Annotated in this window: 51 protein-coding genes and 2 pseudogenes (1 of these 53 running past the window's edge); 15 read left to right on the top strand and 38 right to left on the bottom strand. The window is 60.3% G+C overall.

The genetic code is table 11. The features are described 5' to 3' along the window. Window positions 1–111 carry the 5' portion of a caspase family protein gene (locus A3A9_RS39970; protein WP_051371331.1) on the bottom strand. 2874 nt of this gene lie to the left of the window's left edge, so only the first 111 of its 2985 coding nucleotides appear in the window; its start codon is at window positions 109–111; its stop codon lies off the left edge, out of view. A gap of 629 nt (window positions 112–740) precedes the next feature. Here A3A9_RS39970 and A3A9_RS41965 point away from each other — a divergent pair. Genes A3A9_RS41965 through A3A9_RS0132050 form a run of 3 tightly spaced genes read left to right on the top strand, consistent with a single transcriptional unit; the run spans window position 741 to window position 3575 of the window. After that, window positions 741–1646 (top strand): SMP-30/gluconolactonase/LRE family protein, encoded by a 906-nt coding sequence (locus tag A3A9_RS41965; RefSeq protein ID WP_051371329.1) that lies wholly within the window; start codon window positions 741–743, stop codon window positions 1644–1646. Next, window positions 1643–2893, top strand: a complete 1251-nt coding sequence (locus A3A9_RS39960) for an alpha-hydroxy acid oxidase (protein WP_051371327.1) — start codon at window positions 1643–1645, stop codon at window positions 2891–2893. The genes A3A9_RS41965 and A3A9_RS39960 overlap by 4 nt, the downstream gene beginning before the upstream one ends. Then, a complete protein-coding gene (locus tag A3A9_RS0132050; RefSeq protein WP_027062266.1) occupies window positions 2886–3575 on the top strand; it encodes an RraA family protein in 690 nt (229 codons plus the stop codon). The genes A3A9_RS39960 and A3A9_RS0132050 overlap by 8 nt, the downstream gene beginning before the upstream one ends. A gap of 103 nt (window positions 3576–3678) precedes the next feature. Here the strand turns inward: A3A9_RS0132050 and A3A9_RS46575 are convergent, their stop codons facing one another. From A3A9_RS46575 to A3A9_RS0132020, 7 genes are all read right to left on the bottom strand, one after another. After that, window positions 3679–3912: a GcrA family cell cycle regulator gene (locus tag A3A9_RS46575; RefSeq protein WP_152536220.1), complete on the bottom strand. Its 234-nt coding sequence runs from the start codon at window positions 3910–3912 to the stop codon at window positions 3679–3681. A gap of 621 nt (window positions 3913–4533) precedes the next feature. Next, window positions 4534–5301, bottom strand: coding sequence for an ABC transporter ATP-binding protein (locus A3A9_RS39955; protein WP_051371326.1), 768 nt, complete (start codon window positions 5299–5301; stop codon window positions 4534–4536). Continuing rightward, complete coding sequence (locus A3A9_RS0132040; protein WP_033838933.1) at window positions 5298–6287, bottom strand: ABC transporter ATP-binding protein; 990 nt, start codon at window positions 6285–6287, stop codon at window positions 5298–5300. The genes A3A9_RS39955 and A3A9_RS0132040 overlap by 4 nt, the downstream gene beginning before the upstream one ends. Then, window positions 6287–7129 (bottom strand): ABC transporter permease, encoded by an 843-nt coding sequence (locus tag A3A9_RS39950; protein ID WP_033838931.1) that lies wholly within the window; start codon window positions 7127–7129, stop codon window positions 6287–6289. Before A3A9_RS39950 ends, A3A9_RS0132040 begins: the two co-directional genes overlap by 1 nt. Next, complete coding sequence (locus tag A3A9_RS0132030; protein ID WP_051371325.1) at window positions 7126–8091, bottom strand: ABC transporter permease; 966 nt, start codon at window positions 8089–8091, stop codon at window positions 7126–7128. Before A3A9_RS0132030 ends, A3A9_RS39950 begins: the two co-directional genes overlap by 4 nt. A gap of 175 nt (window positions 8092–8266) precedes the next feature. Further along, entirely contained in the window at window positions 8267–9808 is a 1542-nt protein-coding gene (locus A3A9_RS0132025) for an ABC transporter substrate-binding protein (protein WP_027062263.1), read from the bottom strand. A gap of 33 nt (window positions 9809–9841) precedes the next feature. Beyond that, the gene (locus A3A9_RS0132020; RefSeq protein WP_051371324.1) at window positions 9842–11812 is read right to left on the bottom strand and encodes a CocE/NonD family hydrolase; all 1971 of its coding nucleotides are present in this window, start codon (window positions 11810–11812) and stop codon (window positions 9842–9844) included. 130 nt (window positions 11813–11942) lie between these two features. On the opposite strand from A3A9_RS0132020, the gene betI reads away from it, so the two are divergent. Further along, window positions 11943–12533, top strand: coding sequence for a transcriptional regulator BetI (gene betI / locus A3A9_RS0132015; protein WP_027062261.1), 591 nt, complete (start codon window positions 11943–11945; stop codon window positions 12531–12533). A 302-nt stretch (window positions 12534–12835) separates the two neighbouring features. On the opposite strand, the gene A3A9_RS0132010 is transcribed toward betI, so the two are convergent. After that, entirely contained in the window at window positions 12836–14230 is a 1395-nt protein-coding gene (locus A3A9_RS0132010) for a YcaO-like family protein (RefSeq protein ID WP_027062260.1), read from the bottom strand. A gap of 168 nt (window positions 14231–14398) precedes the next feature. Between A3A9_RS0132010 and A3A9_RS0132005 the strand changes: the two genes are divergently transcribed. Next, window positions 14399–16309: a hypothetical protein gene (locus A3A9_RS0132005; RefSeq protein ID WP_027062259.1), complete on the top strand. Its 1911-nt coding sequence runs from the start codon at window positions 14399–14401 to the stop codon at window positions 16307–16309. 32 nt (window positions 16310–16341) lie between these two features. Here A3A9_RS0132005 and A3A9_RS0132000 read toward each other — a convergent pair whose 3' ends face one another. The 5 genes from A3A9_RS0132000 to A3A9_RS39935 all read right to left on the bottom strand — a co-directional run bounded on the left by A3A9_RS0132000 (window position 16342) and on the right by A3A9_RS39935 (window position 21130). Continuing rightward, a complete protein-coding gene (locus tag A3A9_RS0132000) occupies window positions 16342–16743 on the bottom strand; it encodes a hypothetical protein (RefSeq protein ID WP_082222315.1) in 402 nt (133 codons plus the stop codon). Between the two features lie 53 nt (window positions 16744–16796). Beyond that, window positions 16797–18467, bottom strand: a complete 1671-nt coding sequence (locus tag A3A9_RS0131995) for a peroxidase family protein (RefSeq protein WP_027062257.1) — start codon at window positions 18465–18467, stop codon at window positions 16797–16799. A gap of 134 nt (window positions 18468–18601) precedes the next feature. After that, window positions 18602–19477, bottom strand: a complete 876-nt coding sequence (locus A3A9_RS39945; protein WP_245279172.1) for a DMT family transporter — start codon at window positions 19475–19477, stop codon at window positions 18602–18604. Between the two features lie 145 nt (window positions 19478–19622). Next, complete coding sequence (locus A3A9_RS39940; protein WP_245279171.1) at window positions 19623–20360, bottom strand: TIGR00730 family Rossman fold protein; 738 nt, start codon at window positions 20358–20360, stop codon at window positions 19623–19625. Next, on the bottom strand, window positions 20360–21130 hold the full coding sequence (locus tag A3A9_RS39935) for a hypothetical protein (protein WP_082222309.1): 771 nt from the start codon (window positions 21128–21130) through the stop codon (window positions 20360–20362). The genes A3A9_RS39940 and A3A9_RS39935 overlap by 1 nt, the downstream gene beginning before the upstream one ends. A 466-nt stretch (window positions 21131–21596) precedes the next feature. On the opposite strand from A3A9_RS39935, the gene A3A9_RS0131975 reads away from it, so the two are divergent. Beyond that, entirely contained in the window at window positions 21597–21992 is a 396-nt protein-coding gene (locus A3A9_RS0131975; RefSeq protein WP_027062256.1) for a hypothetical protein, read from the top strand. An 829-nt stretch (window positions 21993–22821) separates the two neighbouring features. Here the strand turns inward: A3A9_RS0131975 and A3A9_RS0131970 are convergent. Further along, window positions 22822–24660, bottom strand: a complete 1839-nt coding sequence (locus A3A9_RS0131970; RefSeq protein WP_033838935.1) for a sensor domain-containing phosphodiesterase — start codon at window positions 24658–24660, stop codon at window positions 22822–22824. A gap of 1324 nt (window positions 24661–25984) precedes the next feature. On the opposite strand from A3A9_RS0131970, the gene A3A9_RS0131965 reads away from it, so the two are divergent. After that, window positions 25985–26389: a hypothetical protein gene (locus A3A9_RS0131965; protein ID WP_027062254.1), complete on the top strand. Its 405-nt coding sequence runs from the start codon at window positions 25985–25987 to the stop codon at window positions 26387–26389. Window positions 26390–26487: 98 nt separating this feature from the next. Here the strand turns inward: A3A9_RS0131965 and ctrA are convergent, their stop codons facing one another. The 4 genes from ctrA to A3A9_RS0131940 all read right to left on the bottom strand — a co-directional run bounded on the left by ctrA (window position 26488) and on the right by A3A9_RS0131940 (window position 30548). After that, window positions 26488–27183: a response regulator transcription factor CtrA gene (gene ctrA / locus A3A9_RS0131960; RefSeq protein WP_027062253.1), complete on the bottom strand. Its 696-nt coding sequence runs from the start codon at window positions 27181–27183 to the stop codon at window positions 26488–26490. A 504-nt stretch (window positions 27184–27687) separates the two neighbouring features. Further along, window positions 27688–28344 (bottom strand): hypothetical protein, encoded by a 657-nt coding sequence (locus A3A9_RS0131950; RefSeq protein ID WP_027062251.1) that lies wholly within the window; start codon window positions 28342–28344, stop codon window positions 27688–27690. A gap of 736 nt (window positions 28345–29080) precedes the next feature. Continuing rightward, window positions 29081–29467: a DUF982 domain-containing protein gene (locus tag A3A9_RS46570; protein ID WP_082222308.1), complete on the bottom strand. Its 387-nt coding sequence runs from the start codon at window positions 29465–29467 to the stop codon at window positions 29081–29083. A 406-nt stretch (window positions 29468–29873) separates the two neighbouring features. Further along, window positions 29874–30548, bottom strand: a complete 675-nt coding sequence (locus tag A3A9_RS0131940; protein WP_161634561.1) for a class I SAM-dependent methyltransferase — start codon at window positions 30546–30548, stop codon at window positions 29874–29876. Between the two features lie 198 nt (window positions 30549–30746). Between A3A9_RS0131940 and A3A9_RS0131935 the strand changes: the two genes are divergently transcribed. Next, entirely contained in the window at window positions 30747–31589 is an 843-nt protein-coding gene (locus tag A3A9_RS0131935; RefSeq protein WP_027062248.1) for a hypothetical protein, read from the top strand. A gap of 874 nt (window positions 31590–32463) precedes the next feature. Here the strand turns inward: A3A9_RS0131935 and A3A9_RS46565 are convergent. From A3A9_RS46565 to A3A9_RS0131920, 3 genes are all read right to left on the bottom strand, one after another. Continuing rightward, window positions 32464–32718 carry a GCG_CRPN prefix-to-repeats domain-containing protein gene (locus A3A9_RS46565; RefSeq protein WP_082222313.1) on the bottom strand — a complete coding sequence of 85 codons (255 nt, stop codon included), beginning with the start codon at window positions 32716–32718 and terminating at the stop codon, window positions 32464–32466. Window positions 32719–33160: 442 nt separating this feature from the next. Further along, entirely contained in the window at window positions 33161–33775 is a 615-nt protein-coding gene (locus tag A3A9_RS0131930; RefSeq protein ID WP_027062247.1) for a hypothetical protein, read from the bottom strand. A 672-nt stretch (window positions 33776–34447) separates the two neighbouring features. Then, on the bottom strand, window positions 34448–36238 hold the full coding sequence (locus A3A9_RS0131920) for a PAS domain S-box protein (protein WP_027062245.1): 1791 nt from the start codon (window positions 36236–36238) through the stop codon (window positions 34448–34450). A 263-nt stretch (window positions 36239–36501) separates the two neighbouring features. Here A3A9_RS0131920 and A3A9_RS45930 point away from each other — a divergent pair, with 263 nt between their 5' ends. Together A3A9_RS45930 and A3A9_RS45925 are read left to right on the top strand one after the other, a co-directional pair. Beyond that, window positions 36502–36894, top strand: a complete 393-nt coding sequence (locus tag A3A9_RS45930; RefSeq protein WP_245279170.1) for a Crp/Fnr family transcriptional regulator — start codon at window positions 36502–36504, stop codon at window positions 36892–36894. Then, window positions 36867–37202 (top strand): Crp/Fnr family transcriptional regulator, encoded by a 336-nt coding sequence (locus A3A9_RS45925; protein ID WP_245279169.1) that lies wholly within the window; start codon window positions 36867–36869, stop codon window positions 37200–37202. Before A3A9_RS45930 ends, A3A9_RS45925 begins: the two co-directional genes overlap by 28 nt. A 65-nt stretch (window positions 37203–37267) precedes the next feature. On the opposite strand, the gene A3A9_RS0131910 is transcribed toward A3A9_RS45925, so the two are convergent. From A3A9_RS0131910 to A3A9_RS0131845, 14 genes and pseudogenes are all read right to left on the bottom strand, one after another. Continuing rightward, window positions 37268–37510, bottom strand: coding sequence for a DUF982 domain-containing protein (locus A3A9_RS0131910; RefSeq protein WP_027062244.1), 243 nt, complete (start codon window positions 37508–37510; stop codon window positions 37268–37270). A 5-nt stretch (window positions 37511–37515) separates the two neighbouring features. Beyond that, the gene (locus A3A9_RS45405; RefSeq protein ID WP_202596425.1) at window positions 37516–37764 is read right to left on the bottom strand and encodes a hypothetical protein; all 249 of its coding nucleotides are present in this window, start codon (window positions 37762–37764) and stop codon (window positions 37516–37518) included. 239 nt (window positions 37765–38003) lie between these two features. Then, a pseudogene (locus tag A3A9_RS43150) lies at window positions 38004–38270 on the bottom strand (transposase zinc-binding domain-containing protein); the annotation flags it as partial. 3 nt (window positions 38271–38273) lie between these two features. Further along, window positions 38274–38552: pseudogene (locus A3A9_RS0131895) on the bottom strand (tyrosine-type recombinase/integrase); the annotation flags it as partial. A gap of 198 nt (window positions 38553–38750) precedes the next feature. Then, window positions 38751–39755: a N(2)-acetyl-L-2,4-diaminobutanoate deacetylase DoeB gene (gene doeB, locus A3A9_RS0131890; RefSeq protein ID WP_027062240.1), complete on the bottom strand. Its 1005-nt coding sequence runs from the start codon at window positions 39753–39755 to the stop codon at window positions 38751–38753. A 5-nt stretch (window positions 39756–39760) separates the two neighbouring features. Next, window positions 39761–40939: an ectoine hydrolase DoeA gene (gene doeA, locus A3A9_RS0131885; RefSeq protein WP_027062239.1), complete on the bottom strand. Its 1179-nt coding sequence runs from the start codon at window positions 40937–40939 to the stop codon at window positions 39761–39763. Between the two features lie 36 nt (window positions 40940–40975). Continuing rightward, window positions 40976–41968: an ectoine utilization protein EutC gene (eutC, locus tag A3A9_RS0131880; RefSeq protein ID WP_027062238.1), complete on the bottom strand. Its 993-nt coding sequence runs from the start codon at window positions 41966–41968 to the stop codon at window positions 40976–40978. After that, window positions 41965–42951, bottom strand: a complete 987-nt coding sequence (gene eutB / locus A3A9_RS0131875; RefSeq protein ID WP_027062237.1) for a hydroxyectoine utilization dehydratase EutB — start codon at window positions 42949–42951, stop codon at window positions 41965–41967. The genes eutC and eutB overlap by 4 nt, the downstream gene beginning before the upstream one ends. Before the next feature lie 5 nt (window positions 42952–42956). Continuing rightward, window positions 42957–43736: an ectoine utilization protein EutA gene (eutA, locus tag A3A9_RS0131870; RefSeq protein ID WP_027062236.1), complete on the bottom strand. Its 780-nt coding sequence runs from the start codon at window positions 43734–43736 to the stop codon at window positions 42957–42959. 3 nt (window positions 43737–43739) lie between these two features. Further along, a complete protein-coding gene (gene ehuD / locus A3A9_RS0131865) occupies window positions 43740–44399 on the bottom strand; it encodes an ectoine/hydroxyectoine ABC transporter permease subunit EhuD (RefSeq protein WP_027062235.1) in 660 nt (219 codons plus the stop codon). A gap of 33 nt (window positions 44400–44432) precedes the next feature. Beyond that, complete coding sequence (ehuC, locus tag A3A9_RS0131860; RefSeq protein ID WP_027062234.1) at window positions 44433–45092, bottom strand: ectoine/hydroxyectoine ABC transporter permease subunit EhuC; 660 nt, start codon at window positions 45090–45092, stop codon at window positions 44433–44435. A gap of 220 nt (window positions 45093–45312) precedes the next feature. After that, window positions 45313–46164, bottom strand: a complete 852-nt coding sequence (gene ehuB / locus A3A9_RS0131855; protein ID WP_027062233.1) for an ectoine/hydroxyectoine ABC transporter substrate-binding protein EhuB — start codon at window positions 46162–46164, stop codon at window positions 45313–45315. A 94-nt stretch (window positions 46165–46258) separates the two neighbouring features. Then, window positions 46259–46987, bottom strand: a complete 729-nt coding sequence (ehuA, locus tag A3A9_RS0131850) for an ectoine/hydroxyectoine ABC transporter ATP-binding protein EhuA (protein WP_275451221.1) — start codon at window positions 46985–46987, stop codon at window positions 46259–46261. A 191-nt stretch (window positions 46988–47178) separates the two neighbouring features. After that, the gene (locus A3A9_RS0131845) at window positions 47179–48564 is read right to left on the bottom strand and encodes a PLP-dependent aminotransferase family protein (protein ID WP_027062231.1); all 1386 of its coding nucleotides are present in this window, start codon (window positions 48562–48564) and stop codon (window positions 47179–47181) included. 83 nt (window positions 48565–48647) lie between these two features. Between A3A9_RS0131845 and A3A9_RS0131840 the strand changes: the two genes are divergently transcribed. The 5 genes from A3A9_RS0131840 to A3A9_RS0131820 all read left to right on the top strand — a co-directional run bounded on the left by A3A9_RS0131840 (window position 48648) and on the right by A3A9_RS0131820 (window position 55655). Further along, window positions 48648–49139 (top strand): Lrp/AsnC family transcriptional regulator, encoded by a 492-nt coding sequence (locus A3A9_RS0131840; protein WP_027062230.1) that lies wholly within the window; start codon window positions 48648–48650, stop codon window positions 49137–49139. 145 nt (window positions 49140–49284) lie between these two features. Continuing rightward, window positions 49285–50778: an NAD-dependent succinate-semialdehyde dehydrogenase gene (locus tag A3A9_RS0131835; RefSeq protein ID WP_027062229.1), complete on the top strand. Its 1494-nt coding sequence runs from the start codon at window positions 49285–49287 to the stop codon at window positions 50776–50778. Between the two features lie 38 nt (window positions 50779–50816). After that, window positions 50817–52196: an aspartate aminotransferase family protein gene (locus A3A9_RS0131830; protein ID WP_027062228.1), complete on the top strand. Its 1380-nt coding sequence runs from the start codon at window positions 50817–50819 to the stop codon at window positions 52194–52196. 9 nt (window positions 52197–52205) lie between these two features. Further along, on the top strand, window positions 52206–53294 hold the full coding sequence (locus A3A9_RS0131825) for an alcohol dehydrogenase family protein (protein WP_027062227.1): 1089 nt from the start codon (window positions 52206–52208) through the stop codon (window positions 53292–53294). A gap of 597 nt (window positions 53295–53891) precedes the next feature. Continuing rightward, the gene (locus tag A3A9_RS0131820) at window positions 53892–55655 is read left to right on the top strand and encodes an adenylate/guanylate cyclase domain-containing protein (protein ID WP_027062226.1); all 1764 of its coding nucleotides are present in this window, start codon (window positions 53892–53894) and stop codon (window positions 55653–55655) included. A 145-nt stretch (window positions 55656–55800) separates the two neighbouring features. Here A3A9_RS0131820 and A3A9_RS0131815 read toward each other — a convergent pair whose 3' ends face one another. Continuing rightward, window positions 55801–57075: an SAM-dependent methyltransferase gene (locus A3A9_RS0131815; RefSeq protein ID WP_027062225.1), complete on the bottom strand. Its 1275-nt coding sequence runs from the start codon at window positions 57073–57075 to the stop codon at window positions 55801–55803. Between the two features lie 148 nt (window positions 57076–57223). Beyond that, window positions 57224–57671: class I SAM-dependent methyltransferase (locus A3A9_RS45920; protein ID WP_027062224.1), on the bottom strand; the 448-nt coding region annotated here is incomplete at its 5' end.

The raw sequence follows: 57671 nt of genomic DNA, 5'->3' as shown, positions 1-57671 counted from the left end.
GCTCTCGCCGATGACCAACGCCACACCACGAAGATCGGCGGCAAGAGCGTGTGCGGCGCCAAAAAACAGCACCGTAGCAAGAGCGGCAAGAAGCGCACGTCCGAATTGCATTGATACCCCCGCTATAGAGTAACCAAGGCCGATGCGCCTGGCAATTCATGAGAGCTGGGAAGAGTGCAACTGGCGATGCACGAGCACCGTGTCCGAACGCCTTTCGGCTTAAGGTCGATAGCTAGAAATCCTGATTTCGCCATCAGATTCAAAACCTACATCGGGCGCTGCGCGAAGACGCACCTGTTTATGCACCATTCCAGTACGATTGCTGGGTTTTTGAACAACATCAGATGGGAGATATACGAATATCTGCGTCCGGAATTTTCTCGAGCGTTCGGGCCGCTCCCCGAGCCCGGGATGGCCCGACAGCGTAACATCTGGGCTAAAATCGCCCGTTGTGACACGAGGGACCGAAGCCTAAACCTCGATGTGACGCTGGCGATAAGCCGGCTCCAGTATGTTCGGCCTGACGCGAACGTCCGCTATGCGCCTCATGTCCGCCATTCCCGCACCACCGTCCGGCTTCTAGAAGCGGACATCGCTGGTGCCGGCGCTCTGTCGACTTCGCGCCCCAAAGCGCCCATGCGTCGATGCCTGCAATCGCCGCACAATGTATTCAACGAACGCGTAGACGGCTGGATTATACCCGACAAATCTTGATAGGCTGTCGGTCTGGAGATCGCGCGATGAACGAGGTCGAAAAGCTGGCGGTCGAGGTTGTCGCGACCGGCCTCGGCTGGCCCGAAGGCCCGACGGTGCTCCCTGATGGGCGCGTTGTCATCGTCGAAAGCTATCGCAGCCAGCTGACCGCCATCCACCCTGACGGAACTGCTCGGCGGTTCGCCTATGTCGCGGGAGCGCCGAATGCCTGCGTTCTCGGATCGGATGGCCTGCTCTATGTCTGCCAGAACGGCGGCACGACCGGGCCTTGGCGGGCCGCGGAGATGACAAAGCCGTCGATCCAGCGTGTTGCCGAAGGCGGCAAGCCGGAAATTCTGCTGACCGAGGTTTCGGGCATTCGGCTCAACGGTCCAAACGATCTCGTCTTTGCTGCTGATGGCCGGCTTATCTTCAGCGATCCAGGTACATACAACCCTGGGAATCCGGACCCCAGCTACATCTTTGCCGTCAATCCGGATGGCAGTGCGTACCTTGCTCTCGGCTTCGACGAGCCGACCTTCCCGAACGGAGTGGCGGTCGAAGCCGACGGCTCGATCGTCTGGGGTGAGTCCTACACCGGGCGCGTCAAACGGCAGCGTCCGGATGGTAGCGTCGAGGACCTTGGCCGCTTGCCTGGGGACAATCCGATCCCGGACGGGCTGAAGGTCGGCGCGGACGGCCGCCTTTATGTCACGGATATTGCCGCCAACGGCATTCATGTGCTGAAGCCCGACGGCACAGCGGAAGGTTTCTTCATCTGCGGCAAGGCAACGACCAACTGCGTCTTCTCGGGCGAGATGCTTTGGGTGACAAATGCCGGCGTGCTGGCGAGTGGCAGCGACCCCTCCTTCGAGGGAACGCTCTGCCGCATGCGTGTTCCGGGAGGCGGCGGACCAACGCATTACGGTACCATCGGCGGTAAGAAACCGTGAGTAGCTCCTCGACTGTCTCGAACACAGGCGCTCGGGTCAACGGCGGTGCCGCCGCCGCCGCGACGTTTTCTTCGCCGGCAGCGCTGAAGCGCCTGTACAGCGTGAGCGCGGTGCGCGACGCCGCGCGGCGGACTTTGCCGCGCCCGGTGTTCGATTTCGCTGACGGCGGCGCCGAGGATGAGCGAACGCTGCGCCGAAACGAGCAGGCTTTCAACGAGGTTGCTCTTCTGCCGCGACCACTCAACGGGGCAGCGATACGGGATCTCTCGCTCGAGCTGTTCGGAGCGAAACTTGCCATGCCGGTCGGCGTCGCGCCAACCGGCCTTGCGGGTCTGTTCTGGCCTGATGGCGAGTGCGCGGCGGCACGAGCCGCCGCCGCCGCCGGCACGTTCTACTGCGCCAGCCACGGATCGGTTTGCACGCTGGAGGACATAGCAGCCACCGGTGCCGGCCCGCGGTGGATGCAGGTGTTCGTCTATACCGATCGCGGCTTCACCCGAGAAATGGTGGATCGAGCAAGTGCCTCAGGGTACGGTGCGCTGGTGCTCACCATCGACAATCAGATGCTTGGCCACCGGGAACGCGACATCCGCAACGGTTTTGCCATCCCGCCGCGCTTCGGCGTGGCCGGGACACTCGCGGCCGCCACCAAGGCGGCGTGGTTGCTGCGTATGCGCACCCGGCTGCCGAAACTGACGTTCGGCAACTACGTGCGTCCCGGCGAGACGGCGACGGTCGGCGCGCTGGCGGGCCGCATGGCCGCACTGCTCGACCCCGGGCTCTCCTGGGCCGACGTCGACTGGCTGCGTACCGTTTGGCCCGGACCGTTGTTGCTGAAGGGCATCCTGCATCCCGGCGAAGCCGCCGAGGCCGTGGCGCGCGGCATCGACGGCGTCATCGTGTCCAATCACGGCGGACGCCAGCTCGACGGCGCCGCCGCGTCGCTGGACGCGCTGCCGGCAGTTGTCGCGGCTGTCGCCGGCCGCATACCTGTACTGATTGACGGCGGCATCAGGCGGGGCTCCGACGTTGTAAAGGCGCTGGCGCTCGGCGCCTCCTGCTGTCTGATCGGCCGCCCGCAACTATGGGGGCTGGCGGTCGCTGGTGAGGACGGGGTGCGACATGTGCTCGAACTCTATCGCAAGGAGATCGATCGGGTCATGGCGCTAATGGGGGCGCGGAGCCTGCGCGACCTCGGGCCGGACTGTCTTTCGTTCATTCAGGCAACGAGGCCGCCACATGATTGAAGACCCGCCACTGCTCACCATCAAGCGCCGTTTCGAACGGCCTTCAGCAGAAATCATCAGTGCCTTCTCGGGCGTGCCCGTTAGCCAGCTCGTAGACGCCATGGGCGGGCGCGGGGCCTTGCACCATGCAATCAAGCCGCTATCGCCAAGTAGTTCTGTCCTGGTCGGCGTCGCCTTGACCTGTTACTGCGGCCCCGCCGACAATCTCGCGGTGTTTGGGGCGCTGGATGCCGCCTTAAGTGGTGATGTCATCGTTGCGGCCACCGACAGCTTTGCCGGGGCGGCGGTCACCGGGGATCTCGTGCTTGGCATGGCGCGCAATAAGGGGGTCGCCGGCTTCATCACGGACGGCCTCGTGCGCGATGTTATCGGGATCGAGGCGGTCGGGTTGCCGGTTTACTGTGCCGGGGTCATCGCGAACTCGCCGGCGCGCAATGGTCCAGGCACAGTCGGATTTCCGGTGGTGCTAGGAGGCGTGACTATCTCGCCGGGAGACATACTGGTAGGCGACCGCGATGGCGTCGCCGTGGTGCCCCGCCTGGAGGCTGAGACGGTGCTGGCGCGGCTCGCCGTCGTCAGGGCGGCCGAGCAGGATCTTGATGCCAAGGTGGGCCAAGGTCTGGAAATGCCCGAGTTCGCCAACGTCGTCCTCAAGTCTGACAGGACGCGCTTCGTTGACTGAAATGGGGTTGCCGAATTGCAAAAGAGATTTGAGGACAACATCATAGCCGATGAGGTGACGCCGACTGCCAGCGCGCGGAGGGCTCAGCCCAACAAGATGTAATCTACGCGGCGCGCCGTTGGGGCAAATGGAGGCCCGAGCGGGCCCGACGAGGGTCGACGGCAGTCACGATGCTGTGGTGGTGATCGCAGTAGACGCGATCAGGCGAAGTTGGCCCGGCACAAAAACGGTAGCCGCCAGGTACTGACGGGTCTTCGCTCACCGGGAAGCGGCACTGATATACGCCGAGCTGAATGAGGGGGACGTCTCTCGACGTTAGTCTGATATTTTCAGGCATGATGGTTTCCAGGTTCCTTTAGTTCATAGCCATTGCTGGCTGACGACCGCAGTGCGACCGCGCCTGGGCGAGCTTCTCTCGTTTTGGAGGGCTTTGGATCACCAAATGGTGCTTGTCGCGCTGTCAATGAAGCCCGACGCCCCATTTCTGAAGCCCGTAGTTTGCGACTTAAGGCCACACCTGCGAGGCTAAGAAAACACAGGCAAAGTGCCATCGTAGGACGCTCGACCGGGGTTTGTCCTTGGCGGAGTTATAGTGGCTTTGTGCGCGCCGCCGTTCACGTTCAGGACCCTGATTGCCGCCGCTCTCGCCCAAAACCCAAACCGCTCCGAAAGACGGAGTTCGACCCAACGGTGACCTTTTCATTGTCGCGTTGCGAAGGCAGCAATGCGCCTAATCTCGGCCAAAGAGTTGAGTTTTGCAGTTGCCCGAAAGCAAACATTTTGGGCTCCTTGGGGTGTCTCGGTTACGCTAAGTCGATGCTGGTTCTCCGTACGAGTGGATCTAGGTACGGAACTCGGTGGCGCTGTCATCTTGGGGATTGACCGAATGCGCACGCGACCGTCCAAGATGCAAATTTGAATGACCCACCGCAATGGTCCGTCTAATCCAGCACGAGGGTTATCCCTTTGTGTTGACCGCCCTTATGCTCGGCCAGGCCGCGAGCAAATCGCGGGTATAGACCTCTTGGGGTGATCCGAATAACGATCCAACCTCACCGCCTTCGATCACATTGCCCGCGCGCATGACGACGGCATTTTCTGCAATCAGCCGCATGATCGCCAGATTGTGGCTGATCACCACCAGCGTGATGTTTTGCGACCGCCTGATGTCCTGCAACAGGTTGAGTAGGTCGCCCTGTACGGAGACATCAAGACCTGCGGTGGGTTCATCGGCGATCAGGATCGACGGCTTCATCAGCAGCGCCCGGGCGATCGCCACGCGCCGCGCCTGGCCGCCACTGATCTCGTGCGGATATTTGTCGATGACACCAGGCGGCAGGCTGAGGCGGCCCAGGATGACGGCGAGCCGCTCATGCGTTGCCGCATGCGGCTCGCGCAGCACCGTGCCGACCTCGTTCATCAGCGTGCGGATGCGGCTGCGCGGCGACAGCGAGGCGGCCGGATCCTGGAAGATCGGCTGGATGAAACTGGCGCGTTCCCTCAGCGCCGCGCGGCCGTGAACCAGCGGCTTGCCGAGGATGCGGATTTCGCCCTGGTCGAGTTTTTGCAGGCCGAGCACGGCGCGCATCAGCGTCGTCTTGCCGGAACCAGATTCGCCGACAATGCCAAAGCATGTGCCTTGCGGAATGGTGAGCGACACGCCGTCGAGCGCGGCGGTCTCGCCGAAGCGCAATTGTGCATTGCTGATCGCGATCGCGTCGGTCATGGCGTCGCCAGCCGCAGGCAGCGGGCGCTGTGTCCGGCGTCATCACCGACGGGATAATCGCCGGGATTGACGACCGCACACTCCGCGAAGGAGACATCGCAGCGCCCGTTGAAGATGCAGCCGGGTGGCCGCCGGCGCGGGTCGGGCAGATCGCCTGATATCACCGTGAAGCTGTTCTGCGAGGCATCGGCATGGCGCTCGCGATCGATCGGCACCTCGCAGTCGAACAGCATGCGCGTATAGGGATGGCCGGGCTGGCGCTGCACCGCTTTCACCGTGCCGCTTTCCAGCTTCTCGCCGGCATAGAGCACGGAAATCGCGTCGCAATATTCGGTGACGAGGCCAAGGCTGTGGGTGATCAACAGCACCGCGCAGCCGACGCGGTCGCGCAGGCCGATGATCTCGCGCATGATCTGCGCCTCGACGGTGACGTCGAGCGCCGTGGTCGGCTCGTCGGCGATCAGCAACGCCGGTTCCGAGAGCAGCGCCATGGCGATCACCACGCGCTGGCGCATGCCGCCGGAAAGCTCATGCGGATACTGGTTCATGCGCCGCGCCGGGTTGCTGAGCTTGACCTTGGCCAGCGCGTCTTCAGCCATCGCGACGCGAGTCTTGCGGTCGCTGCCGGGGGCACGCCGGCGCAGCACTTCGCCAAGCTGCGTGCCGATGGTGAACACCGGATTGAGCGACAGCATCGGGTCCTGAAAAATCATCGCCATGCCACGACCGCGCAAGGCAGCCGTTGCGTTGCGCTTGGTCAGGTCGAAATTCTTGCCGTCGATTGTCGCCGTGCCTAAGGTCACTCGGGCATTGTTGGCAAGCAGGCCCATCAGCGCGAAGGCGACAGTGGATTTGCCGCTGCCGGACTCGCCGACCAGCCCCAGCATTTCGCCTTTCTTTATGTCGAGCGACACACCACGCAGCGCATGCGCGGTGCCTTGCTGTAAGCTGTAGTCGACCGACAAATCGCGCAGCGAAATCGCCATCAACGTGCTCCCGTCGATTTGGGATCGATGACGCGCCGCAGCGCTTCGCCGAGCAGCGTCGCGCCGAGCGTGGCGATGGCCAGAACCAGGGCGGCTGCAACTGTCGGCCACCATGACTGGTTGATCGAGACGAAGCCGTCCTTGATCAGCGTGCCAAGCGAGGAATTTGGCGGCTGCACGCCAAAGCCGAGGAAGGACAGCGACGCCTCGAAGGCGATCACCACCGGCAGGTTCATGCTGGCCAGCACGATGATCGGCCCGGCGACATTGGGCAGGTAGTGCCTGACCACGATGGTGACGGGATGGACCGCCAGCATCCGCTCTGCCTCGATGAAGGAGAGATTGCGCAGCGTCTGCGCCCGCGCCCGCGCCATGCGGCCGAACTGCGGAATGAAGACGACGGTAACCAGCAGCACGAAGGTGGCCGAGCCCTTGCCGTAGAGCGCGATCAGCGCGAAGGCCAGGATCAGCGGTGGAAAGGCGTTGACGATGTCGAAGACAGCCGTCACCGCCCTGTCGACCCAGCCACCGGCAATGCCGGCGACAATGCCGATCAGCGAACCGATGATGGACGAGATCACGACGATCATCACCGCAAGCGTCAGCGCATAGCGCGTCCCGACCGACGTGCGCGCCGCAAGGTCGCGGCCGAGATTGTCGGTGCCCAGAAGATGCGCCAACTCCGGTGCGGCGAAGCGGGCTTTGATGTCGATGGCGTTGGGGTCGGGGCCGACCAGCGGCCCGATCAGGGCGAACACCAGAATGGCGAGCGTAAACGCCAGCCCGAGCCACCCGTCGCGCTCCGAACCGATGCGTTTGAGCGTCGCGAAAAAGCCGCTCATCCGCGGCCCGCCGCGATACGGGGGTCGAGCAATGCGTTGATCATGTCAACCACGAGGTTGGCGACGATGTAGAAGGCGACAATGAACACCACGCAGGCCTGCACCACGGGGTAATTGCGCTGCGCGATCGAATTGAAGATCAGGCTGCCGATGCCGGAGCGGGCGAAGATGATCTCGACGACGACGGAACTGCCGATCAGGTCGCCGAGCCCGATGCCGAGGATCGACACGACCGGTACCAGCGCAAGCTTCAGCGCATAGAGGCCGACAATGCGGTATTCCGAGACGCCATAGGCGCGCAGCGTGCGCACATGCAGCTCCGCCAGCGTGTCCAGCAATGCGGCGCGGATCAGCCGCGAGATGTAGCCGACCCAGCCCAGCGCCAGCGCCACCGAGGGCAGGATCAGATGCCGCAGCCGGTCGACGCTGTCGCCGGGCGCGCCGGCGCCCGCCACCGGCAGCCAGTGCAGGCCGATGGCGAAGATCAGGAACAGGATTACCGATACCACCAGCGTCGGCGTGGTGATGAAGGAGATCGACAGCAGCGCCAGCCCGCTGTCCAGCCACGAGCCCGGCTTCAGCGCGGCAATGACGCCAATGGGTATGCCGACCAGCAGCGCCAGAGCCAGCGCGCTGAAAGCCAATGCCAACGTGTTGGGGATGACCTCCAGCACGATGTCGAGGATCGGCCGGTGCGACACGACATCCTCGCCAAAATTGCCGGTCGCGGCATGGCTGGCGAACAGCCAGAGCTGTGCGAGCATGCCGCGGTCGAGACCCATGTCATGAATGATCTGCGCACGCAGCTCCGGCGTTGCCCTGGGACCCAGCATCACCGAGGCGAAGTCGCCCGGCACCAGCCGCACCATCAGGAACAGAAGCAGCGTGGCGCCGGCAATGGTCAGCACCACCGAGGCTAGGCGGCTGGCGATGAAGGCGGCGATGCGTCGCGCTCTGGTCATGGACGCAGCAAGTCCGGTTCGTCGAGGTTGGTCAATGGCTTCAACCTAACTGGAGATGGGCCAATGGTGGAGGCTGGCGCTGCCCCTCATTTGGCTGCCGCCTTCTCTCTCCCCGTTTACGGGGAGAGAGAAGCCGGCAAGACCGTGAGGGGCGCCGACGTTTCGTCCCCTACCCTTACGCCTTGTCAAAAAACTCGAACTGCCAGTCCTTACCGTTGGGCAGGAACACCGGCTTCAGCCAGGCCGCGTCGACGAAGAAGTTGCGGCCATGCGTGATCCAGATGCAGGAAGCCGATTCATCGAGCAGTTTCTGCATCTTGATGTAGATGTCCTCGCGCTTGGCCTTGTCCAGCGTCTCCAGCCCTTCTTGGTGCAGCTTGTCGAATTCGGGGCTGTTCCAGCGCTGCCAGTTCCAGAGGCCGATCTGGCTGGCGAGGAACCACTGCGTCTGGAAGCTCGGGTCGAACTTCGACGTATAGGGGATCAGCGTCAGTTCGAGATCCTTGCTGGCATCGCCGGCGCCGAGCGCCCAGTAGGCGCCGGAATCCATGGCATTGATGGTGAGCGTGATGCCGACTTCGGCAAGGTTGGCCTGCGCGATTTGGGCCACGGCCAGCGACGTCGCGTCGTTCATGCAGGTGAAGGTGAAGGTCAGGTTGGACTTGCCGGCCTCGCTCAAGAGCTGCTGCGCCTTGGCGACATCCCTTGTGTAGAGGGGCGCGTCGGCCCAGTTGCCGAGCAGGCCTGGCGCCAGCAGCGTCTTGGCGCGTGAGGTGGCGCCGGAATAGGCGCCCTGGATGATGGCGTCGACATCGATCGCGTAGCGGATCGCCTGGCGCACTTTGAGGTCGGCGAGATCGCCTTTCACCACATTGATGCCGATCCAGGTGTAGTCGATGCCGGGAATGTCGATCACCTTGGTGTCCGGCAAGCCCTTCGCGGCTGCGAGCTGGTCGCCATCGAAAGCGGTGAAGTCAAGTTCTTTCGCCTGGTACGACAGGAAGGCGGTCTTGTGCTCAGGGATGATCTTGCCGGTGATCTCCTCGAAATGCGCCTTGTAAGGTCCCTTGTAGTCGGGATTGGCGGCGAGCACGAACTGCTCCTTCGGCCGCCATTCCTTGAGCACCATCGGACCCGAACCGACCAGCGTCGTGGCGATCTTGTCGCCCAGCGCTTCGGTCGCCTTCTTCGACAGGATCGCGCCCGAGGCATCGCAGATGCCGATCAGCCAAAGTGCTGCCGACGGATGCTTGAGGATCAGCTTGCCGGTGTATTTGCCGGTGACCTCGACCGATTTCAGCGCTTCCAGATCGTCGGCATAGGCGAGCTTCTTGCCGTTCTTGTCGCCGTTGATGTAGCGGTCATAGGTGAACTTGACGTCGTCGGCCGTCATCTCGCCATAACCGCCGGTGAACATCTGGCCGGGGTTGAGCTCGAAATCGAATTCGGTGTCGGAAATCTGCTTGATCTCCTTAGCCGCGTCGTTGATCCAGCTGGTCTTGCCCGGCTCGAAGCGCACCAGCGTCTGGCACACCGCGCGAATGATGTTGCCCTCGGTGGTGCCGACACGGTTGCCCGGATCGAGATTGCCGATATCGGCATCGAGCGCGATGATCGGGTTGGTTCGGTCGGCGGCAAAGGCAAAGCGCGAGTAAGGCAGGATCGCCAAGGCCGAAGAGCCGGCAAGGAAAGTTCTGCGGTCGAGTTTCATGCGCATTTTGTTCCCTTTTTTGGTTGGTTATCTCATCGATTACTTGCAGTCGCGTGGAATGACCTCGTCGTAAGTCCTCTCGGCAAAGATCGTTCCGCGCTCGTAAGCCTTGACCCAGCCGCTTGCGTAGAAATTGTCGCGGTCGCAGCTGAAGCTGATTTCGCAATCGACCCGCGCGTTCCAGTCCGGCCGCGTCAACTCCTCATGGCAGGTCACCGTCGTGGCGCAGCTGGCCGGGTCGTTGTCCGAGATGCCGTAGACCTTGCGGCGCCAGGAGGTGATCTCGGTGCCGGTCTCCTCGAACACGAAACGGCCGTCATCCGACAGCGCCGTCAGCTCGGTGCGTTCGGTCGGCAGGTCCGTGGTCAGCGAGCGCAGCTGGCGCGCCGGCTCCTTGACCGTCACCGGGCGGGGTTCGGCCCACAGCGCCTCCTCGAAAGCGACCGGTGCAAGCCCCTCCTCGCTGGCCAGGACCGCGAGATCGAGCCGGCAGCCCGTGGGGTCGAAGGTCAGCATGGTGCGCTCCGGCGACGGCCACGCCATAGGCCAGTAGGACGAGGAAATCGCCACGCGCAGCCGATGTCCCCTGGGGATGATTTGCGCCACCGGCTTGAAGTCGAGCTCGACATTCTCGAACTGGCCCGGCGTTAGCGGCTCGGGAAATTCATGGCTTTCGCGATGCGCCAAATTGAGCAGCGCGAAGGTGATGAAAGCCGACGTGCCGTCGGGCGCCACATCGGTCAGCCGCACGCAAAGCTGCGCCTGCGGCTTGTCGGCCGCGACACGCAGCCTGATCTTCGAGATGCCGGCCAGCGGCAGGTCGGCGTCCATAACGGCGCTCTCAAAACACAGCGAGCCGCCATCGTCTGCACGTTGGTCGCGCGCGCCCTCGGCCGAGATGCGGCCCTGGCCATAGGGGCACCACTCCTGCCCCTGCACGCCTGTGGTGAGCGGCGAGGAAATCGTCGACCTTGCCTCGCCGGCTGCCTGTATTTCGCCAAGCTTGCCATCACCGTTCAGCCACAAGGTCTTGCCGCCGATCTGGCTGGCCGGCCATTGCGGCAAGCCGAGCCAGCGGCCCGGCCTGACATCGATATGCGAATGCGGCCGGGCATAGTCCATCAGATAGAGGCGCATGTCCGGTTCCTGGTCGGCGCCATTATCGATGCCCTTCAGCCAGTGATCGTACCAGCGGATGCATTCCTGCAGATAGCCCATTGCCGGGCCGGGCACGCCATAGTTCGGCTCCTTGTGGCCCCATGGCCCGCAAATGCCCTTGGCGGATCCCCTGAGGTTCTTGACCAGGCTGAAGATGGTCTGCGTATAGCCGTCGAGATAGCCGCCCACCGCCAGCACCGCGCATTCGATGGCCGAGAAATCCTCGCAGACCGAACCCTGTTTCCAGAACGCGTCGCGGCGCTGGTGCTTCAGCCATTCGGCGGCGTGGTTCTTGTGGTCGTCGAGCCGGTCCTTCCACATCTGCCGCCAGCGGTCCTCGCCGACCACGGCCGGGTCCGGCGGCAGCGCGGAATAGCCGAACAGCGCCCCGCCCCAGCCGAAATTGTCGTTGATGACCAGGCCGCCATTGTAATGCGCGTCGCAGGCATAGCGGTCGTCGGTCGAGCACGAGGTGACGATCGCCTTCAGTTGAGGCGGCCGGCGCGCCGCGACCTGCAGGCCGGAGAACCCGCCCCAGCTGTTGCCGATCATGCCGGCGACACCCGTGCACCATGGCTGCGAACAGAGATGGTCGAGAATTTCAAGCGCATCGTCCTGCTCGCGCTTGACATATTCATCGTCGAGCAGGCCCTCGGAATCGCCGCATCCGGCAATATCGACGCGGGCGCAGGCATAGGCATGGCCGGCAAAGAACAGATGCATCTCCTCGTCACCGGTGCGCGTGCCGTCGCGGCGGCGATACGGTATGTATTCGAGGATCAACGGGACGGGGTTTGCCTCGGCGTCTTCAGGCAGGAACAGGCGGGCAGCCAGCCTACGGCCGTCTCCCATTGGAATCCAATGGGTTTCGACCGTTCTGACCCCTAAAATGACGACGCTGGGCATGTGAACTCCGGCTTGGATTGAATGACGATATGATATATTGAATGGCCAATCAATATATAAACGAGAAGGCTTTGCAATGGCGAAACGATCCATCAAAGCGATGCGCCGCGACGAGCTGGTCGACGCCGCCATTGCCGTCGTCGGCGAAGAAGGCATGTCCGGCGCCACCATGGCGGTCATCGCGCGTCGCGCCGGCATGTCGGCAGGACTGGTCAACCACTATTTCGACAGCAAGGAAGAGCTGCTGGCGCTGGCCATGCGCAACCTGTCCAACCTATTTCGCCAGGACATTTTGAAGCTCGCACCGGCCAATCCGACGCCAGCGCAAAGGCTAAAGGCGATCGTCGACGGCTCCTTTGCGCCGCAGCATCTGGGCGTGCCAAAGCGCGCCGTAACCTGGATGCAGTTCATGATCGCCGCGCAGACCGAGCCACGCATCCAGCACCTCTACCACCTCACCGGCGCGCGCTTCGTGTCCAACATCCGCTATGCCGTCAAGCAGATGGTGCCACCCGGTGAGGTCGACGACATCGTCGATGGCATCGCCGCGCTCATCGACGGCTTCTTCTGGCAGAACGCCGGGGAGTATATGGAAGAGGATCTGGAGCGGGCGCGCCGGATATGCTGGCGTTATGTCTGTCTGCTGATGCCAGATATCGAGCTCTAAGGCGGTTTCAATACTACTCGCAAGGTCATTGCGAACAGCTCGCCAACTATATAGGCCAGAACGCAGCGTCAGATAACATGCGTGTCGCCTAGATACCTGCGTTCGCCTTCTGCCTCCCGCAAGCTGCCAGTCCGCTTCTGGAAAAAGGTGCCGGACCGCAATGCGCCTAATTGCATCCTTGGACCTACAATGGTCTTTCCCAAAAGTGGAGACACAGGAGCAGTCCTTGGAATTCGCATTGACTGCGTGCGCTCATTCGAGCGAGCGCTGGTACCAAATCCTATCGCTGCCGCCTTAAGCGGTTATATCAAAAGTTTCCTGGCCTGCGAGAGGCCGCTGACTGTTCTGCTCGAAACACTTGCGGAAGGTGCAGTGTTTCGGCGGCAGCCCCAGCGCACCTTGAAGTGTGATAATCCCTGGCAGATCGCCTTTGCTACGGGGATGCCAATCTCGGATCGCGAAAGGTCTGCGAACCAGACCCGCTGCCCACAAACTTCGTCGATTTCATCCAGCAGGTCGTCGACGTTTCCCGTGCCGGCGTTCTCCAGCCCAGCGGCCGGCTCGCCGATGGCGAAACGGAAGTTGCGCACGTCGGCGAAACGCTTCCAGCGATTCATCCGGCAGTCGTCATCGCTCGCCGTTGCATTCCAAGGTCGTTCAGCTCGTTCGGCATGGGCCTGCATGGCAGCCTCGGATTGTACCAATTCCAGAAACGCGGACCTCGCGGCATTCACCAAATTGAAGCCGGCTCCAAAGCCAACAGCCATACGCTCGCCGCCGTCTTCGCAGCTGATCGCCGCGACAACCATGGCCGTCCGGAAGGACGATATGTCCACAAGCCAGAGCCTTCGCCCCGTGGCGCTCCGATGCTGCTGGATATGAGACACCAAGCCTTGGTTATTAAGCTGCGCGACGTCCAGCCGCGTTCTCAAGGATCCTCGGTGCCACCAGATGCCGGTGGCGTCTCGCTCTACGAGCTCAAGCAAGGCGCGAGTCCTCGCATCGGCCCGCGACGTACCTGCGGCGCAGCCATTGGAATCGACGTTCAAGCTTGCATCGTCATATTCGACATCGCCTAAGCGGCCGTAGCAGAGAAATGCAGGACAGATCGCTTTCGTGTCGTTGTGAAAGCTTTGAACGTGCACCCATAGCTCAGGATTGCGCAGGTGATCTGCCGGCGGGATTTTATCCCAGCCGTGCCACGCTCTGTTGAGCCGAGCACGATTTTTAATCTGCTCCTGCGAGAAGCCCAACACATCAACCGCATCGATTCTCATTCCATCGACTGGCCAGGCGATTTGCGCTGACGCCGTGACGTCGTCGGCTCTGCAGGCCCAACTGGAAATCTCCGCAGCCTCTCCGAGGCAAGCCAACACGGCCCTGGCAGGATCGAAGCCTTTGCCACTTGCTGTAGTTCGTTCGTCACTGCCTTCGAAGGGAGCAATATTGCACATTGCCAGGAACCCGCCTGGAACGTCGAACACCTCAACGCCAATCTCGTGGCGGGTAGCGAAGCGCAAAAGCGGCAGGCCATTCCCAGGCGCGGCACTAAGGGTCGCAGCGAGATTCGCCAAGACACCAAGATCGTGGACACTCGACCGGCCGCCCTCGGTGATGCCGTCCTGGCTTAGAGTGATCAACTGGTCGCGCTGCGGCAGCGAAGCGAGCTCTATCCAATGCGGCCCTTGCAACAGCAACTTGGCTTTTCCAATATTTTAGCGTCTGCTGTTTACGCGGGGTTAAGCGGTCTCCACCCATCGACCGAAACGAGACGAGAGCCGGCGGAGTTCACAATTTCCACAAACAGTCTGGCGATTAGGCTAATCGGCGGTTTCGAGCTCCGCAAGGGCGCGGAGACCCTCTCGTTGGGCAAGCGGAAGGCCTGCGCTATCCTCGCCTATCTCATGCTGAGCGGCAGGTCACGCGAAACGCGCGGGCGACTGGCGGCATTGCTTTGGAGCGAACAGGACGAGGAACATGCGCGGGGATCGCTGCGCCAGTGCATCAAGGATCTCAGGCGCCTGGCAAGCGAAACCAAGCTCAATTTCCTCACAGTGGACAAACTCGTCCTTGGGATCGATCCGACCTCGATACGTTCCGACATAGAGGAGCTGGAGCAGGCGCTTGACGACGCCAATTATGACCGTGCCCTGCTGCTGTTGGGCAAAGCCAGAGATGGACTTTGCGCCGGGTTGGATGATTGCGATCCCGTCTTCGACAATTGGTTGAGAATGCAGTCGACTATGATGTCCGACAGGCTGGTCACACGGCTCGCAGCCTGGCTGGCAGCCGAGACGGACCCGAGACGGCGCAAATCCATCGCGGCATGTATTCTGCAACTCGATCCATTTTTTGATGATGCCGTGGTGGAGACCATCCGCCGCGTCTGTCAGGAAAGCGGCTACGCCCGAGCCCGGGCCTTCTTCGAGCGCTATGCGGCCGAACTGAAAGCGGACATGGATTTGCGACCACCAGGTGAGATACTGCGCCTGGTGGAGGCGCTAAAACCTGGCAAGGGCGAAGAGAAGGAGGCAACTGCCTCGGGCCTTGTGCAAAGCGATCACCACAGCCGCACCCCGGGAAAGCCGATAATCGCCATCATCATTGCCAGGCGCGAAGCGGAAAACGAACATCTCCAATTTGCCCTGGCGACGGAGCTTCTGGCTTCGATCTCTCGCTTCAGGCATTGGACGGCCCTGTCGACGGAGGTGCAAACCAGCCGGATCTCGTTTGAGGACGTGCGCGCGGCCGCAGGCAAAAACGTGGATATCGGGGTTCTCATCCGCCTGATCGACGCAGACGTGTCAGCCGTGTTCGAGATTACCTGCTATGACTTCCTGCAAGGCGGAGAAGCCTTCAGGCTGACTGTTCCCTCTGATCCGTCATCCTGGCGCTCGGCCTTTAATGAGGTCTGCGCGCGTTTTTCCGCGCGCCTGCAGATCGCATTGTCCAGTGCCAGGCTGCATCGCATATCGCAGACCTCACCGAACCATTCTTCGGCCTATGATTGCTGGCTGGACGGTCAGCGCCTTTCGACCATGTGGCGCAAGGAGACCGAAGAGGCGGCCATTTCCCGCTACGAGGAAGCTATCCAACTCGATCCCGATCTGTCCTGCGCCTATTCCAGCCTTGCAGCGGTGCTCAATTCGCGCTGGATCGTTGTTCCGGGAGCGCCTTCGATCGAACAGGACCTCACGCGCGCATTCGAACTGGCCAAGCGTTCAGTCTTGCTCGATCCATTTGACCACCGCAATCAGGTGAACCTGGCCTGGAGCCACCTTTTGGCGCGACGCTGGGATCTTGCGGATTTTCACTTCAGCCTGGCGCATGAGCAGAATGCCGGCAATCCCGCGACACTAATCGCGTATGCACTAGCCAGCTCGTTCATGGGATATCACGAGCGGGCAGTTGAGCTTTCGAGGCGATGTTTCGAACTCAACCCGATGCCTGATGCACACTATCATGGCTATCAGGCGACCATTGCCTTTTTGGCCGACGATCTTGAGGGGTGCGTGGAAGCCGCGGCCAAGTGCGATCGGCTGTTTGCCGACATCCATGGCTGGTCGGCAGCAGCCCTCGCGCTGCTGAAACGCAATCGCGAGGCCGGAAACGAATTCAGGCGTTTCCTGCGCAACCTTTCGACGGCTTGGCATGGCCAAGCCAGGCCTGATCGCGCGCTCGCTGTCGATTGGTTCAGTACCGCCTTTCCCATTCGCCAGCCGGCCGACCAGATGAAGCTGGCCCGTGGTATCGCGCTGGCAGAGCAGTCGGGTTGAAGCAACAATCCTGAGTCACGCCGCGCAGGACACTACTTGCAGCGCGACATGACATAGTCGCCGAGGCGGCTGTGATAGGCACGCAGACGGTTTTGTTTGATCTGGTCGGGCGGGCCGGCGTTCGGATCGATCTTGTAATGATCGGGAAATGTGTAGTCCTCACCGGGTCCATCCGCCGGCGCAATGGTGGCGATCGTTTGCTCGACGTCGCCGGTGAAGGGAAAGGCGATGTTCACGATCAGATCCTCGTCGAAATGCGCGACGATGGTGATCTCCTCCCAGGTCTTGTCCCTGGGGGTCATGAACCCACGCAACAGATCCTTCATTGCCTGCTGATCTCCATTTCTGAAGATCGCTTGTTTGGCCGGATCCTTGATCAGATCCTGGATGAATTCGCCAAGCGCCTCGAACTGCACGTCCTTGAATTTCGCCATGTCCATCTCCCCCTGGAGCCAAATTGAATGCTGTATCGCCGCCCCTATCAGCGCTATTGAAAACCCTGACTGTTGATCAGGCCGCCAAGTACTTCATCTGCAACCTTCTCAGTATCATTGAGATCGAGCAGTCCTGCCAGCGTTTTCGGCTCCACGTCCGGGATGAGCCTGCCAGAAGAGAGATCCGTATCGGCGGCTTTGAACAGTGCGGATGCGATCGTGGCGGCCACAACATAGGAGCCAACCGGGCCAAGATGGCTGCCGTCATTGCCAAGAACGGACGCCTCCTGGACGATGTAGTATGAGAGAGGTGTTTGGCTCAGGAACTCCGGGTAACGTTGCAAGGCGGCCTGAAGGCGGCCGGCATTGTAGACGTAGCGCTTGGCACAAGCCGCCGTGGGCAGCATGTCATCGCCCGTAAGGACCGGCACATCGATGCTGTTGTCACCCAGGGCGCTCTTTACCGCACCGGCCACGTCCTGACCTGATGGCAAGCCCAGGTCATAACAGCGCCAGCAATCCATGAAGGCTACCGGCCGGATTGTGCCGTTCAATTCCGAACTCAGGCCGGCAATCGTCAGTTCCTTCGACAGGAATGGTCCTATGCGCCGGGCACTTTGAGCTTTCGACGGCGTGTCCGCCGAGGCAAACCGGCTCCAGTCGACGATCCAGTTCTCGGGTATAGGAATCTCCCCACCCGGGCGCAGGCTGGAGAAGGACAACATTCTGCGCAAATTTGCAGGGTCTTCCACCGACCTGTCGTTTACAACATAGAATTGCCGCACCATGGCGTGGGCAAATCGCGATGCCCCGAAGGTGAATTCCAAGGGTAGCGCATTGAACGTCTCAAGGGCCGAGACCCCCGTGCCTTGAAAATCATCGCTGGCGAAAAAATGATCCCATATGTTGGGAGCCAGTATCTTTCTCAGATAGTCGTTGATGATCACGGTACGATAAACCGAGGTCAGGTAGACCCTGGCACGCTTGTAAGCCTCAGCTGGATCGGAAGTGCCGCTGCCAAGCAACAGATCCACAATCCGGTTGTGGATGCACATCAGGGTGCAGAGCAGTTGCGAAAGGACAAGGTTGTCGTCGTTTCGTGGGTCAGCCACCAGGGGCCGATAGGGCGACCGCCGGCCCTCGACACTGATGAACTTGCCCGACATGTCGATGCGCGGCAAATCGCGGCCCGGCACCGTCTTGCGATCGACCGGGAGCATGCTGTCCTTCATGCAAGGCAAGCCGATCGGAAACCGGCAGGCCGTCAGATTCGGCCCGTAGGGAACATCGTAGAGATGGGCGTCGACGATGGGCCCCCTTCCATAGAGCCCCGAAAGATCCAGACCTTGCGAGGACGCGTTCTTCAAATGATGGGTTTTGCCTGTGGGCTTGGGCAACCCGAATATCTCGCTGAAGACGATGTCGTGGAACACGAACTGGCCGAAATAGGTAAAGCCGGCCGGTGTCGGGCTGAGATCACCGTCCTCGAGGCCATCGCTGGGGCCAACCATTTCCGTCGTGATGTCCAACAAAGCCGCCTTGGTGCGGTCGATGGCGCCCTCGTGTTCGGTTGCCGCAAACAAGGCGATCGGCATGTCGGCCAGGGACGGGAATAGCCTGATCCCTTCCAAGGTGGGCTTGTCGTTGAGCCCGTCATCTGAATTGTGGTTTGACCTGTTCGGAACGTTAGCGGCTTCGAAGGAGGACGTTTCGCCGTGGAGCATCGAAGTAAACCTCGTTTTCCAGATGATGAATGCGGCCAGGCCAGTAGCTTGGCATGAATTGGGGAATAGAAACAGACTTGCCCGTCATGGTGGGAATGGCGCCGCTCCAGAGGAGCCAGACATAGCAAAAGCAATCATTGTACTGACGGATCGAGCTTTGGACCCGCCGAGACGGCGGCGAAAAGCACACAGGAGAGAATGACGCCCGCACCCAGAAAGCCGTCGGGAGAAAGCCTTTCACCGAGCAGCGCAGCGGCGGAAATAGCGGCGAATACGCCTTCTCCGCTGCAGATCACCGCCGCATGGGAGGATGTGGTGTAGCGTTGTGCGGAAGTCTGCAGGTAAAAGCCGACGGCGGTCGAGAACACGCCGAGCATGATAAGTTCGGGCCATGCTGACACAATTGCGGAAAACGTCATCGTGCCCTGCAGCGCGAAAGGCAGCGTGGCAACGGCCGTGCCCATGAACTGCGCGGCCGCTGTCGCGAAGGGATGGCCATGCGCCTGCACATGGCGCCCGAGCTCGACCGTCCACACCGCAAAGCAGATTGCGGTCAGGATGGCGAACGCGTCGCCAGCGGTTGCCGAACCATTGAAGCCGCCCGCCAGGAGGGCCGATCCCACCACCGTCAGAATTGCGACGAAAAGAATCAGTGCACTTGGACGCTCCTTCATGATCAGCCATGCGGCTATCGGCGTGATGACGGTGGAAGCGCTGATGAGGAGGCTCGAATTCGTCACCGTCGTGCTGACATAGGACAGTTGCTGGACCACGCAGCCGAGGGCAAAAAGCAGGACCACTCTCGTTACACTTGGAAGCCAGCCGGTGTTGGCCAGGGGCGCACGCTCCCGCACCGCGAACGGCAACGTCACCAGTGCGGCGATCACGCTGGTCAGGAAAACAACCGCGATTGGATCGAGGTGGGCCAGTATGGTCTTGTGGAACACATTGCCCACGCCCCAAATGACCGCGGCAAGCATCAGCAGGGAATTTGCCTTGAAACTGGACATAACTGATCGCATCGCCGCAACGGGCAATGGCTCCAATGGTTTGTGATCGGATTTGAAAGTGGCGACCAGAGTCGACCGCCCCTGTCATCGTCGCGGTAAATGGTGTTGCCCCGAAGGATGCGCCTGTTGCGGCCCGGCTCGTGGATTATCCGGGGCCGGCACTCGATACATGTGATCTGCGCAAGACAGGGATGGTGGGCAGCAGGACCGGCTTTGGCGGTTCGTTGTGCTCGAAACTGACGCTGCGCTGGAGAAGCGGAAGTATGGCCTCCGGGGTGGCCGAAACCATTTGCGTGCATCGAGTTGACGAGTTCATAAAGCCAGCTTCGGACATGCTGTCGAAGACGCTCAGAAGTGGCGACCAGAAGCCCTTGAAATTCGCAAGGACCAGTGGCTTGCAGTGCCGTTCCAGCTTGCGAAGCGTCATGACCTCCGTCAGTTCCTCAACGGTGCCGATACCGCCCGGCAAGGCCACAAAGGCATCCGCGTAGTCGAACATGAGCTGCTTTCGGATGCTCATGTCGGGAACTGAAATCGTCTGGCATCCCGATGAAAGCATCCTCATCCGCTCGACCAGGAACTGCGGAGTGATGGCGACCACGGTTCCACCTGCTTGTGCAGCGGCAATGGCAACCTGACCCATGAGGCCGTCACAGCCTCCGCCATAGACCAGGCGAATGCCGGCTGCGGCAATGGCCCCGCCAAGAATGGCGGCGCAGCGGGCGTGGTCGGGATCGTTGCCAAGCATGGCGCCGCCGAAAACACAGATCGTGCCGATGCGTCGTTGTGAGGGATAAGAGCGGCCGATCTGTTCGGCAGTATCGTCGGATGATGATCCAAACATGGTGTCTCTCCAGTTATGGTTGGAATTGCCAAGCCGCATCAGCCCGCGGCGGGCTCGTGGGCTGCGTCAGGATTGCTCGATCGAAACAAAAGCATGTCAGCCCAGGACCAGAGCAGGTAACAAACGAGAAGGCTGCCTGGCATCGACCAGTGCTGCGGCTGACCGATCTGGGCTTTGAACAGCGAGGCAAAGAGGCCGGTTCCGGCAGCAATGATGGCCGGCAACCGGCTGAGCAGGACCATGGTGCGAAACGGGTCGGGGCCGGACGCCGGCAAATTCAGGATCTGAACGCCGGGGCGATGGAAAGCGCTGCCGAACTTTCCGACGGAATGGAGCAGGCCCGATGTCAACGCCAGCAACGGATGGCCAAGTTCAAACAGGGCCAGACCAAGGCAAACGGCACCAACGCCGGACAGGAAATCCCCCAGGCGGTTGAGATCTTCCCTGGGTTTGAGACATCCATTCCAGGCGCGATGGTAGACCTCACCGCTGGCGAAGAAGATCGCCGTCGCCGAGGTCATTGCGATCGCCGCGAAATTGCCCGTCAGATAGTGGCTCATGGCGGCCGGCGCACCTGCCCATGGAAGGTGGGTGAGATCGTCGGATACGAGCATCTGCGCCGTAACCCCCTGACAGAGGCCAATAAGGTTTCCGATGTTGTAAGCCCCGCCGGGGCCGGACATTCGATCCGTCAATACCCTGCGCAAAGCTGGCAGGTGCATCTGTGGGACGATCAAAGAAAATGCTCGATCACGAACCGAATGTTTGCCTTCAGTCGCGTTCAGCGATTTGTCGATCTTGAGCGCCATCTCGTGGTTCCTCCTTGATGACGCATGCTTTGCGGTCCTTGGCGTGATCCAATCGTGAATTGCGCCACCATGCTTCCGAGACTTGAGTTCACATTGGAGCCCCGCCAGATGACAATTGCCCCTCGGGCCAGCGGATCGTCAGTCCAACGCTGGGCTTCCTTCGAGCGGGTTGCTGTCCGGATGCTTTCCCTCCAGGGCTGCCAACCCGACACCTGTTCGAAGAAATTGCCCAAGCACTCGCTTGGTAGCCTCGTCTTGCGACAGCGATGCCGGCGCGGGTGGGAAAGGCCTGTCATCGGCGTTCATCAGCATGCGAAGCGACGGCAGCAGGCCAATTTCAGTTCACAGTGAATTCACGCTGGAAAGTCCAACACATCGCCACCGTAAGGCCTTCCAGAGATTCGTCAGAGCGGGCGGCCGAGCGGCTGACAATGAACCCCAACGCAAACGTAGAAGGAATTCGATCATGCTCAGCACCTTGACAAAAACGCTCGCCGCGGCCTCGACAATTGCCGTTCTGCTGACCCCTCTGGTGGCACCCAGTACAGCCTACGCCAACAGCACCACCGTGCCGCGCAAATGCATCAACGGCGTTTGCGGTTCGGTGAAATATTTTGGCGGCAAGGTGCGCATCTCGCTGTCCAGCAAGCTCTCGAGGACCACGCATTTCAATTTCAAGACCAATCCTGGGGACCAGATCGAAGTCGGCAACGGCTATTCGTTCGACAGGGAGCCAGGAGACAGTGGCACCTATAGTGCTCAGGCTTGTGACCGCGGCGGCTTCGGCGCACGGTCGACCTGCACCAAATGGGCAACCTTCGACTGGAACAGCGGCGCCCAGGAACAAGAAGAGGAACAGTGATCGATATTCCCGTTAACCGCAAACCTGTTGCTAATGGCATCGTTTGCCGTGCCAGCCGATTAAGCGACGGGAAACAATGCCTACGGTTTCCTGCTTGCCGCATAGCCTGATCTTCCGGTTTCCAATCCGGCGCACCTCGGGATCTGGGGTGCGCCTATTTTCAGACTCATCCACCCAGCGCTTGACTGCTCTTTGTAAAGCTTTGAACCCAAGCTTTCCGGATGTCTGAAGCGAGCCTGGCCGCAGAAGGTCTGCTTGTGAGCAAATCTACTTGTAAGCCGACGGTCCGCTGTCGTGAAGAGTTTCGGGCGCCGGCAGGCGTACGAAAGTCCCCGAGGAAGGAACCCGCGGGCCACAGGCGATGGTTATGGGGATTTCGATTTGCGGCTGGTGTCGGCGATGGCGCGACCGCCGCCGGGAAGCGGTGGGTATGATGCGGACGGACCGGGAATAGCGAAAGCTACGTCGAGTAGGCGAGACAGACGGTCAAGTCTTCCGACGCGTGCTCGCAGATCGTCCACGTCACTGATAGTCCACGAAGCTGCTTGTGCCATGGGCTGTCCTCTTGTGCACGATATGGGAATGGACCGACATGCGCGCAAGGCAATCAGCAATCCTGCCTTGCTACGTGCGATCGGCAAAGCGACGTCGGTGACGAGCCCACGCCAGCGGGTCGCAAATGGCGACCAGTTGAGCCGATAAACTGAGATGAATTCAGACCGGATCCTCTTGTCTATAGGCGACAGTCGCTTCACTGGAAGTCTTCACCAGATCGTCGCGTGCCCTCAATGTATCCGGGCTCGATCGCGCAAATCTGCGACGCATGCAGTCACTTGCGCAGACTCTTCCTAACGACAGTCGCCGATTTGCGAGGTCCAATCTGGTCTGTTCCGTGCTCTTGGTTCGCAGGTCGCTGCGCGAAGCGTTCCAGTAGGCCGGTCGCAATCCCTCGAGGTACGGCTGATGAAAACAAATGTCCCTGGCCGAGCTTGCATCCGATCTCTGTCAGCAAGCTAGCCTGGTCCTCAGACTCGATGCCTTCCGCTATTACCCTCACGTCAAGCTTGCGCGCTATCTCGATCAGGCCTTCCACAATTGCGAGGCTTGGATCACCTTGGACAAGCCGGCTTACAAAGGACTGGTCAATTTTGATGATATCGACGGGAATGGTCAGAAGATGGGTAAGCGATGCGAATCCGGTGCCGAAATCATCCAGCGCGATGCGCAAGCCATGGGCGCGCAAGGCTTTGAGTTCGCGCGCGACCAAAGGATCGCCTTTTCCTAAATAGATTGACTCGGTAACCTCCAGAATAACGTGCTTCAGAGGAACGTTTTCTCGTCCGAAGGCTCGTTCAAGGCGGCTATAGAGAGTTCCACTGTGAAAATCGGCCGACGCTATATTGAGCCCCACGTGCTGAATTTCTATCCCATGATCAAGCCAAAAGCGCAGATCGGTCGCAACGATCGTCATCATGCGTTCGGTCATCTCGTAGGCGACGTTCACGTCGGACGTCGCATCTTGAAATGCCGAAGCCGCTACTATTTCGCCACTCGGCGTTCGTAACCGGCAAAGAGCCTCAAGCCCCACGATCTCGCGAGTGTCGAGCTTCAATATGGGCTGATAAAATGCTTCTATCCGCCCTTCGACCAAAGCGTCGCCGACGTCCCGAATGATCTCGATTCGCTCCGTAATTGTGGTGCTAATGCCGGACGAATACAGCACAAAGTTACCGCGATCGGTTTCCTTGGCATGGTAGAGCGCGAAGTCTGCATGTTGCCGAACGCTTTCCGAATCGGGATCATCAATCGACACCAGGGCACCACCGATTGTGGCCCGAGGGATGATCATATGCTCTACGCATTTGGTAGGAATAGCGAGAGCGTCGAGTATACGGGCCGCCACAGCCTCGATATCGGCGAGCGCCTCCTCACCCTGCAATATAACGGCGTATTCATCACCACCCATCCGAAATACGTGATCTGGGGCTACGGTCGCGGCCAAGCGTGAGGCAACCGCCTGCAGCATTGCGTCACCCGCTGAATGCCCGAAGGTGTCGTTGATCGTCTTCAAGTTATCCAGATCGACTAACAGCAGCGCCCACGCGCCAGGCTCGGCACACGTCAACCGTTCGAGCGCCATGTTGAACCCCGCTCGGTTCGATAAGCCCGTCAAAGCATCGACATAGGCTCTCCGGTCACGCTCAACCACCCTCTGGTTCCGCTCAAGGGCGATGGCGCACAGCGACGTACAGGCGTTCACAACCCCTTTTTCGTGCGGGGTTGGCCCTCTCTTCTCGTGGAAATAGAATGCGAAAGTGCCAAGGACGCCTCCGCTTGAATCGCAAATAGGGCTGGACCAGCATGCCTTTAGGCCCAACGCCAAAGCAGGCTTCTTGAAGTCAACCCATCGCGGATCAGCGTCAATGTCCTGCACCTCTACGGCAATCCCAAGATAAGCTGCACTGCCACAGGAGCCCACTTGGGGGCCGATCATTACGCCATCAAGCAAAGCTAGATATGCGGCTGGGAAGCTGGGGCCCGCCAGAGGATGCAGCAAGCCGTTACGCTCAACTTTCAATACGGAACACCAAACGCCCGGTGTCAGCTTTTCGATTTCTCGACACAGCCGGATTGTCGTTGCCTCAAGCGTTTCGCCCTTGGCAATCATTTCTAGAATGCAGTTTTGTAGATTCAGCACAGCACCCGCCGATCACATGACATCCTAAACTAGCAATGTTGCAGCTTCGAATGAATTTGTGATGAGTATCTATGATGAACGAGACGTTGAGGAGCCGGGTCACTAACGCCCTCATGAAGCAACCACTCTCCGCTTTCAAAATCCGCTGCGAAATTGGAAACCCACCCTAGATTGGTCCCATGGGTATGCCGGATCCAAAAGCCACCACCCCCAAAACGGGAAATTCGAATTGATTACTGCCGACTACGGTGCTCAGATTGCCGCTCCAAAAGCCGAACAGTTGAAAATTAGATTGGAGCGGTGCGCGATTAGTCGAGCCCGAGGAGCTGGCGCCTCTAATTCGATAGTAACGCCTTGTTCACCATATGGCGGCATTCTGAACGCAGGCGACATGTTTACGCGTACGTCGTCTCGCGCCGCAATCCCAATCCCCGGCGCTCTCCCGCCTAAATGCTGGCGATCGATGCTATATGTGCCCCCCGCCCAGGCTTCGGTCGCCAGCTTTTCCCCGATCGGCGAGCGAGTGTCGTTTCGCTTTCGTGAAGATGTAAGGCGCCTAGCAGCCGCGACCCGATAAAACCTGGCTGCAAAGCCCGCTGCTTCACAGTAGCGGGTTTTCTGCTTCCTGGGCTCTGCTTTCGCGACGTCATTGTTCAAGACCTCGTGCACGGCTTGCGGTCCCTGACGTTGCTCATTGCCTCACGCAATCGTGTAACATTAGCAATCGCTCAATCATGGAGATTATGGTTGTGTGATCGACCATAACTGGAAAGGACAGTCATGTTTAGAGCATTTTCCGTTGCCGGAGTTGCCGCGCTGATCGCTCTCTCGGGGGTAGGCCTAGCGGGTGCGAAAGGCGGTCATTCGATGCACACTCGGTCGCCTTGCGCACCGGATTACAAGCGGCTTTGCTCAACCGTACCAATTGGCAAGGCTGCGGCGTGCCTCAAGAAGCACATCAGCGAATTGAGTCCTGCATGCAAGGCAAAGTACAGCAAATAAACAAACACAGATGCGGCTTGAGATCCATCCTACTGCGCAACGGTGGCGGGCTTTTCATTTGGCGTTGGAGCGGTGGAGCGCGGCGGGATTGGCGTAACTAAACGGCCCGCTGGCGGCGAACTCTAGGCAGCGGGCCGTCAATAAAGGGTGCTTCGCCCCGCGCGGTCCTTGAGCGCGTATTGCTCAAACATAGGAGGGGGAGCGAACTCGACAGGCGAGGCCGTCACCCTTCATCAGGCTTCTGGCACTGCGGTAGGTTTGTGGCTGTTGGGGAAAGACGGTTAGATTGGGAATGAAACATTTGCACTTCAGCGCCTTGACGATAGCCACGCTCGCCTTGGGTATCGTTGCTGCCGAGGCCGACCCGGTTCAACTGACCGCCGATCAAATCGGAGTCGTCGAGCAGACAATAAGATCCTTGCTCAAAGACCAGACGAACGTTTCGTTCGGAAAGCCTGGTGCTGCTACGAATTCAACCGGGTCAATCGTCGTTTGCGGGAGGTACAATGCAAAGAGCGGCTTTGCAGGGTATCCCGGCGAGACGGCCTACAGGGGCCAGTTCGATAGCGCTGACACCGGGACAAAATACCTGCCAGCCTTTGACATTATCACAATGCCAGAAAATCAATCGGAAACCGACGATCTGGTAAAGCGCTGCGCCAGTTTAGGGGTCGATGTGCCGCCGATCGGCAAATAGCCTTGTCTCATCGGTCGCAATCGGCTCTGGGCTTAGCCCGGCGCTGGTCGTGTTGGAACTTCCGTCAAATGGCTTGGGAGGGAAGAGCCGCAGCGCCGTCAGGCGCTTTCTTGCATCTGCTGGGGCTCTCGTAGGACATAACCCCGGCCCCAAACGGTCTCGATTAAGTTCTGGCCACCGGAAGCAGCGGCAAGCTTTTTACGCAGCTTGCAGATGAAGACGTCGATGATCTTTAGTTCCGGCTCGTCCATGCCGCCATAGAGGTGGTTAAGGAACATTTCCTTGGTCATCGTGTTGCCCTTGCGCAGCGAGAGCAGCTCCAGCATCTGGTATTCCTTGCTGGTCAGGTGCACGCGCCGGCCGCCGACCTCGACGGTCTTGGCATCGAGATTGACCACCAGATCGCCGGTGGTGATGACCGACTGGGCGTGGCCCTTGGAGCGCCGAACGATGGCGTGGATGCGGGCGACCAGTTCATCCGTGTGGAACGGCTTGGTCATGTAGTCGTCGGCGCCGAAACCCAGCCCGCGCACCTTGTCTTCTATCCCGGCCATGCCAGAAAGGATGAGGATCGGGGTTCTTACCTTGGATAGGCGAAGCGTCCTCAAGACTTCGTACCCCGACATATCGGGGAGAGTCAGATCGAGCAGAATGATATCATAGTCGTAGAGCTTGCCGAGATCGACGCCCTCTTCACCAAGATCCGTCATATAGATATTGAAACGTTCCGACTTCAGCATCAACTCGATGCTTAGTGCAGTTGGCCTGTCGTCTTCAATCAGCAGAACGCGCATCTTATTGCCCTTTGGGCTGACCGATCGGCTAATGGGATTTCTGAGGCTAGGAGTTCTGAGTTCACTGCCGAAACTGACATCGAATGGTTAACAAGTGCTTGACTGCGCGGCCGCGCCTGCACCGATCGTTAACGATCGCAGACTGCCGCCATGAGCTATTGCGGCCCTGTCTGCCCCAGAATCATATTCTGTAGCTGCTTCATTGGGGATTGAGAAGCAGCCTTACGGGTATCCAACAGGCGGGCATTTTTGTTGTTGATGGAACGCGCTTCCAACTCAGGGCGGGGCGCGACGCGCTTGCCGGGATGATCTACCTCTATGCTCGCCAACTCAGGCCTGTGCAGATCGCCCTCAAGGTGGCCGGCCCTGGCAAAATGCGGAAGGCCAAGATCAGTCACCGACGCTTAGCAAGCAGTCGCTAAAATGAAAAGCCCGCCACCTTTCGGCAGCGGGCCTTCGCGCAGGGCTCCGGAGAGTGCTGATAAGCCCTGAGCGTAGTTGAGCCTATCGACGAGCGATCAGCAGGCAGAGCTGCCGCAGGTCGCGATCATAGTCGCCCCCGCCGTTGAGTACGTCTGCACAGCGCTTTTTCATCCTCGACAGTTGGGTGCCCGACATCTGGGCAACAGTGCGTGTCATGCCTGGTTGAGTGGGGGTGCTCGGGTTGCTGGGATTCGAGGGATTGGACGGGTTGCTGGGATTTGTGCCGCCAATGCCGACGCCGACACCAACGCCAACCCCGCTTGTCCCACCAACCGTAGCGCCAAGACCGGCAGTGACGCCGCCAGTACCACCGACGTTGGCACCCAAACCGGCATTAACGCCGTTGCTGCCGCCTACCGAAGCACCAAGCCCCGCGCTTACGCCGTTGGAACCGCCGACATTGGCGCCTGCACCAGCGTTTACCCCACCAGCGCCGCCAACCGAGGCTCCCGCGCCAGCGTTGACACCACCGTTGCCGCCAATCGATGCGCCAACACCAGCGTTCACGCCACCGGCTCCGCCGATCGAAGCGCCGGCACCAACGCCGATGCCTCCGTGACCGCCGACAGAAGCACCGGCGCCGACGCCGATCCCGCCTGCGGTCGCAGGAAGCGAAATTGCTATGACGAATGCACTGCTGGCCAGAGTTCTGGTGAAGGTCTTCACGAAAGAATTCATGATACTCTCCTATTGCGTTGCCTCGACAGTCTTGAATTCGACTGCACATTAGCAACGATGCGGAGAGCCATTCGGGTACATCCCAGCCGTGCTTACTGCGGAACACAGCTTATCAGCAGTGAAGGCGACCGCTAAATTCTTAACGAGATTTACAGCCAAGGCGGCGTGGCCGGACACATCGAGAAGGCATACAAATCCTGTTGGTTATGGAGGTCCGCTGCCGCCGTTGGAAGTGTCGGCGCAAAAAAAGCCGCCCGAATGCTGAAACGGGCGGGCGAGTTCTGATTATGCTGGATCGCCCAGCTTTAGTTAACGAGCGACGCATATGTAGGTTGCGACCGTCGTGCTATCATTCGATCCGTGGAACAGCCCGGCGGCAACCAAACTCGCATCGAGGTTCGGCAGATCGAAGAAGACGGCTGCCTTGTGGCAATGGCGATCGGCGACGAATCTGTCGCAGTAAGGGTTAAGGTTTCGCGCGGTGGCGACGACGCACGACGCCTCCGTGACGCGCGACGCCGTGCTCGGGAGATAGCCCTCGAACTCGCTGAAGAGCTAGTCGACGACCCGGCATAGTTCAGCCTGCGGCAGGTTGCCACAATCCGACCTAACGGTTTCGGGCGTGCACCAAAAAATCCCGCCGCTCTGAGGGGAGAGCAGCGGGCCAATGCATGGAGTGCTGGGATCAACCAGCATAGGTCGACGAGCAGCGGCGGAGTCGGTTGCGGTGCAACGCTTACCGCAACACCCCATAGGCTTTGGCCGCGATCTGGAACCTAGTCCGAGCTTCCTCAGCCGTTCCGGTACCTTCTTTTGCCGCGAGGCACGCTGCAATCGCAGCTTTCCAAGTTATGCTACGGGATCTCCAAGTCAGAAGCTCCTCGGCAGCACCCTCAACGTTGTTGACCTCACGCGTAGTACCTATGCGTGGCGACTTGACCCTCACGGGAGATGAAAACGTTAGGATGGTAGAGAGACCCAAGGCCTTTACTCGGTGACAATTGCGGCGAGGACTACCAGGCCGACGCAAAGCGGACAGGTCGTGAAAGTAGGCTTCCGATCCGTCGTGTTTCGTTGTCGGTGAACATTGTGCCTCTGCTTTGGAGTCGTTGGCCGGCGTCATTCCCACCTTTTGACGCGGGCCGATCGAGGGCGCCTCGATCCACGGCTTACCCGAGCAATATTTGCCGCCGCTCCTAAACTTTGACTGGGGGCGCTTCGTTCCAATACAAACGAAAAGGCTGCTGCCTCGGGAGAGAACCGCAGGCCTTTGTGTACTCCTAGGTGACGGAACGTTCCCGGCTGGATAATGAACGTCGTTGCAGCGTATTCGTTCCCACCCAGAGTGAGAGCCCGCCTCGACGCTGACTCCAACGGTGCCACTGGTCTCAGCTCTGTGAGTAACCGACAGTACTGGACTGAGTTACAGGACCAGTTATGTCAGAGCCGCTCCAACACCGAAACAGTCGCATGAGATTGAACACCGCCCAGCGCAGGTTTGTAATAATCGTTGATGCGCTGGCGGACAATTATCGCACACCAGCCAGCACCAGCAGCGGGCACCGTTCCGAACAGCGGTAGTTCCCGCTCGAAACCAGCTTCACGTCCTTGAAAAAGGTTGAGGCCTCATCAATGCTATCCTGCTCGGGGGGCCATGTGCAGACAGTCTGCGCTCCCCTGTATAGTTCGATTAGATTGAACACGTCCGGCTCCCACCCGGTTACGGCAAGGAGCTTCTCACGGTCGGGATACATCTCGTCGATCTTGTCGAGAACGTCGTTCATCTTCCTTGCATAGTCAGGCGCTTCAGCGGGCAACCACAGAGCTATACGCAAGATCAGCTCCGATATCTCGCTTACCCTGCCAGCCCGCACATCGGCGTCGATGTCCCCAATGTCTTCAGACTTTTCCGGCCGTGCGAACAAGCGAATTGCCGCGCGCCCATTTGGCTTCAAAACGCGCGCAATCTCCCGCAGCACCCCTAAGCGCGCCTGAGAGCCTGTCACTGCTGCAAGACAGCCATCGCCAACGGCCGCATCAATGCTTCTATTGGCAAGCGGTAGGCTAAGCCAGTTTCCGACAACAGCTCGGCGGTCGTCGCTGTCACCGATCCACAGCGCACCGATCATGTGCGCACCGGCATCGACCGCCGTCATTGTCTTGCCGATCCTGGCAAACTCCGGCGTTACGCCGAGCAACAGCATTTTAGAACTCGCAGCGTCGACCTCACGACCTATTGCTGCGACCACGTCAGGATGCGGCCTCAGAGGCGATCCAAGCAAATCCCACGTTCTACCAATTCCGGCCCACAGATCAGACATGTTCCACCCCCACAGCGATTTCCCGCTGAGAGAGCGTTATGCTATGGACGGGCCAATTAGAAGGCGGGTGGCAGAGCCAATATGGCAAAAATTGTCGTGATAACGCACGAGCACGATATGCTTTATCACCGCAAACTCCTGCGTGGCACCAGCGGCGCCTACATGATCTGCGCGGTAATGGAAGAACTCCAAAGACGCGGCCACAGTTGGGTAGTCGCAGCAGGGTCTGGAGCTAAGCTCAATGGCGATGCGGCTGTCCTGCATGTCGACACGACCACAACGGACCGCGCGTACATCGAATATGTTGAGAAGTTCGCATTCTGCCTGAATATCGGGGCGACGGACATTTCGAAGCGCCGCATCAGCGAAGCGCTTGTCAAATCGGGTGACGGTTGGGATGGACCGGTGATCGTCAAGACCGACTTGAATCATGGCGGCCTTCCAGAGGAATCGATCAACCGTCGCGCAGAACGCAGCGGCGCCAGGACGCCTTTCCCCAATGTGCAAGCGTTGAAGGAATACAAGGTGTTTGAGAGCCTTGGGCACGTGCAGCAGGCGCAGGTCGATGATGATCGTTTGGTCATTGAACGTTTCCTGCCCGAACAGACGCATGATGGGTATGCGCTGCGGCATTGGCTGTTTTGCGGCGATTACGATTTCTGCAGGCGGTTCGTGTCGAAGGAACGTTTGGTGAAAGGTGCGGGGATGTTTCGCAGTGAGCCTTCGCCTATCCCCGACGATCTGCGTACGCGTCGAAGGGAGTTGGGCTTCGATTATGGCAAGTTCGATTTTGCTATTTATGATGGAAAATCGTATTTGCTCGACGCGAACAAGACACCCGGCAACATCCCATCATCCGGGGATACGGCATCGATAGCGGGGCTTGCGGATGGATTTGAAGGCCTTCTTCGGACGATGATTTAGACCCAATTCGCCTGACATGATCAGCCGCCATCATGCGCCGTACAACCGGCAGCGAGGTGCCGGTTGGAGAGGTGTAAATTGCAGGGACTGGAGAGAGTAGGTGGCCGCTCTCTACGAGAATATTGGATGCCCGCGGCGGAGCTTGTAGCGTTCAACGCAGCCACCGTCGGGGCTATCGAGGTGGTTTCAGAGTTTCGCCGAGGCTTTAATATAGTGGCGAATTCTGATTCAGACCATCGTGAGCCAATATGGCCTTACGGACTTCGGACGGCACGTGATCGAGCCGCCTTTGCAAAATCTATATCATAGAAAAATTACAAAGATTGGTGACGTTTTTTATAGAATGCGCATGATGCGGAGGGCGTTGCGGAGACATTGGTGTGTGGCTTCTGGCCTTAGGTCCGGTCGGCATTTGTCAGCGCTTCCTTGATGATCCGATTTAGTTGCTTTCTGAGCGTGGGGCCATCTAACTGTGACGTATCGTAACCTTCGGACTTCAGCCTTGCGCGTATGTCGGAAAACGTTCGGGACTGGCCAGACGTGGCGAGATTGAAGGCTCGTTCAAGACATGTCGTTTTGGTATCCATGGCACTAAGCATATAGGAGTTTGGGCCGGCCAGCGACAAGCGCGGGCTAAATTCCAAACTGACAGACCGCCAGCGTCAGGTGCGTCGCCAGCCGGAACTGGGCTCACCGACACACGGTCTTTGTTAGGCGAGCGCTTCACTGCTCAACATAATTTTGATCAGCGCTCAGAGTGCCGTAGGGGCAAGAAAATCGCATTCGATTCTGCGCAGTCAAATTGCGCCGTCTAAGAGGGAAAAGACCTCATGAGAGCGGGATGCCGAAGCAATCCCGCTCTACACCCTTGGGATCAGCGATAGCGCCATCCACCATGCCAATGATGCCGGTTTGCCCAGTAACGATGTCCGTCCCACCAACCGCGATGGGGATAGAAAACGCCAACGACCGGGCCCCCTGGAACGATCAAGACCGGGCCGCGATTGGGATGACAGCGACCATACGGTCCACGGTGCCAGCCGACTCCGCATCCCTGCGCTGCGTAGGCAGCCGGAGTTAAGGCCAGCATGGCGCTGGCTGCGGCGATACCTAGAATAATCTTTCTCATATCAACCTCTTTCCATCGTTTAATGGTGCCGTGCATGCCGATTGCGCCGGTCAAAGCTTAAACGGAGGAAAAATCTGTTTCCGTCGCTGTCCTCGATGTTTTTTCGGTCTGAGTTGCAGAGACCCTCTTTTTTTGGATGTTCACCGGGAACGGATTTAATCGCAGTGGTGGGTAACGGGCGCTCTGGCGGGCTGGTTTACCACGGCGAGATTGCGAAAAAGACCCGATGTTGTCGCATCGATGGCCTAAGCGCACCGGTTCGCATTAGCCGCGGTCCGGCCTCTTAGCAAATACCAGCGGGTTCCCGACTTCACCCGAGCGAATGGCGGCAACGATCACAAGGCCTGCGCAATATAAAGGAAAGCCCGCCAAAGTGGCGGGCTTTCCACACCGGCCCCAAGGCCAGGAGAGTGCGTCAAAGCCTCAAGGTCGGCTTTCTCGCTTAGCGACGCGCGATTAGGAGACAGAGCTGCCGCAGGTCGCGGTCATAGCTGCCGTCACTGCTTAGGACATCGGCGCAGCGCTTTTTCATGCGTGCCAACTTGCCGTCGGACATTTGCGCCACGACACCCGGAAGGTTCGGATGGCTGGGATTGCTCGGGTTAGAAGGATTGCTGGGATTTGATGGGTTGCTTGGATTGGGTCCGCCAACACCGACGCCAACGCCAACTCCTATGCCACCGGTGCCGCCAACATTGGCGCCCAGCCCGGCGGTAACGCCGCCAGTGCCGCCGACGTTCGCACCCACACCGGCATTCACGCCGTTGCTTCCGCCGACAGAGGCTCCAAGGCCCGCACTGACGCCGTTCGATCCGCCAACATTCGCTCCTGCGCCCGCGTTAACACCGCCGCTACCGCCAACAGATGCGCCTGCGCCGACGCTTACTCCGCCTGAACCGCCAATAGAGGCGCCGACACCAGCGTTCACACCGCCCCTGCCGCCGACGGAAGCTCCGGCGCCGACGCCCAGCCCGACCGCCATCAATGGGAGCGAAAATGCCACAACCAATGCACTGCCAGCCAGAACCGTCGAGAATGTCTTGACGAAAGATTTCATCGTACTCTCCTGTTGTTTTGCACGGCGGCTACAAAAATTCGAGCCGCGATACATTTACGGCAGGGAGATATTATAGGTCGCTTAAAGCGCATAAATCGTCGTCAACGTTATTTACCATTTAAAAAAATGACATATACAACTGTAGTCATATTAACCGCCTCGTATTATTCGTCTTTATTGGATAAAATACTGCAATATCGATGATGTTACATATTGGCGGTCAAAAACGATTTTATGAAGATACAGCCCCTTAAAGGCCTTTCGCCGTTCATAATTGATTGCAACTTATCGTAGAAATCTTCGTTTGCACTCTCAAAGATGGCAGGAGAGCTCCAAAATGTGGTTCTTAGCAACGGTCCCAATAGGACTTGCACTGGCCCTGTCCCTTGGATGGGCGGCCGAGCGAATTTCAGGCTGACGAAATATTCGACGTTTCGGGTTTTCAGCGCCACGCTGACGTTCTCAGTGTCGAGCGTCTGCATATGGTGGCACTGTAGACGGTTCACCGTGATCTGCATGCCTCAGCAATTCGAGGCGGGTAGCCTTAGGCCGCAGCTCTGGCATTGTAGCTTGGTATCTCTGAGATGGCCGCTCAATCGCTAGCCCTTGCCTCGACGCGGAGTGCGCAAACGCGGTGGTAGCCCGGTCTGGTCCTATTGAGTCGCCCAATTCCTAAGCGTCAGCGGCAATTGAGGACTCCACGGCAGTTAGTGGCGCTTCTAAACTCCAGACGATACCATGCTGGCCGCAATCGAGAGTACTCGTGCCCCCAACCGCCTCGGGAGCAACCCGCTTGAGCACCACCGTTCCAAATCCGCCCTGTCCAATGGCCTGAACTCTTGGGCCATCTGTTTCATTCCACGTAAGCTGGAATATCCGCTGAGTGCCCGACCACGAAACGTCCCACCTGACCGAAATCGCTCCATTATCTCCCGAGAGCACCCCGTATTTGGCCGAATTGGTGGCCAGTTCGTGAAACGCGATCCCAAGATACTGTACGGCATTTGGGTTGAGAATAACGGAGGGTCCAGACATGGAAATCCGGCCCTCATTGCCGAATGGTTTGGTTTGCGACAACAGGAGTTCGAAAACGGTAACGCCCTTCCAATCGCCCGTAACAAGCAGATCGTGCGACCGCGATAGAGCCATGATCCGGTCGCGAACCTGCCGCTCGAATACCGTGGGATTTTCGGCCCGCTTGTTGGTTTCCCTGATCATCGAGAGGATCACCGAATACTGGTTTTTGACCCGATGGTTGACCTCGCGCATCAGCATTCGAATCCGGTGCTCACTCTCTTTCGCTGACGTGATATCCCTGGCGATCTTCGACGCGCCGATGATCTGCCCGGCTGCGTTGCGCACAGGCGATATCGTCAGCGAGACTGGGAAGAGGCTACCATCCTTTCGCTTGCGAACTGTCTCGAAGCTCTCAACCCGTTCGCCGCGGCGGATGCGTTCGATGATATGGGGCTCCTCGTCCTGATGGTCATCGGGGATCAGCATTGTCACGGATCGACCAATGGCCTCCTCGGCGTTGTAGCCGAACAGCCGTTCGGCACCGTGATTCCAACTCGTGATGATCGTGTTCAAATCTTTGCTGACGATTGCATCGAACGAGGATTCCACAATCGCTGACAGATGGTGGCGGATCTCCTCAGCCCGTTCGCGGTCAGTAAGATCAAGCAGCATGTTGACTGCGCCTGGCAGATTGCCGTTCTCGTCACGTATAGGAGTTGGATAGGGCTGAACCGGGAAGAACGACCCGTCCGAACGTTGAGCTACGGCCTGCTGGTTATACACGGGCCGGTTCTCCTTGAGCGCAATCGCCATCGGACATTCGTCATGCGGCAGTTCCTTGCCGTCGGGCGTGAACAGCTTGAACGTGACGCACCATTTGTCCTTACCGATCTCGGGGTCCCGGCCTGCGAGGTCCGATGCGGCGCGGTTGCAATAGGTGATCGTGCCATGCGCGTCAGTGGTGTAGATGGCGACGGGAAGCGCATCCAAAATCTGATGATAGGTACTGTCCTTGAGCCTCAACTCACTGCGGGCCTGCTCCAGGTCGGTCACATCGACGGTGAAGCATCTTGTGTTGATCAGCTTGCCATCGCGGAAATTGCCGCTTGACGTGATTTCGACGTGCTTGATCGACCCGTCGAACACTCTGAGCCGCGCCGGATATTTTGCAATCTTTTCGCCACGGCTCAGACGGTCCAAAATATCTTTGATCACGTCCGGGTCAGAATGGAACTCGGCAATCTGGCGGCCAACATATTCCTCCGTAGGATAACCAACCAGATCGAGTTCAGCGTTGTTGGCTTGGAGGATGACGCCTTCTGCGCTGACCAAATGGAGTGCGACGCCAACGTTCTCAAAGAAATCCTTATAGTTAAAGTCCTCGCTGGCCACGGAAATTCCACGGTTATCAAAGGCGACAACGTTGCCAAGCGTTGGTTCGCTCATCCCGATCCCCTTTCAGCTCAACCACTACGAACGGGGGACAGGAAAATTCGTTCCGCTCTGCCAGATTTGAGACTGCCCAAACCGATGCCGCGCGATCCAAGAGAACGGTCGCAAGTTCAAATCCATAAAGCGTCTCCATGAAGCGTCACACAGTTTGCTTGGCATGACACCCGGCGAGAGTTAGGCTGATGTGCGTGGACCCTTCCTTTGGATGCAGCCGACAGTGAGAGAGTACATGCTCTTGCCCGTCAGGGAGAAGAGCGATGCCTCAATCCACTTTTCGCAACTATGTTTTGAAATCCCTCACTGCTGAGGATTTCGCGCTCTTACGTCCATCGATGCATCACGTCGAACTGGCCATCAAAGCCCGGCTGGAGATCGCATATCAACCGATCCAGTATGTCTATTTCCCCGAGACAGGTATTGCGTCGGTGGTCGCCACCCTGACCGGAGGGCGGCAAAGCGAGGTCGGCTTCATTGGCCACGACGGCATGACAGGGGTTGCGGTCATTCTCGGCCAGGACAACTCTCCCAACGAGACCTACATCCAGGTTGCCAGCGACGGCTGGTGCCTGCCGGTCGAAGATCTTCGCAGTGCGATTGCCGACAGCCAGACCCTTCCCCGTCATTGCTTCGCTGCGCCCACGCATTTCTAATCCAGTCGTCGCGGACGGCGCTGGTCAACGGCCATTCGAAAATCGAGGAACGGCTGGCTCGTTGGTTGCTCATGGTTCACGACCGGGCCGAAGGAGACATTATCTATCTGACGCATGAATTTCTGGCGACGATGCTCGGCTCCCGCCGCCCCGGCGTTACCACGGCTCTCCAAATGCTTGAGTATCGCGGCCTTGTCCACGCCAAGCGCGGCGAGATCACCATTGTCGGCCGCCTAAGAATGATAAATCTCACGAACAGCGCATATGGCGAGGAGGAGCAGCGGCACTTCGGCGCCGCCTCTGGCTGAATGTCCGGATTTAAGGACGATTTAAGGACGTTGCATGTTGGCCGAAGGTTATATGTCCAAACAGATCAAAGCTCATGCAGTCTCCCCTCCTCCTTGGCGGCGGCGCGAAAGGCCCTGCGCGCCTCCTGAGCGGTAGCCTTATCGGCCAACGCAGCCGAACAGACGCTCATTGCCAAGGTCCACTTCGGTCCACGCTTGGCCCACGTTTGGAGATGAGCAACTGCACTTTGCACGTTATGGCAAAGGTCCTGCCCACCTTCTCGGTCAGTCGTCACGCGAACAGCAGGCGAGAACCAAAGGAGATCCATGCGCTCTACGGGCGGCCGGAATCTTGGGGAAGTCGATTGTCGAACACAACCGCACATTGCCATTGCAGCGCTTGGCCTACGATCAGTTCCGTGAGGTCGCACTCGGTCTGGGGCGCTCCGGGCACCATCCTCCGGTAAGCCTCGATGGTCGCTTTGACCGAAATGATGTCACCAGCCCGCGCTTCAGCGATGATGGAAGCAAGGATTTCCTGAACGCTCAGAGAGCGCAATTTGTCGTGACGAGCGAGGTCCATGGCACTTCGGCCCCAACTATCCGAGTGATGCACGATTCATAGTGCCAACTTCGGTGATTTTCCAGAGGGGTGGGGTCCCTGTACGATTCAAACATTTCGCACCCCGGACATGCGGAGAACAAGGCCTGAGGCCTCGCTTCGAGCCAACAGCTTATCGGCGGATCATCGCCTTTGATTTTCGGGAATAGGCCGCGACGCTTCCACTGTTCGGTCCCCGGCTGAGGCGACGAAGCAAACGCCAGCGCGGCCTCGCGCTCGGCAAGCCATGTCCTCGCCGCCGCGCCCTGGCACTTCGGACAGTGCCGATTGCGGCAGGAGTTGTAGGCGATCCGCCATTGGCCGTAGTCCTCGCAGGCCTCGACGTGACCGCCAAGGGCCGCGGTGCGGCAGTGCTCGATCGCCGACATGACCTTGAGCTGGATGAGGCTCAGGTGACCTGCATGGGCGGCCCGATAGGCGGGTCCGGCAGCACGGAAGATGTCGGCGACCTCGATCGAGGCGCGCACGGCTCAGATGTCGGGCGAGACCTCTCCCGGCTTGAACAGGCCGAGCTTGTCGAGCGGGCTCGTCACGGCACGCACCGTCCGGGTCGCCACCTTCGCGTCAAGTGCGGTGTTGTTGAGCTTGGCATGCCCGAGCAGGACCTGGATGATGCGGATGTCGGTGCCGTCCTCCAGCAAGTGGGTGGCGAAGCTGTGGCGCAACGTGTGCGGCCCGACCCGCTTGGCGATGTCGGCGGCCTGGGCCGCCTCAACGACGATGCGATAGAGCTGCGGCGACTCCATGGGGCTACTCCTCAGTTCTAGCGCCAAAGAAGCCGGTTCTCTCACGTTTGCTAGCCGCCTTGGTCCGCCAATTCCGATCGAGTCTCAGCTCTAGCTGTGCGTCAGGCGCCAGTTTTTGCTCGCAGCGACTCGCCAAACGATTTTGCTTTAAGGCTTAGTTTCTGAAGAGCGGACCTGCGCGCGAGTACCGCACCACGGAAATCATTCCAAGACCAAAGCACCAACCACCGAAACGCAATCACCAGCCTTGACCAGTCCGGGAAAATGCCGCGCCGCCAGCATGCCCGACATTTTTGCCTTGATCTCCTGCGGAGCGATGCCGGTGCGGCCGGTGGAATGGATGCGGGCCAGAACCGCGCCGTTCTGAACAGGCTCGCCGAGATCGACCATGGTTTCGATCATTCCGTCGTCCTCGGCAAAAGAGAAGCAATCGCCAGACGGCATGTCCAACCACTGGGTTCTGCCCTTCTCGACGGCACCATGCACAATGCCGGCATGGCAAAGCACATTGAGAATGCCGCGCCGAGCAATACGTACGGTTTGCGCACGCGAGGTGCCGCCGCCGCCGAGTTCGGTGCTGACGAAGACCTTGCCCATTTCCTCGGCCGCCGTGTCGTACATGCCGACGGAATCGATCTCGATCATGCGCATCGAGAAGGGTGCCGAAAATGCAGCGACGGCATCGAAGGCTTTCTGCTCCAGCGCCTTGTCAGGCAAAGTATGCGCGGCGCAGAACGGCACGAAATCCAGCGTCCTGCCGCCGGAGTGGAAATCGAAGACGAGGTCGGCACGGGGCAGCAATTCGCGCTGGAAATAGTCGGCGATTTTTTCCGTCACCGTGCCGTCGGGACGGCCGGGAAAGCTGCGGTTCATGTTACCCTTGTCGATCGGCGACGTGCGCGTGCCGGCGCGGAAGGCCGGATAGTTCATCGCCGGCACGATGATGACCGTGCCGGAGACGTTCTTAGGTTCGAGCGTGCGCGCCAACTCGTACAGCGCCAGCGGTCCTTCATACTCGTCGCCATGATTGCCGCCGGAAAGCAGAGCCGTAGGCCCCTTGCCGTTGCGGATGACGCAGATCGGAATCATCACCGAGCCCCAGGCGGAATCATCGCGGCTATAAGGCAGGCGCAGGAATCCGTGCTGGATACCGTCGCGATCGAAATCGACGGTCGGCGCGATCGGCGACGGGCGGAGGCTGGGCATCGGACTCAATTCTTCACCACCAGTTTGCGCGGAACATTGGCCAGGCACTCTACACCGGTTTCGGTGATCAGGATGGATTCTGTAATCTCGAGCCCCATCGTCTCCAGCCACAGGCCGGTCATGAAATGGAAAGTCATGCCGGGCTTGAGCTCGGTGCGGTCGCCGGGGCGCAGGCTCATCGTGCGCTCGCCCCAGTCCGGCGGATAGGACAGGCCGATCGAATAGCCGGTGCGGTTGTCCTTTACGATGCCGTACTTCTTTAGGACGGCGAAGAAGGCGTTGGCGATGTCCTCGCAGGCATTGCCGGGCTTTGCGGCGGCAAGCCCCGCCTCCATGCCTTCCAGTGTGGCCTTCTCGGCATCGAGGAACTCCTGTGTCGGCTTGCCGAGGAAAACGGTGCGCGACAGCGGGCAATGGTATCTGTTGTAGCATCCGGCGATCTCGAAGAAGGTGCCCTCGCCCCGCTTCATCGGCTGGTCGTCCCAGGTCAAATGCGGCGCCGAGGCATCCGCGCCTGACGGCAACAACGGCACGATCGCTGGATAGTCGCCACCAATACCGTCGATGCCACGCGTGCCGGCATCATAGATCTCGGCGACGAGATCGCATTTGCGCATGCCGACTTCAATCTTGTCGACGATGCGGTGGTGCATGGCCTCAACGATGCGGGCGGCCTTGCGCATGTAGCCGATCTCGGTCGGGCTCTTCACCGCGCGCTGCCAGTTGACCAGTGCGGTGGCATCGACGAAGCGGGCATTGGGCAAGTGTTTCTGCAAGGCGGCGAAGGCGGCGGCCGAGAACCAGTAATTGTCCATCTCGACGCCGATGGTGAGCTTGCCCCAGCCACGGTCAGTCAGCACGCTGGACAAGAAGTCCATCGGGTGGCGTTCGGTCGACTGCACATAGTGGTCGGCATAGCCAACGATGTTGTCGTGGGCGAGATAGGCGGTGCGCTTGGCGCCGTTGGCGTCCTGGCCACGACCGTACCACACGGGCTCACCCGAAGGCGGCACGATGACCGCCTGATGCACATAGAAAGACCAGCCGTCGTAGCCGGTCAGCCAGGCCATGTTAGAGGGGTCGCTGACAACAAGCAGATCGACGCCCCTGGCCTCCATGGCTTGCCGGGTCTTGGCGAGGCGATCCGCAAATTCGCCGCGCGAGAATTTCAGGTTGGATTGCATTTGTTGATCCTCGTTTGTTGAGCCTTACGGCCAGCATCAGCTTTCGAAAATAGTTCCGGCGCTGGCGCCGCGAGCCCGGTCGCGGGCGAGCGTGGCGATTGCTGTGTCCTGCACACCGGCGCCGGTCAGGTCGGCGATCGTGACGTCGCTGGCCGAACGCCTTCCGTGCTTTTTGCCGGCGATGATCTGGCCAAGCTCGGCCACCTCCTCCTCGGCGGTCATCACCCCGGCAGTGATGGCATGATGCAGTTCGCCCAGCCGCCGCGTCTGCCTGGCGCTGTCGGCTACATAGAGATCGGCCATGCGCAGGATCGCCGGGGCAATCTCGTTCTTGTGCTCGGCGTCCGAGCCCATGGCGGTGATGTGCTGGCCGGCTGTGACGAAGCCTGCCTTGATCAGCGGCTCGGTCGATGGCGTCGTGGTGACGATGATGTCGGCGCCTGCAGCCGCTTTGGCCGCATCAGCTTCGGCGCGTACCACGATGCCGAGTTTCTCGCGCAAGGCGCCTGCGGTTGCCTCGGCCTTTGCCGCATCGCGCGCCCAGATGCGCGCCTCGGCGATCGGGCGTACCAGCATGAGCGCTTCCAACTGCAACCCGGCTTGCACGCCGGCACCGAAGATCGCGGCGACGGACGAGTCCGGCCGCGACAGATGCTTGGCCGCGACCGCACCGGCGGCGGCCGTACGAATATCGGTGAGATAGCCATTGTCGAGCAGCAGCGCCTCGACCAACCCGGTCTTCGCCGACAGCAGCACCATCATGCCGTTGACGCTGGGCAGGCCGAGTTTCGGATTGTCGAAGAAGCCGGGGCTGATCTTTACCGCGAAGCCGTCGAGACCGGGCACATAGGCGGTCTTCACATCGACCTCGCCGCGATGCTCGGGGATGTCCAGTCGCAGGATCGGCGGCATCGCCACGGGTAAGGTGGCCAGCGCGCGAAAAGCGTTTTCGACACAAGCAACGGCATCGAGATCGAGCTTCACGATCTTGCGCAGTTCAGCTTCGGTGAGGATCGTCATCCGCCTCATGCGGCACGCTCCGCAATGGCCTCAACGCAGACGGTCCTGCGGTGCTCATTCATGTCCATGTTGCCGCCAGAGAGAAGAACAACCACCGGCCCGGTCGGCTTGACCTTGCCGGCAAGCAGCGCGGCAATGCCGACGGCGCCGGCGCCTTCGAGTATCTCGCGCTCCTGCGCATAGGCATGGCGAATGCCGGCGGCGATCTCGTCCTCGCTCAGCAGAATGACATCATCGAGCAGGTCACGGCACATGGCGAAGGTCAGCCGATTGTCGAGGCCGATGCCGCCGCCGAGGGAATCCGCCAGCGTCGGCAGTTCTTCCACCAGCACAGGCTTCCCGGCGTCGAGGCTCGCTTTCATCGCTGCGCCACGCCCCATCGAGACACCGATGATCTTTGTCCTGGGGCTGACGCCTTTAATGGCCGCGGCAACGCCGGAGGCCAACCCACCCCCTGAGAGCTGCACCAGAACAAGAGCGGCATCGGGGACCTGGGCGATTATCTCCAGTCCGAGCGTGCCTTGCCCGGCGATGATGGCGGGATGGTCGAAGGGCGGCATCATGATCAACCCCTCCTCCCCCACCAGCCGCTCGACCTCCTGCTGCGCGTCGTCCTGGCTGTTGCCGACGATACGGACATCTGCTCCGAGCCGCCGGATTTCGGTGAGTTTGTTTTCGGGCACCAGACGCGACATGCAGATCACCGCACGTATGCCTTCGAGCTTCGCCGCATGCGCCAGCGCCCGGCCGTGATTGCCGGTCGAAGCTGCGACCACGCCACGGACCTTCTCCTCGGCAGTCAGCAAGGCGACAGCATTTGAAGCGCCCCGCAGTTTGAAGCTGCCGGTGGTTTGGCGATGCTCGAGCTTGAGATGGACAGGGACGCCGAGGCGTTCCGAAAGGCTATGAGACAGGACGGTTGGCGTCCGTTCGACCTTGCCGGCGATACGGTCACGAGCGGTCTGGATGTCGCCAGGAGTAACAGTCGCCATGATCGTCAATCGTGCTGCAGAGGCAAAGTCATCAGCCGGCCAAATTCGGAATGGGCTGTCTCGTCGCCACACAGGCGCAGGCAGTTCCAGGCGCTAGCCTGGTTGCTGGTCACGACTGGGCGGCCGATCGCTTGTTCCATACCGGTGACGGCAAGCGCGCCGCGCAGCGCCGTGCAGGACAGGAATAAGCCTTCAGCTTGTGAGTGCGTCGCCTGGCGTGCGAGATCGAGAAGGGCTGCCGGCGGAATGCGCGCCATCTCGCGATCATCCTCGAAGTTGAGACAGGTGAAGCTGGCGATTTCGAAGCCACGCGCGGCGAAATAGGTCGCCATCGGCCTGGAGGTCTCGACCGTATAGGGCGTGAGGATGCTGATCCTGCGAACGCCAAAGGCGTTCAGCCCGCGCACACCGGCCATAGGCGGTGTGACCACGGGAATGCCGGGTTTGGCGGCCTGTATTGCCGCCTCGATTTCGGCATCGCCGATCACCACCGAGGCTGAAGTGCAGGAATAGCAGATGGCGTCGAGGGGTTCGTCTGGCAGGATCAAGGCCGCGCCCGCCGTCAGCGCCGGCTGCATCTTGCGCAGATTGTCGGGCGTTGTCGGGTTGGCATAGGGAATGCGCGCGACATAGACGCCGATCCGCTCGCTTGCCACCATGCGGCGAAAATCCGGCTCGCTGGTGTGGTCGGTGGCCAGGATGATCAGCCCGACGCGCTTTTCCAGAGGACGATCATCAAGGGACGGCCGGTTGGGATAGACCGTGATTTCAGGCAAGGCTTTCATCGGCTATCTCTCGATCTTGTCGTAGCGGCGTTCCAGCCAGCGCAGCAGTACGACCGAACACAGACTGATGATGAGGAAGAAAGCGCCGACCAGGGTGATCGGCTCGATATAGCGGTAGTAAGTGTTGGCCACGCTTTTCGCCTGGTTCATCAGCTCCAGCACGGTGATTGCCGACAGCAGCGGCGTCTCCTTGAACATCGCGATGAAATAGTTGGCCAGCGCCGGGATCATTGGCGGAATGGCCTGCGGGATGATGATGTGCGTCCAGGTATGCCGGGCGGAGAGATTGCACGCCTTGGCAGCCTCCCATTGGCCACGCGGCACATTGTCGATGCCGGCGCGATAGACCTCCGCCGTGTAGGTGCCGTAATGCACCCCGAGCCCGATAACGCCGGCGACCAGGGGCGGCAGCAGAATGCCGATGTCGGGCAGCACGTAGAAGATGAAATAAAGCTGCACCAGGAGCGGCGTGCCGCGGATGAATTCGGCCCCCCAACCGACGGTGCGCGACAATGCCTTGTTGGGCGAGCGACGCGCCAAAGCGATGCCCAGCCCGACGACAGCCGCCAGCATCGAACCGAGCAGCGTCGCCAGGATGGTTATCTTCACCCCCTGGATCAGCGTCGGCATGATCTGCCAGACGAAATTCCAATCCCACTCCATCAGGAAGCTCCGGTCATCAGCAGACTCCGGCCATCAGACGCGCACCCCATCAAGGCCGCGCGCCAGGCGTCGCTCCAGCGAGCGCACGCCCCACGAGAGGAGCAGCGCCAGGATGAAATAGATGACCAGGATGGTGGTGAAGGGCACCATGGTGTTGCCGGTCTGGGCGCGCACCACCTGCGCCTGGAAGGTCAGGTCGGCGAGCGAGATCAGCGAGACGACGGAGGTGGCCTTGAGCAGTTCGATGGCGTTGTTGCCGAAGGTCGGCAACATCACCAGAAAGGCCTGCGGCAGGATGACATGGCGCATACCTTGCCAGCGGCCGAGATTGAGCGCGACGCAGGCCTCATGCTGTTCGCGGCCGATCGATTGTACCCCGCCGCGCACAACCTCGGCGGCATAGGCACCGACATTAAGCCCGAGCGCCAGCACGCCGGCTTGCAGCGGGGTCAGCTCAATCCCGATCAGCGGCAACACGAAGTACGCGAAGAACAGCTGTACGAAGATCGACGTGCCGCGGAAGAATTCGATATAGGTGGTAGCGAGTGCCCTCAGCACGAAGAAGCGCGACAGTCGTCCCATGCCGGCAAGAAAGGCCATGATCAGGGCGAGCACCGACCCCATCAGCGTCAGCTCGATGGTGACAAGCGCTCCCTGCACTATCAGGCCGAGATAGCCGGACCACTGGGTCATCGGGTTCCAACGTTTGGTTTTAGGATCCTTCTCCCCGTTTACGGGGAGTTGAGGAGCGGTCCGCGTAGCGGGCGAAAAGCCAATTGCTTGGCTTTTCGAGCGACGAAAGCCGGCAGGCAGATGAGGGGCAGCGCGAACCTTGAAATGCTGGCGCCGCCCCTCATCCGGCCCTTCGGGCCACCTTCTCCCCGTTGAACGGGGAGAAGGAAAAACAGGCGCCCTACTTCGCCGCGCAAAGCTTGTCGCGTGTCGTCGACATTGCCGCTGCCGCTGAGAAGCCGTAGGGCTCGATGATCTTGGCGAATTCGCCTGATTTCTTCATCTTGGCGAGTTCGACGTCGAAGGCATCGCGCAGCGCTTCGTCGCCCTTCTTGAAGGCGGCACCGTCGCAATAGACGGGCGCGCCTTGCACGGGCGCAATGACTTCGAGGTTCGGATCAGCGGCCTTCTTCATGAGGTCGTTAATCGACAGAACCGGGAGCGAATAAGCGTCGATGCGGCCGTCCTGCAGCATCTTCAGGCCGCTCTGGCCATCCGGCACGACGACGACACGCTCGCGCGGCACGCCTGCGTTCAGCGCCAGCTTCTCCTCCGTGCCGCCGCCCGGCGCGCCGATCGTGGCCGATGTGTCCTTGGCGACATCCTCGTAGCTCTTGAAGCCCTTCGGATTGCCCTTCTTCACCAGCATCGCCTCGGCGTCGCACAGCACCGGCTCCGAATAGGCGACAGCCGCGCAACGCTCCGGCTTCATGAACAGGCCGGCTGTGACGACGTCGAAGCGACCGGCCTGCAGGCCGGGGATCATCGCGCCATATTCCGAGATCGAGGCGACGATATCGGCCACGCCAAGGCGCTTGAAGATTTCGCGCGCCACATCGGGTGCCGCGCCCGAGACCTTGCCGTCAGCGGCAACCGCCGTATAGGGCGGCTCGTTGGCGATGGCGACGCGGGCGAAGCCTTGTGACTTCAGCTGTTCGAGCTTGCTGTCATCCGCCGAGCCAGCTGTCGAGGCGGCCAGCACCGCCGTCAGCGCCAAACCGGCGACGCCAGCCAGAATGCCAAGTTTTTTCATTGTTCCCAACTCCTTGTTTGTTTTCTTGGTTTGCTTTGATCGGATGGCGGCATCGCCGCCTCCAAGGCGGCTTTGCCGCCTTTGGGGCATGCGGTCAGACACGATGTCCGGCCGCGATGATCTTCTTCAGGAAGCCCTGCGTGCGCTCCTGTTTGGGATTGCGGAAAATCTCATCGGGCTTGCCTTCCTCGACGATCTTGCCGCGATCGAAGAACAGCACCCGGTCGGCGAAGTCATGGGCAAAACCCATTTCGTGGGTGACCAGCAACATGGTCATGTCGGTCTCGGCGCAGAGCCGCCACAAGACGTTGAGCACCTCCTCGACCAGTTCCGGGTCGAGCGCCGATGTCACCTCGTCGAACAGCATGATCTTCGGCTGCAGAGCGAGCGCGCGGGCGATTGCCACGCGCTGTTTCTGGCCGCCGGACAGTTGCGCCGGCATCGCCTTGGCCTTGTCGGCCATGCCGACCATGTCGAGCAGTTCCATCGCCCGTTTCTCGGCGGCGGCGCGCAGCATGCCCTTGGTCAGCATCGGCGCCAGCGTCACATTGTCGATGACGCTCTTGTGCGGAAACAGGTTGAACAGCTGGAAGACCATGCCGGTCTTTTGGCGCATTTTTGCCAGATGGCGTTCGTCGGCGGGCAACAATTGGCCGTTGCGTTCCATGTGGTAGAGCTGCTCGCCATCGATCTGGATGTGGCCGCCGTCGATGCGCTCCAGCGTCATCAGGATGCGCAGGATCGTCGTCTTGCCGGAGCCGGACGGGCCGATCAGCGCCAGTTTTTCGCGCGGCATGACCTGCATCGACAGGCCGTCGAGCACCTTGAAGCTGCCGAAGCTCTTCGAGATGCCGTCGATCTTGATGATGGGCGCGGTGGTTGCGGACAAATGAATTTCCCCGTGCTGGAGAAGCCTGTGCCCTTAACGATGCGGAACGCACCAAATCATGTCAATCATGAAAATAATATCATGACAATTATTCTGATTGCGCACAATTTCGAAGCATAGTCAGCCTAAATCGCCAGCAGCAGATGCTCCGGATCGCCAAGCAACAGCTTGGTGACAACGCTTAAGCCCGCGCGCAGTTCCCCTTCAGTGGTCGACCCCAGCGAAATGCGCACCGCCGGGTGCCACGGCGCCTGCGAAATGCGGAAGGATGTGCCCGGTGCGATCGCGACGCCCTGCAGCCGGGCCTGGGCGACAAAGCCCTCCTCCGCACGGTCGGTGGGCAGTTGCAACCAGACGTGCAGCCCGTCGCGCCGGGCGCGATAGTCGATCCCGGCCAACACCTCGGCGGCGATGTCCTGCCGCCGCCGCAGCGCGGCTCGCTGCCAGCGGACGAGTTCCATCGCCGTGCCGTCGGTCACCCATTTGGTGGCGATCTCGGCCACCAGCGGCGTCGCCATCCAGTTCGACACCAGGTGCCGGTTGGCGACGGCGGCGACATAGCGGTCGGGCGCGGCGAGATAGCCGATGCGCAAGCCTGGCACGGTGATCTTGGTGAAGGAAGTGACGTAAAGCGTGCGCTCCGGCGCAAAGGCGGCCACCGGCGGCGGCCGATCCTCAACCAGCGGACCGAGCACATCATTCTCGATGATGGCGATGTCGTGCTTGCGGGCGACAGCAGCGATTTGCTCCCGGCGCTGCGCATCCATCAGCGTTGCCGTCGGATTGATCACCGATGGCTGCACGAAAACCGCGCGAATGTCCGAAAGCCGGCAGGCCTCGTCCAAGGCCTCGGGGATCAGGCCATTGTCATCGATCGGCAGGCCCTCAAGGTTGAAGCCGAGATAGCGCGCCAGCGGCACCAGTGTGTGGTGGCCGATCGCCTCGGTGGCAACGGTCGAGCCGGGCGGCGCCACGCTCATCAGCGCCACGGTCATGCCGGCGGTGGCGCCATTGGTCAGGCTGATGTTTTGCGCCGAGATATCCAGTCCGCACAGCTTCAGCCATTCGACGGCTACCGTGCGATGGCGTGGGAACACCATGTTGGGCCGGAACGACAGCGCCGAACTCGATGGCAGGTTTTCGGCCAACCAGCCCAGTGCCTGTTTCAGCCGCTCCAGATGCATCGGCTCGCACACCGGCTTCAGGATGGAGAGGTCGATGACCTCGCCGAGGCGTTCCGGCAAATAGGGCGGCTCCGGCTCGCGGCGCTGCGTCTGGACGAAGCTGCCGCGGCCGATCTCGCCTGAAATCAGGCCGCGACGGATCAGTTCTTCATAGGCGCGGCTGACTGTCTGCACCGAGAGCTTGAGATCGTCCGCCAGCCGGCGATGCGTCGGCAGCCGTGCGCCATTGGTCAGGCGCCCGTCATGGATGGCGCGCGCGAACTGGTCGGCAAGCGATTGATAGGCTGGCCGCCGGATGAGCGCGGGATCGGGTTGCCACAATGTCATGACTTATTAGAGATCGAAATCAGTGCAATTGACAATCGAAATATTGGGTAATCATGGTAGTCTGGACGAAAAAGTGGATAACGATGACTGCCGCCAAACTCGACCCGATCGACCTTAAGATCCTCGACGCCATCCAGCGTGACGGGCGCATCACCAAGCTGGCACTGGCCGAACAGGTCGGGCTGTCGCCGACGCCGTGCTGGATGCGGCTGCGCAAGCTGGAGAAGGCCGGCATCGTCGCGGGCTATCACGCCAGGATCGCCATGCGTGTCGTGGCGCCGGTCGCAACGGTACTGATGGAGGTGACGCTGGCCAGCCATCGCCAGACCGATTTCGACCGCTTCGAGCGCGTCATCCGCGACATTCCCGAGATCATCGCCTGCTGGTCGGTGGGCGGCGGCGTCGACTATGTGCTGAAGGTGATGGCGCGCGACATCGACGCCTATCAGCGGCTGGTCGACGGCCTGCTCGACCGCGAGATCGGCATCGACCGCTACTTCACCTACATCGTCACCAAGACGGTCAAGGAGGAGACAGCGCTGCCGATAGCCGACCTGCTGCCGGCGTCGGCCTAAGCCCGGAGAGCCTAAGCCCAGAGAGATTGTCTGCCAGGGCGGCGCAATAGAGAGAATCTCTCTACGTCAGGGCATCCAAACAGCCTCTCTGTCTGCGCGTGATGGATAGTCTTTCCGTATCAGAACGAACCGGGAGGCTTCGACCATGTCCGCGCATTTTGCACGCTCGCATCGCCATGAAGCGCTCGACCGCCTTACCGACCGACGGCTGCTGCGCGAACTCGCCTATGTCGACGGGCACTGGACGGCGAGCGAAGCAGCTGAGAGCTTCGAGGTCACCGATCCGGCGACCGGCACCACCGTCGCCTTCGTTGCCGCGCTCGATGCACGGCAAACGACGAAGGCGATCGATGCCGCCGCCCGCGCCTTCCCGACCTGGCGGTCGCTGTTGCCGAAGAAGCGATCCGAAATCCTGCGAAAATGGTTTGAACTGATCGTCGCCGCGAAAGATGACCTCGCTCTGCTGATGACACTGGAACAGGGCAAGCCGCTGCAGGAATCGCTTGGCGAGATCGAGTATGCCGCTTCCTTCGTCGAGTGGTATGCCGAGGAAGCAAAACGTCTCAACGCCGAGAGCGTGACCGGTCACCTGCCCAACGCGGAAATGATGGTGCGGCGTGAACCGCTCGGCGTTGTCGGTGTCGTCACGCCCTGGAATTTTCCGTCCGCCATGCTGACCCGTAAGGCTGCCGCCGCTCTGGCAGCTGGCTGCACCATCGTCGCCCATCCATCGTCCGAGACACCGCTGTCGGCGCTGGCTCTGGCCGAGCTTGGCGAGCGCGCCGGCTTGCCGGCTGGCGTCTTCAACATCGTCACCGGCAAGGCCGCGACGATCGTCGGCCGGATGTGCGAGGATGCACGCGTCCGCGCCATGAGTTTTACGGGCTCGACCGAGATCGGCCGGCTTATCGCCGCCCAGAGTGCACCGACGATGAAGCGGCTGGTGATGGAGCTTGGCGGCCATGCACCGCTGATCGTGTTCGGCGACGCAGACCTGGACAAGGCCGTGAGTATCGCCATCGACGCCAAATTCGCCACGTCGGGCCAGGACTGCCTCGCCGCCAACCGCATCTATGTCCAGCGCCCGCTCTACGATCGCTTCTGCGCCGCCTTCGCCGGGCGCATCGAGGTGTTGCGGACCGGCAACGGGCTTGCCGAGGAAATCGACATCGGGCCGCTGATGCATGAGCGCGCCGTAGCAAAGGTCGAGGAGCAGGTCGCCGATGCCCTTGTCCACGGCGCACGTTGCCTTATCGGCGGCAAGCGGCACCAGGCCGGACCGCTGTTCTATCAGCCGACGCTGCTTGCTGATGTTCCTGACGAGGCGCTGATCATGCGCGAGGAGACTTTTGGGCCGGTCGCCGCCGTCACGCCTTTCGACAGCGAGGATGAAGTGATCGCCCGCGCCAACGCCACCGAATATGGTCTCGTCGCCTATCTCGTCACCGAGAATGGCGCGCGCCAGCAGCGCATGGGCGGCGCGCTCGACTATGGCATGGTCGCCATCAACCGGGTGAAGATCACCGGCGCGCCGATCCCGTTCGGCGGCGTCAAGCAGTCCGGCATCGGTCGCGAAGGCTCGCGTCACGGGCTCGAAGCGTTCACCGATCTCAAATATCTCTGTCTCGATGTAGCCTGAGCTGCAAAGCAATCGCCCTTTTCATCAGGAGTCAAAAAATGCTCGACCAGTCCAACGAACTCAACGCCTGGGATCGCGACCACTTCTTCCATCCATCGACCCCCATGGGCACGCATGCGCGCGGTGAGAGCCCGACGCGCATCATGGCAGGCGGCGAAGGCGTTACCGTCTGGGACAACAATGGCAAGAAGAGCATCGACGCCTTCGCCGGCCTCTATTGCGTCAATGTCGGTTATGGCCGCCAGAAGATCGCTGATGCCATCGCCACCCAGGCGAAGAACCTCGCCTACTACCACGCCTATGTCGGCCACGGCACCGAGGCCTCGATCACGCTGGCCAAGATGATCATCGACCGCGCGCCAAAGGGCATGTCGAGGGTCTATTTCGGCCTCTCCGGTTCGGACGCCAACGAGACCAACATCAAGCTGATCTGGTACTACAACAATGTGCTAGGGCGGCCGGAGAAGAAGAAGATCATCTCGCGCTGGCGCGGCTATCACGGCTCGGGCGTGATGACAGGGTCGCTGACGGGCCTCGACCTGTTCCACAACGCCTTCGACCTGCCGCGCGCGCCGGTGCTGCACACCGAGGCGCCGTACTATTTCCGCCGCGCCGACCGTTCGATGAGCGAGGAGCAGTTTTCGCAACACTGCGCCGACAAGCTCGAGGAGATGATGCTCGCCGAAGGCGCCGAAACCGTCGCCGCCTTCATCGGCGAGCCGATCCTCGGCACGGGCGGCATCGTGCCGCCGCCGGCCGGCTACTGGGAGAAGATCCAGGCGGTGCTGAAGAAATACGACGTACTGCTCGTCGCCGACGAGGTGGTGACGGGCTTCGGCCGGCTGGGCACCATGTTCGGTTCGGACCACTACGGCATCAAGCCCGACCTCATCACTATCGCCAAGGGCCTGACCTCGGCCTACGCGCCGCTGTCGGGGGTCATCGTCGCCGACAAGATGTGGCAGGTGCTGGTGCAGGGTTCCGACAAGCTCGGCTCGCTCGGCCATGGCTGGACCTATTCGGCGCATCCGATCTGCGTTGCCGCCGGTGTTGCCAATCTCGAACTCATCGACGAGATGGATCTGGTGACCAATGCCCGCGAGACCGGCGCTTACTTCCGCAATGAACTGGCCAAGGCCGTCGGTGGCCACAGACATGTCGGCGATGTGCGTGGCGACGGCATGCTGGCGGCGGTCGAGTTCGTCGCCGACAAGGAAGACCGCGTCTTCTTCGATCCGTCGCAGAAGATCGGGCCGCAGGTGGCGACGGCACTTGCCAGGAGCGGAGTCATCGGCCGCGCCATGCCGCAAGGCGACATACTCGGCTTTGCGCCACCCCTGTGCCTGACTCGTGAGGAAGCCGACATCGTGGTGGCCAAGACCGCCGACGCCGTCAACAACGTGTTTGCGAGCCTCTGAGATTCAGACATGAATGCCATGACCAACACCCTTCCCGCCACCATGGCCGCCGTGCTGCTCACTGGGCACGGCGGGCCAGAAAAGCTCGTCTACCGCACCGATGTGAAAGTGCCGGCGCTTGGACCTGGCGAAGTTCTGGTCAAGGTCACCGCTTGCGGCATGAACAACACCGATGTCTGGGTGCGCCAGGGCGCCTATGGTACGGAAGAGGATGCCGCCGCCGTGTCGACATGGCGTCGGCAGGGCAACACGCTGACCTTTCCGCGCATCCAGGGCACGGACACGGTGGGCACAATCGTCGCCGTTGGCGAAGGCGTTTCGCCGGTCCGTATCGGTCAACGGGTAGTGGTCGATTTCTCCATCTACAACCGCGAAGATAATTCGCTGGCCGACATCGATTATATGGGCCATGGCCGCGATGGCGGTTTCGCCGAATACCAGGCCGTTCCCGCCGAGAATGCGCATGTCGTCGACACCAAGCTAAGTGATGTCGAGCTTGCCACCTTCTGCTGTGCATACCTCACCGGCGAGCAGATGCTGGAGCGCGCGGCCCTCAGAGCCGGCGAGCGCGTTCTGATCACCGGCGCCTCTGGCGGCGTCGGCTCCGGCATCGTGCAGCTGGCGAGGGCGCGCGGCGCCATCCCCTACGCCGTCGTAGGCAAGGGCAAGGAGCAAGCGGTGCGCGACATCGGTGCCGAGGCGGTCATCACCCGTGGTGTCGCAGATTTGCCGCAGGCCGTGACTGAGGCGACCGGCGGCCAGCCGATCGACGTGGTGGCCGACCTTGTCGGCGGCGCGATCTTCAACGATCTCTTGCGCATCCTGAGGCCCGAGGGCCGCTACACCACCGCCGGTGCAATCGCCGGCCCGGTCGTCCAGCTCGATCTCAGGACCATGTATCTGAAACAGCTGCAACTGCACGGCTCGAGCCAGGGCACGCGCGCCGATTTCCGCCGCATCGTGCGCTACATCGAAGAAGGCAAGATCAGGCCACTGGTCGGCGGCGTCTACAAGCTTTCCGACTTCCACCACGCCCAGGCCGATTTCATTGCCAAGGATTTCGTCGGCAAGCTGGTGGTGGTGCCAGATGCGATATGAAATCACTTCAAAATCCAGACCCGAGCAGAGCAGCTAACATATGGTTTGCCTCAGTCAACAGGCACCTCAGGCCTTATCGCCAGCAATGTCTGCTTCTATGTGGCGGCCACTCAGCCCTGAACGACCTTCATTGGGCGCAAAGCTGCCGACGGCGCAACAGGAACCAAGCTATCGCTTCGGGGCCGGACGCAGACTGGCAGCTCCAAGCTCCGTAATTCAAAAGGCAGACTTCTACTCTGACATCAGCTGCGCCAGCTCGGTTTCGGGAATGCGCTTTGCGAGACCTTGGAGGCAGCAGCAGCTGGCTATCGCGTCAGCACGTGTCTCTACCGAATGAGAGAAAAGCGCAATTCAGTCGTCGACACCTCCACCGGCGCTGACGCCATATGTTCGTTTCATGTTGTATAAAGATGGCCGGCAGGTTTTTACTGCCTTTTTTGCCCGGAAGAAGACCATGCAGCGCCGCATGTTTCATTTCTCGCCAGGGCCGGCCCGCTGTTCACTTTGATCCGTACTCGACGTCCTTTGGCTCGTGGACTCGACCGGACGTCGGACCTACAATCGCGATCAGGCCGCAATTCAAGGGCAACGCGTTACATGGCAGAAGGATACGTCCAACGCCGCCTCGCGGCCCTTCTTGCAGCCGACGCGGCAGGTTACACCCGGCTTGTTGGCAGGGACGAGGTTGGCACACTTGGCGCCCTCAAGGAAATCCGAGCCGAATTGATAGACCCGAAGATCGCCGCGCACAAAGGCCGCATCTTTAAGACGACCGGCGACGGTGTCCTGGCGGAGTTCACGAGCGTCGTGAACGCCGTGGCGTGCGCGGTCGAAATCCAACAGGCAATGTCGGATCGAAACTCGGCCCTTTCCGAAGATCGGACGATAGAATTCCGGATCGGGATCAACGTCGGTGACGTGATTGTCGAAGATGGCGATTTATTCGGCGACGGGGTGAATGTAGCGGCAAGGCTCGAAGGCATCGCTCAGGTTGGCGGTGTCATTGTCTCGGGCGCGGTGCGAGATCATCTCGGAAATCGGCTCGATCTGCAATTTGACGACATTGGAGAGCAAACTCTCAAGAACGTCGAGCGGCCCATTAGAGCTTATGCGGTACGTCTGGGTGACCCTGCAGCATCCCCGGTCACGAACACCTTTTTTTCAGACAAGCCGTCGATTGCCTTGCTGCCCTTCGTCAATATGAGCGACGATCCTCAGCAAGATTACCTCGCGGATGGGATTACAGAAAGCATCATCACCGGACTGTCGCGGTTTCGCGACCTTTTTGTTATCGCTAGCAACTCGACGTTTGCCTACAAAGGAAAGGCGATAAAAATCCAGGATGCGAGCCGAGAGTTGGGTGCCCGCTACATCCTAGAAGGCAGCGTACAGCGGTCAAAAGAGCGCGTCCGAATTACGGCCCAGCTCATCGATGGAAAGACTGGCCGACACCTGTGGGCAGAGCGCTATGATCGCGGCGTCGATGACATCTTTGCGGTGCAGGACGATGTCACCGAAAGGATCATAGGCAGTCTCGCCACCGCCTATGGTGGGCGATTGTTAAAGGTCTGGCAGGAACGACCAGAGGCGTCGGGAACGCGAAACTTTCAGGCTCTGGATTATTTCGTGCGCGGCATGGAGGCTGTGAACCACTTCACCAAAGACGGAAACTTACTTGCGCGCGACCTTTTCGAGAAAGCTGGGGAGCTCGACCCCAAGTTTGGCAAGGCGTTTGCAAAGCTCGCTTGGACGCACTTGATGGAAGCTTGCGAGGGTTGGGGCGAGGATCCAGAGGCGTCATTGGCGAATGGCCTGAAATACGCCAATCTGGCGATCGAGCGCGATAGTGCGGAGGCATGGGGGTACTATGCGCTCGCGGGGCATAGCCTGTTTTGCGGACGTTCCGGAGGCGCTATCGCCGAGTTTCAACGTGCGCTCGAACTCAATCCGAACGATGCCGACGTGATGATGGATTTTGCCTCCTGCCTGAGTTGCGCTGGCAGAGCGGTTGAGGGCTTAGAAGTGGCGCAGAAGGCCATTCGCCTTAATCCCCTTCACCCTGAATGGTACGTCTTACAACTTGGCCAGATTTGTCACGACGCCCACCGTTACGATGAAGCGATCGCCGCTTTCCAGAGTTTGCGAAGCGTGGAAACCGTTAATCTGTACCTCTACCTGGCAGCCAGTCATGCGGCATTGGGAGATTTGGTTGACGCGAAAAAGGCTGTGGAGCGGATCAAGCAGATGGACCCGAGTGCCACAATCACGGGGCGTACGGGTCCCGAAATGACGCCGTACAAAAACCCCAGCGACTTGAAACACTTACGCGACAATCTGCGAAGCGCGGGTCTGAAGGAGTAAGGCCTCCCCGCAACGGCGAAAGTTGCTCACCTGCAATGCAGAAGCACATGTTGAAGAGTTCGGATAGAGCGACTTGGCCAGCGGGTGTGCCGGAAGCTTGATTTCGGACAGGGCTGCGGCGCGAAATAGGGCCAGCTCAAGTGATCTAGCGATAGATATCAGCGCGTGTCGGCGGCAATCCGCTGGGACCTCGCGCCCGCTTGGTCGCGATCGTCTGAAAGATCTGCGCCGAGGCGCGTTCGAAAGTGATTGAGCAGCCGGTGAGATAGAGAAGCCAGAGCCGTGCCTTGGCTTCTCCAACCTCGGCAATAGCCTCGTCAAACCGTGCGTCCAGGCGCTCGGCCCAAAGCCGGCAGGTGCGTGCATAATGCTCACGCAGGTTCTCGGCGTCGTAAATGAGAAAGCCATGTGCTTCGAGATTGCCGAGCGTCATGCCGATCGTGTCGAGTTCGCCACCCGGAAAGATGTATTTGATCAGCGCCTTGAATTCCGGACCCTTGCGTAAGGTCTTCTTCATGTCGCCCTTGCTGCGCCGAGTGATGGCGTGATGCAGATAGATGCCTCCCGGCTTGAGGAGGCGATGGACGGTTGCGAAGTAGGCGTGGTGGTTTGCTAGGCCGAGATGCTCGAACATGCCGATCGAGGATATCTTGTCAAACGACCCCGAGAGTTCAACATAGGATTTGATCTCGATGGTAATGCGATCCTCAAGCCCCTCGGCGCGGATGCGCTCCCTAGCGAGGTTGGTCTGCGCCTCCGACAGCGAGACACCGTGTCCGACAACGCCGTAGTTTTTCGCGGCGTGGATGAGCATTGCACCCCAGCCGCAACCAATGTCGAGAAGCCTTTCGCCAGGCTTCAGCCTGAGCTTGCGGCAGATATGATCGAGCTTGTCGGCTTGCGCCTGATCGATCCCGTTTGCGAAATCCTTGAAGTAGCCGCAGCTGTAGACCATGCGTTCATCGAGGAAGAGCTGATAGAAGGCGTTCGAAATGTCGTAGTGATGCTGGATCGCTTCCTGGTTTGAACCGCTGACGAAAGGGTTGCGCCCGGAGAGGTCGGTGCGCGCCGACATTTGCTTTCGTGCCAAGAGCACGGCAGGGAGATCGCGCAGGATCGCCAGCTTCGGCAGGGACTTGAGCTTGGTTCTGAGCTTGCCTTGCGATGGCAGTGCATAGAAGTCGAAAATAGTCCCGTCTTCGATGTCTATGGTCCTGGAAATCCACATTTCGATCAGCGTCGACAAGGACGGCCGCCTCAGTACCTGCCAGACGATGTCTTGGTCATTGATGGTGAGCACTGGACCGGTGTCAGGACCGATCCGCTCGCCGGTCCAAAGCCGAATAGCAAACCCTGGCTCCAGCGTCTCGATGACCGTGCGAACGATCCGTACGGCGCGGTCGGCTGCCTTGTGTGACATTCAAGCGTCCTGTCCCCAATGGCAGTAAACGAACGGCGAGGGGAAAAGTCGCAGGCTGATCTAATTAATATACGGCCGACATCATCGCCCGGGTGCCGCGCCTGCGCCTCCCGTACGAGAGCCGACCTCATCTTGGCGAGCCTTGGTATCAGATCTTCAAAAATCGGTAGGCGAAGCGATCGGTCTCGCCCTTGATCGAAGGATCGAAGACCTTGATCGCGTGCTGATCGTCCTTGTTCGCGAGCATGGTGCTTTCCGCGTCCAGTACGAAGCCGGCCGCCTCCACCTCCTCGCGGACGGACGCAGGGTCAATCCGATGCAGCGACTGGGTGTCGCTCGTGCCCGACCCAGCGGCGGCGGCGTGGTCGACGATGACGTAGGACCCACCGGGCTTCAGCCGCTNATAGACGGCTCGATTGAAGTCGGCCGCCGTCGCACCCTTCTTCTGCATCAGCGCGGTGTGGAGATCGTGGTAGAACAGGTGCAGCCACAAGACATCCGCTGGCTGCGTGGCCTGCGGCATCGCCACGAGGTCCGCCGATACGGCTTCGACGTTCTCTCGGCCCGGTTCCTTCGCCAGCGTCCGCATGCGGCCG

Source organism: Mesorhizobium loti CJ3sym, assembly GCF_000472785.1.
GTDB classification, from domain to species: domain Bacteria; phylum Pseudomonadota; class Alphaproteobacteria; order Rhizobiales; family Rhizobiaceae; genus Mesorhizobium; species Mesorhizobium loti_E.
This window is presented reverse-complemented; position numbering and strand designations above follow the sequence as displayed.

Coding starts and splice junctions, on each gene's coding strand:
- ctrA (WP_027062253.1), bottom strand. CDS start 27,183: ATGCGCGTTCTGCTGATTGAAGACGACAGGCCAACTGCACTAAGCATC.
- A3A9_RS0131970 (WP_033838935.1), bottom strand. CDS start 24,660: ATGATTGCCAAGGGCGAAACGCTTGAGGCAACGACAATCCGGCTGTGT.
- A3A9_RS0131910 (WP_027062244.1), bottom strand. CDS start 37,510: ATGGATCTCCTTTGGTTCTCGCCTGCTGTTCGCGTGACGACTGACCGA.
- A3A9_RS0131840 (WP_027062230.1), top strand. CDS start 48,648: ATGACTGCCGCCAAACTCGACCCGATCGACCTTAAGATCCTCGACGCC.
- A3A9_RS0131995 (WP_027062257.1), bottom strand. CDS start 18,467: ATGCTCCACGGCGAAACGTCCTCCTTCGAAGCCGCTAACGTTCCGAAC.
- doeB (WP_027062240.1), bottom strand. CDS start 39,755: ATGCCCAGCCTCCGCCCGTCGCCGATCGCGCCGACCGTCGATTTCGAT.
- A3A9_RS46565 (WP_082222313.1), bottom strand. CDS start 32,718: ATGAGAAAGATTATTCTAGGTATCGCCGCAGCCAGCGCCATGCTGGCC.
- A3A9_RS46570 (WP_082222308.1), bottom strand. CDS start 29,467: ATGACGCCGGCCAACGACTCCAAAGCAGAGGCACAATGTTCACCGACA.
- A3A9_RS0131820 (WP_027062226.1), top strand. CDS start 53,892: ATGGCAGAAGGATACGTCCAACGCCGCCTCGCGGCCCTTCTTGCAGCC.
- A3A9_RS0131930 (WP_027062247.1), bottom strand. CDS start 33,775: ATGAAATCTTTCGTCAAGACATTCTCGACGGTTCTGGCTGGCAGTGCA.
- A3A9_RS39940 (WP_245279171.1), bottom strand. CDS start 20,360: ATGCGGCTTGGCAATTCCAACCATAACTGGAGAGACACCATGTTTGGA.
- A3A9_RS0132040 (WP_033838933.1), bottom strand. CDS start 6,287: ATGGCGATTTCGCTGCGCGATTTGTCGGTCGACTACAGCTTACAGCAA.
- A3A9_RS0131940 (WP_161634561.1), bottom strand. CDS start 30,548: ATGCTGTTGCTCGGCGTAACGCCGGAGTTTGCCAGGATCGGCAAGACA.
- A3A9_RS0132000 (WP_082222315.1), bottom strand. CDS start 16,743: ATGGCGAAATTCAAGGACGTGCAGTTCGAGGCGCTTGGCGAATTCATC.
- A3A9_RS46575 (WP_152536220.1), bottom strand. CDS start 3,912: ATGCCTGAAAATATCAGACTAACGTCGAGAGACGTCCCCCTCATTCAG.
- A3A9_RS0131830 (WP_027062228.1), top strand. CDS start 50,817: ATGCTCGACCAGTCCAACGAACTCAACGCCTGGGATCGCGACCACTTC.
- A3A9_RS0132020 (WP_051371324.1), bottom strand. CDS start 11,812: ATGGGAGACGGCCGTAGGCTGGCTGCCCGCCTGTTCCTGCCTGAAGAC.
- A3A9_RS0131950 (WP_027062251.1), bottom strand. CDS start 28,344: ATGAATTCTTTCGTGAAGACCTTCACCAGAACTCTGGCCAGCAGTGCA.
- A3A9_RS0131975 (WP_027062256.1), top strand. CDS start 21,597: ATGCTCAGCACCTTGACAAAAACGCTCGCCGCGGCCTCGACAATTGCC.
- A3A9_RS0131920 (WP_027062245.1), bottom strand. CDS start 36,238: ATGAGCGAACCAACGCTTGGCAACGTTGTCGCCTTTGATAACCGTGGA.
- A3A9_RS39950 (WP_033838931.1), bottom strand. CDS start 7,129: ATGAGCGGCTTTTTCGCGACGCTCAAACGCATCGGTTCGGAGCGCGAC.
- A3A9_RS45405 (WP_202596425.1), bottom strand. CDS start 37,764: ATGGACCTCGCTCGTCACGACAAATTGCGCTCTCTGAGCGTTCAGGAA.
- eutB (WP_027062237.1), bottom strand. CDS start 42,951: ATGGCGACTGTTACTCCTGGCGACATCCAGACCGCTCGTGACCGTATC.
- doeA (WP_027062239.1), bottom strand. CDS start 40,939: ATGCAATCCAACCTGAAATTCTCGCGCGGCGAATTTGCGGATCGCCTC.
- eutC (WP_027062238.1), bottom strand. CDS start 41,968: ATGAGGCGGATGACGATCCTCACCGAAGCTGAACTGCGCAAGATCGTG.
- A3A9_RS0131935 (WP_027062248.1), top strand. CDS start 30,747: ATGGCAAAAATTGTCGTGATAACGCACGAGCACGATATGCTTTATCAC.
- A3A9_RS39955 (WP_051371326.1), bottom strand. CDS start 5,301: ATGACCGACGCGATCGCGATCAGCAATGCACAATTGCGCTTCGGCGAG.
- eutA (WP_027062236.1), bottom strand. CDS start 43,736: ATGAAAGCCTTGCCTGAAATCACGGTCTATCCCAACCGGCCGTCCCTT.
- A3A9_RS0131845 (WP_027062231.1), bottom strand. CDS start 48,564: ATGACATTGTGGCAACCCGATCCCGCGCTCATCCGGCGGCCAGCCTAT.
- A3A9_RS0132030 (WP_051371325.1), bottom strand. CDS start 8,091: ATGACCAGAGCGCGACGCATCGCCGCCTTCATCGCCAGCCGCCTAGCC.
- A3A9_RS0131825 (WP_027062227.1), top strand. CDS start 52,206: ATGAATGCCATGACCAACACCCTTCCCGCCACCATGGCCGCCGTGCTG.
- betI (WP_027062261.1), top strand. CDS start 11,943: ATGGCGAAACGATCCATCAAAGCGATGCGCCGCGACGAGCTGGTCGAC.
- A3A9_RS0131965 (WP_027062254.1), top strand. CDS start 25,985: ATGAAACATTTGCACTTCAGCGCCTTGACGATAGCCACGCTCGCCTTG.
- A3A9_RS39935 (WP_082222309.1), bottom strand. CDS start 21,130: ATGGCGCTCAAGATCGACAAATCGCTGAACGCGACTGAAGGCAAACAT.
- A3A9_RS45930 (WP_245279170.1), top strand. CDS start 36,502: ATGCCTCAATCCACTTTTCGCAACTATGTTTTGAAATCCCTCACTGCT.
- ehuC (WP_027062234.1), bottom strand. CDS start 45,092: ATGACCCAGTGGTCCGGCTATCTCGGCCTGATAGTGCAGGGAGCGCTT.
- A3A9_RS39945 (WP_245279172.1), bottom strand. CDS start 19,477: ATGTCCAGTTTCAAGGCAAATTCCCTGCTGATGCTTGCCGCGGTCATT.
- A3A9_RS0132050 (WP_027062266.1), top strand. CDS start 2,886: ATGATTGAAGACCCGCCACTGCTCACCATCAAGCGCCGTTTCGAACGG.
- A3A9_RS0132025 (WP_027062263.1), bottom strand. CDS start 9,808: ATGCGCATGAAACTCGACCGCAGAACTTTCCTTGCCGGCTCTTCGGCC.
- A3A9_RS0131815 (WP_027062225.1), bottom strand. CDS start 57,075: ATGTCACACAAGGCAGCCGACCGCGCCGTACGGATCGTTCGCACGGTC.
- A3A9_RS41965 (WP_051371329.1), top strand. CDS start 741: ATGAACGAGGTCGAAAAGCTGGCGGTCGAGGTTGTCGCGACCGGCCTC.
- A3A9_RS0131835 (WP_027062229.1), top strand. CDS start 49,285: ATGTCCGCGCATTTTGCACGCTCGCATCGCCATGAAGCGCTCGACCGC.
- ehuB (WP_027062233.1), bottom strand. CDS start 46,164: ATGAAAAAACTTGGCATTCTGGCTGGCGTCGCCGGTTTGGCGCTGACG.
- ehuD (WP_027062235.1), bottom strand. CDS start 44,399: ATGGAGTGGGATTGGAATTTCGTCTGGCAGATCATGCCGACGCTGATC.